The 57,671-nt window shown below is 53.6% G+C and carries 27 protein-coding genes (2 of these 27 running past the window's edge); 3 read left to right on the top strand and 24 right to left on the bottom strand.

Translation table 11 applies throughout. From position 1 onward, the window contains the following. From E9954_RS24800 to E9954_RS24790, 3 genes are all read left to right on the top strand, one after another. Window positions 1–503: the 3' portion of a type IV toxin-antitoxin system AbiEi family antitoxin domain-containing protein gene (locus tag E9954_RS24800; RefSeq protein ID WP_136081953.1), read on the top strand. Its footprint begins 91 nt before the window's first position; 503 of the gene's 594 nt are visible here — the last part of the coding sequence; its start codon lies off the left edge, out of view; it ends in the stop codon at window positions 501–503. Beyond that, the gene (locus E9954_RS24795; RefSeq protein WP_136081952.1) at window positions 500–1,420 is read left to right on the top strand and encodes a nucleotidyl transferase AbiEii/AbiGii toxin family protein; all 921 of its coding nucleotides are present in this window, start codon (window positions 500–502) and stop codon (window positions 1,418–1,420) included. Before E9954_RS24800 ends, E9954_RS24795 begins: the two co-directional genes overlap by 4 nt. Before the next feature lie 441 nt (window positions 1,421–1,861). Next, window positions 1,862–2,982 (top strand): IS3 family transposase gene (locus E9954_RS24790; protein ID WP_407947718.1). Its coding sequence is split into 2 segments (ribosomal slippage): window positions 1,862–2,125 and window positions 2,128–2,982, totalling 1,119 coding nucleotides; the frame shifts between segments, so codons are not numbered across the junction. A gap of 577 nt (window positions 2,983–3,559) precedes the next feature. Here the strand turns inward: E9954_RS24790 and E9954_RS24785 are convergent. The 24 genes from E9954_RS24785 to E9954_RS24670 all read right to left on the bottom strand — a co-directional run. Beyond that, a complete protein-coding gene (locus tag E9954_RS24785; RefSeq protein ID WP_136081951.1) occupies window positions 3,560–5,386 on the bottom strand; it encodes a sulfatase-like hydrolase/transferase in 1,827 nt (608 codons plus the stop codon). A gap of 3 nt (window positions 5,387–5,389) precedes the next feature. Next, window positions 5,390–6,820, bottom strand: a complete 1,431-nt coding sequence (locus tag E9954_RS24780; protein WP_136081950.1) for a sulfatase — start codon at window positions 6,818–6,820, stop codon at window positions 5,390–5,392. Between the two features lies 1 nt (window position 6,821). Continuing rightward, window positions 6,822–8,423: a sulfatase-like hydrolase/transferase gene (locus E9954_RS24775; protein WP_168442584.1), complete on the bottom strand. Its 1,602-nt coding sequence runs from the start codon at window positions 8,421–8,423 to the stop codon at window positions 6,822–6,824. Between the two features lie 8 nt (window positions 8,424–8,431). Further along, window positions 8,432–10,303, bottom strand: coding sequence for a sulfatase family protein (locus E9954_RS24770; protein ID WP_136081949.1), 1,872 nt, complete (start codon window positions 10,301–10,303; stop codon window positions 8,432–8,434). Next, the gene (locus E9954_RS24765; protein ID WP_136081948.1) at window positions 10,300–12,180 is read right to left on the bottom strand and encodes a LamG-like jellyroll fold domain-containing protein; all 1,881 of its coding nucleotides are present in this window, start codon (window positions 12,178–12,180) and stop codon (window positions 10,300–10,302) included. Before E9954_RS24765 ends, E9954_RS24770 begins: the two co-directional genes overlap by 4 nt. Next, window positions 12,177–14,606, bottom strand: coding sequence for a glycoside hydrolase family 2 TIM barrel-domain containing protein (locus tag E9954_RS24760; RefSeq protein ID WP_222847307.1), 2,430 nt, complete (start codon window positions 14,604–14,606; stop codon window positions 12,177–12,179). Before E9954_RS24760 ends, E9954_RS24765 begins: the two co-directional genes overlap by 4 nt. 229 nt (window positions 14,607–14,835) lie before the next feature. Beyond that, window positions 14,836–17,739, bottom strand: a complete 2,904-nt coding sequence (locus E9954_RS24755; RefSeq protein ID WP_136081947.1) for a hypothetical protein — start codon at window positions 17,737–17,739, stop codon at window positions 14,836–14,838. 305 nt (window positions 17,740–18,044) lie between these two features. Next, entirely contained in the window at window positions 18,045–20,840 is a 2,796-nt protein-coding gene (locus E9954_RS24750; RefSeq protein ID WP_136081946.1) for a hypothetical protein, read from the bottom strand. Between the two features lie 85 nt (window positions 20,841–20,925). Further along, complete coding sequence (locus tag E9954_RS24745) at window positions 20,926–22,386, bottom strand: hypothetical protein (protein WP_136081945.1); 1,461 nt, start codon at window positions 22,384–22,386, stop codon at window positions 20,926–20,928. Window positions 22,387–22,569: 183 nt separating this feature from the next. Further along, window positions 22,570–24,066: a sulfatase family protein gene (locus E9954_RS24740; RefSeq protein WP_136081944.1), complete on the bottom strand. Its 1,497-nt coding sequence runs from the start codon at window positions 24,064–24,066 to the stop codon at window positions 22,570–22,572. A 49-nt stretch (window positions 24,067–24,115) separates the two neighbouring features. Further along, on the bottom strand, window positions 24,116–25,495 hold the full coding sequence (locus E9954_RS24735) for a sulfatase-like hydrolase/transferase (protein ID WP_136081943.1): 1,380 nt from the start codon (window positions 25,493–25,495) through the stop codon (window positions 24,116–24,118). Beyond that, entirely contained in the window at window positions 25,483–27,087 is a 1,605-nt protein-coding gene (locus tag E9954_RS24730) for a sulfatase (protein WP_136081942.1), read from the bottom strand. Before E9954_RS24730 ends, E9954_RS24735 begins: the two co-directional genes overlap by 13 nt. Before the next feature lie 314 nt (window positions 27,088–27,401). Next, window positions 27,402–28,037 (bottom strand): hypothetical protein, encoded by a 636-nt coding sequence (locus E9954_RS24725; RefSeq protein WP_136081941.1) that lies wholly within the window; start codon window positions 28,035–28,037, stop codon window positions 27,402–27,404. A 19-nt stretch (window positions 28,038–28,056) separates the two neighbouring features. Continuing rightward, window positions 28,057–30,357 carry an alpha-L-fucosidase gene (locus E9954_RS32750; RefSeq protein WP_168442583.1) on the bottom strand — a complete coding sequence of 767 codons (2,301 nt, stop codon included), beginning with the start codon at window positions 30,355–30,357 and terminating at the stop codon, window positions 28,057–28,059. 43 nt (window positions 30,358–30,400) lie between these two features. Then, a complete protein-coding gene (locus E9954_RS24715; RefSeq protein ID WP_136081940.1) occupies window positions 30,401–32,272 on the bottom strand; it encodes a hypothetical protein in 1,872 nt (623 codons plus the stop codon). 193 nt (window positions 32,273–32,465) lie between these two features. Then, complete coding sequence (locus E9954_RS24710) at window positions 32,466–33,950, bottom strand: alpha-L-fucosidase (RefSeq protein ID WP_136081939.1); 1,485 nt, start codon at window positions 33,948–33,950, stop codon at window positions 32,466–32,468. 88 nt (window positions 33,951–34,038) lie between these two features. After that, on the bottom strand, window positions 34,039–38,610 hold the full coding sequence (locus E9954_RS24705) for a hypothetical protein (RefSeq protein WP_136081938.1): 4,572 nt from the start codon (window positions 38,608–38,610) through the stop codon (window positions 34,039–34,041). 185 nt (window positions 38,611–38,795) lie between these two features. After that, the gene (locus tag E9954_RS24700; RefSeq protein ID WP_222847306.1) at window positions 38,796–40,373 is read right to left on the bottom strand and encodes a sulfatase family protein; all 1,578 of its coding nucleotides are present in this window, start codon (window positions 40,371–40,373) and stop codon (window positions 38,796–38,798) included. 363 nt (window positions 40,374–40,736) lie between these two features. Then, window positions 40,737–43,259, bottom strand: coding sequence for a hypothetical protein (locus tag E9954_RS24695; protein ID WP_136081937.1), 2,523 nt, complete (start codon window positions 43,257–43,259; stop codon window positions 40,737–40,739). Window positions 43,260–43,328: 69 nt separating this feature from the next. Then, window positions 43,329–46,520, bottom strand: coding sequence for an alpha-L-fucosidase (locus E9954_RS24690; RefSeq protein WP_136081936.1), 3,192 nt, complete (start codon window positions 46,518–46,520; stop codon window positions 43,329–43,331). 56 nt (window positions 46,521–46,576) lie between these two features. Beyond that, window positions 46,577–49,036 (bottom strand): right-handed parallel beta-helix repeat-containing protein, encoded by a 2,460-nt coding sequence (locus E9954_RS24685; RefSeq protein WP_168442582.1) that lies wholly within the window; start codon window positions 49,034–49,036, stop codon window positions 46,577–46,579. A 184-nt stretch (window positions 49,037–49,220) separates the two neighbouring features. Next, window positions 49,221–50,786 (bottom strand): sulfatase-like hydrolase/transferase, encoded by a 1,566-nt coding sequence (locus E9954_RS24680; RefSeq protein ID WP_168442581.1) that lies wholly within the window; start codon window positions 50,784–50,786, stop codon window positions 49,221–49,223. Window positions 50,787–50,985: 199 nt separating this feature from the next. Further along, window positions 50,986–55,599 (bottom strand): hypothetical protein, encoded by a 4,614-nt coding sequence (locus tag E9954_RS24675; protein ID WP_136081933.1) that lies wholly within the window; start codon window positions 55,597–55,599, stop codon window positions 50,986–50,988. Between the two features lie 177 nt (window positions 55,600–55,776). Then, window positions 55,777–57,671, bottom strand: partial view of a hypothetical protein gene (locus tag E9954_RS24670; RefSeq protein ID WP_136081932.1) — the 3' portion only. Its footprint extends 1,501 nt past the window's final position; the window shows 1,895 of its 3,396 coding nt (coding positions 1,502–3,396); its start codon lies off the right edge, out of view; it ends in the stop codon at window positions 55,777–55,779.

Below are 57,671 nucleotides of genomic sequence, written 5' to 3'. Positions count from 1 at the left end.
ACCTTTCAATGCTGTGTAAATCCGGCCAGCTTGAAAGACGATCAAGGGGGCTGTATGCACGCACCGATGCGCCAATCACCCAGAACTACGAACTGCAAGAAGTCGCCAAGCGCATTCCCAGCGCCGTATTCTGTCTGCTGTCGGCCCTGTCCTTTCACAACATCGGAACCCAAAGCCCACATGTCATCTGGATCAGTGTTCCCAAAAGCACATGGAAGCCGACCGTCGAATACCCGCTTAATCTCACCTATGTCACAGGAACCGCCTACTCGTTCGGCATACAGGAACATATTGAAAACGGGGTACCTCTAAAGGTCTACAGTCCGGCAAAAACCGTCGCGGATTGTTTTAAATTCCGCAACAAAATCGGCATGGATGTAGCCCTCGAAGCTCTTAAAGAAGTCTGGAGGGATCGAAAAGCCACTGCCGATGAACTGGTCGAAGCCGCAAAAGCCTGCCGTATGTATAATGTAATGCGCCCTTACATGGAGGCCATTGTATGAGCAACCCCACTCCCAGCAACCTTGCTCACTCCGTTTTCCAACGCCTGCGCAATTATGCAAAAGAGCATGGAGAAAACTTCAACCGTCTGCTTTCCCGCTATGCCATGGAGCGCTTTCTTTACCGGCTTTCAAAATCGGAGCATTCGGAAAATTTCGTCCTGAAAGGCGCCCTTCTTTTCATGGTCTGGGAACCGGACTATGGCCGGCGCAGCACCAAAGACATCGATCTGCTCGGCTTCACGGAAAACTCGCTGGACAACCTGACAGCCATCGTCCAAGAGATTTGCAAGACCCATGTTGAAGGGGACGGTATCGAATTTGACAGCGACAACATTCGGGCGGAACGGATTAAAGAAGATGCCGACTATGAAGGCGTCCGGATTCGGGGGTTTGCATTTATCGGGCAAAGTCGCATTCCAATACAAATCGACATCGGATTCGGCGATGCGTTGGTTCCCGGTGCTATTGAGGCAACCGTACCCACCCTGCTGGACTTCCCTGCTCCGGAACTGCGGTGCTATCACCAACTGACCGTAATCGCCGAAAAATTTGAGGCGATGATCAAACTGGGCGAGCTCAACAGCCGCATGAAAGATTTTTACGATGTCTGGAATATCATCCAGCATGAGGAAATTGCCGGAGAAGAACTGCAAAAAGCCTGTGTTGCCACCTTTGAACAGCGCGAAACCCCGCTCGACCTGAACCCTCGTTTCTTTTTAGAAGAATTCCCGGAATCATTCGGGAAAGAAGAACAATGGGCCGCCTTTGTCCGCAAGCAGGAACTTGAGGACATCGCTCCAGCCAGCTTTCGAGAAGTAATCCGTATTCTTCACGGTTTCTTCCGTCCAATGGTAGAAGCCCAACTATCCGGCGAGCCGTTTTCTTCAACATGGGCGTCCTCGGGCCAATGGCAGTAGAGAGCATGTAATATTTTACGCAGCTTCCGCGAAAAAGAGAAGGCTCCGGAAATGTCACTGGTGCTCTGAAACACCGGTGTTTCGATCAACGCCTGGAGCCTTTTGACAACCTCTGTGGGAGCAATACCCATAAACCCGTATGAAAGATGCTATATATTGGAACCAATATATCTGACTCTATTGCTTTATCCGCTGAGCTGACAGGTTCAAATCGGAGAGTGGTCATTCCGGAATACCAGAGGCATGAGACCACTGTCCATTTTCTGGATATGGATCTCGCCGTATTCATCATCGGCGTTTCCCGCGAACGAATTCTCAGAAACTCTCAATTCATCAAAAATGGCTCTGTAAAACTTCGGGGGATGCGCTTAACCCCGATTTTCGGACCACCGGCTTAAGTGGAACCTGCGTCCTCAACATGGTACAAAAGGACGCATGGAAATGGGAAGAAAACGAAGAACATTCACGGACAAGTTCAAGGCCAAGGTGGCGATTGAGGCCATCAAGGGCGTGAAGACATTGGCGGAGCTGGCATCGGAATATCAGGTCCATCCGAACCAGATTTCGGATTGGAAGAAGCAGTTGCTTTCGAATGCGCCGGATCTTTTTGCATCGGGGAAAAAGAAGCAGGCTCAAACGGAAGAAGAGCTTACGGCTCCACTTTACGAAGAGATCGGGCGTCTGAAGATGGACGTGAAGTGGCTCGAAAAAAAGCTATGAGCCTGCCGCTTTCAACGCGCCGCAGCTGGGTGGAGCCCGGCACCGATTATTCGGTTCGGCGGCAGTGTAGGCTCGCAGGCGTCCCCAGATCGGGCTTCTACTACGACCCCGCCCCGGAAACGCCGGAGAACCTGCTTCTGATGCGTTTGATCGACGAGCAGTATCTCCGGCATCCGGAGTTCGGCTATCCACGCATGACGGACTGGTTGCGTGATCAAGACTATGATGTCAATCACAAGCGGGTCGCCCGCCTCATGCAGCTGATGGGGATTCAGGCCATCACGCCCGGTCCGCACACGAGCAAGCCCGCCCCGAGGCACAAGATCTACCCTTATTTGCTGCGCAATGTGGACATCGAACGGGTGAACCAGGTTTGGAGTACGGACATCACCTACATCCCGATGCGGCATGGATACATGTACCTGACCGCCGTAATCGACTGGTACAGCCGCTATGTGCTCGCCTGGGAGCTCTCAAGCACCATGGAGAGCACGTTCTGCGTTGATGCGCTGGAGCGTGCGCTGACGCAGGGGAATCCGGAGATATTCAACACCGACCAAGGAAGCCAGTTCACCTCGAACGCCTTCACCGGTGTCCTGTTAAACGAGAACATCACCATCAGCATGGACGGGCGAGGCCGGGCGTTGGACAACGTATTCATCGAACGACTGTGGTGGTCGGTGAAGTATGAGAAAATCTATCCCGCATGCTATGCCGACGGGCATGCGTTGCATCGGGGCCTTGACAGCTATTTTAAATATTACAACCACGAGAGGAAGCACAGCGCTCTGGACAAACGCACCCCCGCCGAGGTATTCATGGAAGGAGCAGTCAGAACATGATCGCAAGTGATGCCGTCGCTGCGCTCCGCCCTCGGCCCTCCGGGCCGCCCCTTCGGGGACGGGCTCCGCTCCGCGACGGCATCATGGAAGGGCGGCTCGTTGGCCGCCAGAACACGGAACAGGGAACCGCAGGTTCCACCTTAAGTTCACCGATCCGTGGTTTAAGATTGGGGGTAGGCGCAGGAAACTTCGGGTTTTGCCCAGCAAAACTCACCGTTTTTCAGAAAGTTGCACCGCTTATTGACACCCAGACACATTCATGTATCATATTGATTACAAGGTTGATAAAGAAACGACATGCAACGCGCTTCATGGTTTAAATGCAGCTTAAAGTGGATGGTAATGCGAACTTAGAATTCCAAAAGTTAACATTCGCTATAGCAATGGGTTGCAACAAAAAAGTGCGGAAGCGGGTCAATATGACCCGTTTTTCGCTTTTTGAACAACCGTCTTGATCGGCACTCCTTACAGGATGGTAATGCGAACTTAGGCCCTTCCGCAACCCCAGTTTCCCGAACAGGATTTCGAACCTCTCCATCCGGATTCTTTCCGTGGACTAGTTATCGCAGTTACTTTCCTATTTCAGGCTCTCTTCCAGCTCTTTACGGGTCAATTGACCATCGCCATTTGCATCGCGTGCAGCGAAGTATTCTTTCTGTTTGGCTTCGTTGAAGGAATCGCCTTTTTTAACGGCAGACTTTTTGTTCCAGGTCAGCCATTCGCCTTCGGTGACTATGCCATCTTTATTGGTATCCAATGTGCCGAACCAGTTCCATTTCTTTTTCGGTTTTGATGAAACGGTCTGCTGAGTCGGTGTTTTTCGGTCAAGCGGGCCGGTGATTTCCAGTATCTGCTGATGTAGTTTTTTCTTGATCGCAGCATGTTCCGGCGAACCGGCCAGGTTGGTCCATTCACGCGGATCGCTTTCATGATCATAGAGCTCTTCAACCCCATCAAAGTAGCGGATATAGCGCCAACGTTCGGTGCGGTAGCTCCAGTGCTGATTTTTGAGCATATTTTTATCTTCTGAGGAGAACCCTTTGTTCAGCTCGCCGACATAAATCATGGAAAGCGCCCCTTCCGGTCCCTCCCAGGTACGACTCTGGGGATTTTCCAGGAACGGACGAACACTATATCCATCCAATGGAGCCCCGTTTTTATTTTTGCGGGTTTCTTTCGGAAGGCCGCAGAGATCTACGAGGGTCGGGTAAAGATCGATCAGCGAAACCGGATGCTCTGCAACTCGTCCGGCTTTTGCCACACCCGGCGCACGTACAACCAACGGCACTCGACAGCTTTCCTCCCAGGGAGAGTTTTTAAATAGATAATCCTTCTGCCCCATCTGCCAACCATGATCAGAAGTAACGACAATAATGGTGTTGTCCTTGTATGGACTGTTATCAATGGCCTCAACAACGTCACCAATACACTCATCAACAGCGGCTACACAGGCTAGATATGCCTGGGTAAAGGTTTTAATGGCCCGTTCCTTATCCCCATCATAGGAGTCCATCAGGGTCTTGTAATAGCGTAGGCCCTTATGCCCGGGATCGAAAATTTCACGATAGTGCGTATCGTCCGCATCGCCATCCTTAATCAGCGGCATCTCAAGTTCATCCAGCGGGAACATTTCAAAATATTTTTTCGCCACATGCAGCGGAGTGTGCGGACGGATAAAACCTACGCCTAGAAAGAATGGCTGGTCTCCATCCTGTTTTGAAAATGATTCAATCTGATTCACCGCCCACTCTGCATTCATTTCATCGGGAGTCAGATCGGTTTCAGGATTAAACCTTTTCAGTTTACTCCAGTCCCCATAGATCCAGCCGGATCCCGGTTTGTCCTCGTCCGCATAAGGAATATCTTCAAGCGCCCCCCAGGATCCATCGACAGAACCGATATCCCAGAACGGCTTCGGCACGCCCGGATGGGCCACCCGTTTTTCACCGTCATACGCCATCGGGCCATAGTCGGCTTTATACTTGAACTCGCTCCACTCATCGGGCTTTCCATGATGCATCATTTTGCCGGAACCGACCACGTGATAGCCGTTCTGCTTAAAATGATCCATCAGACTGCGGGAGTTCTTCAGTACTGGATTCTGAAACCATTTATTCCAGAAAAGATTGCCGGATGTATGGCCATAAATACCGGTAAGAAAACTCGAACGGGATGGTGCACAGACTGGATGGTTTGAATAGGCTCTCCTGAACGCCACACCGGAAGAAGCCAGTTTTTCCATATGGGGTGTGAGGGTTTGCGGATGCCCCGCCTGCCCCTGAATCCCGGTGATATAATCATTAAGATCATCACAGACAATGAGAACCACATTCGGCCGTTCCGCTGCGGACACCACGCCAACCAGCCCCCCCAGGACCATGGCTTTTAATGACTTATTCATCATCAATTAGTTTCCTTTGTTTTTCGGTTCTAGTTTTTTGTCGGCGCTGTATGGAATGCTCCACCCCTCGAGGCCCTCCATAATAATCGGCACTTCCTGTTGTGGAAGTTTGGCGGAAAGTCTGGTCTTCACATCGGCATATTCCGGGTTATTGGCCAGATTGGTCCATTCATCGGGGTCTTTGGTATGATCATATAACTCTTCGCCGCCATCATAGTAACGGGTATAGCGCCAGTCGCGGGTTCGCACGGTATAGTTTCCCCTGCCCCAGGTGCAAATGGCCTGACCCTCGACGGGCGCGGATGGATCCTTCAGCTGAGGAACCAGACTGAACCCATCGGCTTTTTCAGGCACGTCCAGGTCGGAAATTTCCGCCAGTGTGCGGTAGACGTTAATCAGCGAAACACCATCCTGCACTTCCCTGCCCGCAACCGCTTTCTTTTCACGGGCATCCCAGAAGATGAACGGCACCCGGGTGGTCTCTTCCCACAGGGCAAATTTACGGAAGTGTTTTTTCTCGCCCATGCCATAGCCATGATCCGACCATAGAACCACCACGGTGTTATCCGCATAAGGACTTTCTTCCAGCGCATCGATCAGACGACCCACATTGAAATCGGCCCAGGAGACACACGCCAGATAGGCTCTGCGCACTTTATTCCAGGCCTTATCCTTTTTGAATTTATTATCATCCCCCACTTTCGCCATGGCCTTTCCAACCTTTGGAATATCCGAATGGTCGGTCGGGTTGATTCGCGGGGGCTCCACCTCCATGGGATACAGATCGAAAAACTGTTTCGGCGCCGTGAAAGGCAGGTGGGGACGAACAATGCCCACGGCCAGGAAGAACGGTTGTTCATGTTCACGACTCAGCACATCCACACCGAACGAAGTATTCTTATAATCCGTATGATCTTCAAGAGGGTTCAGCGTAGGGGAAAACCGCATCTTACCTTTCTTACCCTGAATATACCCTTCAACATCATCAAACTTCAGCGGATTGGTTTTCGGCGGCTCATGAAATTCTGTCCATTCTGCATCCGTAGGTTCACGACGATGGTGAATCTTTCCCGATCCATAGGTGTTGTACCCATTGTTTTTGAACAGCTCCGGCAACGACGTATAGCCCTCCAGCACTTCGTTGGAAAAACCTTCCTGATCATAAAAAGCATACAGCCCGGAATTAAACGGCTCCGCGCCATAGAGCAAGGCATTCCGGCTTGGAGAACATCCCGGAGCTGAACAGTGCGCATTCGTGAAATTCACCCCCTTCTTCGCCAGACGATCCATACTCGGGGTTTGCGCCTGCGGATGGCCGCCGAGAAACCCAGTCCAGTCATTCATATCATCGATGGCAATGAAGAGAATATTCGGTCGCTCCGAGGCCAGGACCACAGTGATGCTGCAGGAGAATAGTAAAATCAAAATCGCTTTCATATTATTTCCCCGCTTTGGCTATTAGTTCTTCACGCGAAATGATGCCATTCCCGTTTTCATCGCGCCCCAGGAAATATTCCTTTTGCCGCGATTCATTGTAGGACTCGCCCTTGCGTTTCGCATTTAACGCGCCCCAATCCATCCATTCCTCTAATGTGACTCCATTGTCTTTATTCAGATCGAGCGCGGCAAACCAGTCCCAGGAAGATGTCCCTTTCTTTTTTGATGACTGCTGATTTTTCTTAATCTTGGCCTGCCACTCCGGCGTATGAATCAGGCCGAGAAAGGCCGGCTCGATCAGCTCCGCATCCCACTGCGCACGGAGTTGCTGCAACTGCTGGACCTTTTCCGGATTCTGGTTGGCCACATCACGCTCCTCCCCGATATCATCTTTCAGGTTATAGAGCCGTGGCGCATCTCCATGCCATTGGGTATGCAGTTTATAATCTCCGCTCCGGACCGTATATTTCTGACCGTCAAATTTGCGCAGGTAAATCGCCTGATGCGGCGCACCGCTCTTCTTGCCGGTCAGATAAGGAATGAGATTCACCCCGTCCAACGGACGCGCCGGATCCTCTGATGCGCCGGACAGCTCCGTAATCGTTGCAAGAATATCGAGCGAACTCACCGGGTGATCATAATCAACGCCCTCTGGAAGCACGCCTTTCCACTGCACCGCATACGGCACCCGGAAACCGCCTTCCCATGAATCACCTTTGCTCCCGCGCAACGGCCCGTTATCCGAAGCATTTTTCGGTTCAGGGCCCCCGTTGTCGGACAGGAAAAAGATAATGGTATCTTCCATCAGATTCAGCTCTTCCAACTTCTGGAAAACCTGCCCGACTCCATCATCCACCGCACTCACCATGGCCGCATAAACTTTCCGTTTACCTTCAAGAGTCGGAAAACGATCTAAATACTCGTCCGACGCCTGCAATGGAAGATGCGGTGCGTTATAGGAGAGAAACAGGAAAAACGGTTGCTCTTTGCTCTGACCAATAAATTCAACTGCGGCATCAGAAAATTCATCGGTAAGATATTTACTCGTCTCCACCATTTCGTGATTGTGCAGAATCTTGGTCCGGTAACTCTCTTCTTCATTTTTCCCATGCCCTTCAATTGTCAGGTCTTCCGGGAAAAAGCGGTGGCCTCCACCGAGATGACCATAGAAGTAGTCAAAATCGCGCGCGAGCGGATGCAGCGTTTCGTGCGCTCCCAGATGCCACTTCCCCACAATACCGGAGGTGTATCCAACGGGTTTAAGCACTTCGGAAAACATCCGTTCCGAAAGCGGAACCCCCATATTCGGATCATCCACGCGATGCTGTGGATTTCGCTCAAATCCGAAACGCTGGCCATAACGGCCGGTAATAAACCCGGCCCGGCTCGGTCCGCAGACAGAATACGGCGCATAGCCGCTGGTACAGCGAACCCCGTTATCCGCAATACGGTCTATATTGGGCGTCGGAATATCCGTGCATCCATTAAACCCCACATCCGCATAGCCCAGATCATCACACATAATCACGATCAAATTGGGCTTGTCCGCAACAGCACCTGCCACAGCCACCATCATCAGCATTCCAAAAAGTATTGTTTTCATACCAGAGCTCACTTCTTCTTGATTTTAATTCGTTTCACCAACAGTTCTCCGCCATCGCGAACACCAACGTGTAATGTCCAACCCTTGGAACCCGAGGTCTTAAGTACGGCCTTCAATGTTCCGGTTTCTCCGACAACCGCCGTCCAGGTTTCCGTCTGCTTAGCTTTCTTGTTTTTCGGATCGAGAAAATTGGCAAAAAAAGCGGCTCCGGCATCGAGGCCTTTCGACTCCCACTCCACTGCCAGCTCATACGCGGTATTCGCTTCAAAGGTTCCGCCCGGAACGGTAATCGCCCGCGCCCACTGCCCCGGCTCGCCCTTCACCGCATGCGGACCGCTGTCGACCACATAACCTTCACTTGAAGAAAGGGCCTTATTTTCCTGCTGTGGAGCAGAACCGCCGGTTTCATAAATCAGGTTACCGTTGGCCAGTGCCGGTTCGGCATACCGTTCCATTTGCGCCATCAGCTCGGCCTGCATTTTTTCAGCGATTTCTTTGTATTCCGGATGCGTATAAAAATTGATGAGTTCGTCCGGATCCTTTTTCAAATCAAACAACCACGGATCATCGCTCGGCGAAAGAACGAGCTTATAGCGCCGATTCACCGCCGCCACCCATCGGCTGCCCGCATTGGTGATGTACACCACACGATCATCGCCAACGTCTTTTTCAGGGCTCAAATAATCGCCCGAGGTATCGCGACCATGAAAGTCCGGCCAGCCGGTTTTCACGCCCGTCATCGAAAGCGCCATCGGGGCAAAATCAATATTACTCTGCGCTGACCGCACCACTTTCCCGGACGGAATATGACCCGGCCAGCGAATCAGGAATGGAATCTTTGCCGACGCTTCAAAAGGAACGCCTTTGTTATGTTTTTTGTGTTCGCCCATCAGATCGCCGTGGTCGGACGTAAAGACGACAATCGTATTATCAGCCAGCCCCTGCGATTCCAGGTAGTTCAGAATACGGCCCACATTGTCGTCGATGCACTTCACCATCCCGAAATACCACTGCATCTGCTCCTGCTTGAGGCCTTTTTCCGCCGAGTTTTTTCCTTTAATTGAACTCCAGCCCGGAACCGTCTCTTCTGTCGAGGCATCCATCGTGTGCGGATTCTCAAAATGCATATCCGCAAACATCGTATCGTACGGTTTCCGCACATGGTTGGGCCCGTGCGGATCGGGAATCGAAACCATCACACAAAACGGTTTCGTTTTATCCCGTTCAATAATCTCCAGGGTGCGGTCACACAGAAAATCGGTTGTAAATGACAATTCATCCGCATCGTTGATATCAAATTTGTACTGATTATTTTTTTCATTAAACGAGCCGACAAATTTTGCGGTATTCCCGTCTTTTTCCAGCATCTTCCAATGCCCGCGATTAATCATATAACGGTTATCGTCCCATCCGAATTTCCGTGCCGGGGCAAAACCGGGCTTGGCATCGCCATCCAGATGCCACTTTCCGACGTATGACGTGGCATAGCCGTTCCGCTTCAGCACTTCCGCAAAGGTAACGAGGTCATCATTCAGCGGCATATCGTTTACCGGAGAGCCCGTATGCACCGGATACAGCCCGGAAATAATCGATGCCCGAGAAGGGGTACAGACCGGCGAGGCCGCATAATAACTCGTTGCAATGGCACCATCCCGCGCCAGCGAATCCAGGTGCGGCGTTTCTACTTTCACCCCTTTACCCCAGACATAGGACTGATCATCCGTCATCAGATCCCGGTAGCATCCCAGTGTTCGGAAATTATGCTCATCCGTATGAATAATCAGCAGGTTCGGCTGCTTCGCTTTTCCGGCCAGCGTATGCTGCCCCATGGCAGCAAGGCCCGCGGCACTGATCAGTCGGTTAAAATTCCGGCGCTTCATAGTTCCTGCCCTGCTTTCAGTTTCATCGCCCGCTTCACTTCATCTGCGGAAAGACTGCGTGCCCAGACCGAGACTTCATCCAGCTCGCCGACAAACGGTTTTACCGGCAATTTATCGAAGCCTTTATTGCTGTAGTTCAACCCGCCGATACCCAGGCGAACCGCCTGATTAAAGAACAGATGGGCATCTTTTCCGGTAAGCTCGGTCTTAACCGGTTTTCCATCCACAAAAAGCTGCACTTCAGACAGTTTGCAGCCATTGCCGGGCATGCTCATGGCCACATGATGCCACTTCCCATCGTTCAGCTTAACGCCTTTGGCCGACAGCCACTGCCGATCCGAAATCATTGCTTCCGGCACGCCGTCATTCAGGTTCAGGTTGATAAAGTTTTTCAACTCCTTGCTCCAGATGGAACCCGTGTTGATCAGCATCTGTTTTTCCGCTGCGGTGGTTTTCAGCCACAGGGCATACGAAACAGCATGCGTTCCATGAAGCGGACCCATCGCAAAAACGCCCATCCGGCTGTCGCCCGTAAACCGCCCGCCTTTTCCAATCATACCCGGCACCTGCTCCACGCCATCGGTCAGACCGCTGTAATGAGGCCCGAAACTTCCGAGGTTAGGAAAAATGTCGGAACAGGTAACGCCGCGCAGTTTAAACGGATCTTCCTTTTTCCGGCCCACGGTTCCCATGATCGGATTTTCCGCCAGCGGAAGTTTTTCTTCGAAATCAAAATGATACAGCCGATCACCAGGATTCAGCACCGCCAACTCACCATCGCTTTCAAAAACGGGGACACCGCCGGATTTATCAATCACCAGGCGGCCGGAAACTTCATAGTCGCCATCCTGTGGTTTCGCGCCCAGCTGGTTATAACAGATGACTTCGATCCGATCGTCCGAAATATCCAGCGTCTGGAAATTATTGAAAAAATTACCGCGGCTCACCAATTGAATCACATCCGACCCCGGATCCTTGGTCACGGTGTTGGCATGAACCTCTCCGGCAAAATAGATGTCCACCTTGTATTTGCGGAGCAGCTGCCAGAACGGGCTCCGGATATCGTCGTCCATCAGCATGCCGCTGCTGTTTACCTTGCGCACCGGATAGATCACCGGCAGATGTGACTGCACCAGAATGTGTTTAATGCCTGCATCCTTGCGCGCTTCGCTCAGCACCTCTTCCAACCATTGGAGGTGCGGGCCGGTAATCGTTCCGGTCACCGAACCTTCCGGCCCAATGCTTTTATCCGGATCTTCCTGGTGAAATGCATCGAGGGTGATAAAGAGAATATTTTTATGACGGTACGCATAGGACGTTTCTTCATACTTCGTGCCCAGCGGTCGGGAAGCCGCCTGGCCGATCGGTTTTTCATAGAGAAACCGTCCTCCATCGGGATTGCGGTTAAACTCTTTGGCAAACGATTCACGGAACTGCGGCTGGCAGCGCGAAACATCCGATCCGGGCGGCCAGGGATTATCCCCCACTTCATGATCGCCCACGGCCATGATCAGCTTGGAATATCCGCCTTTGCGGAATGAAACAATCATACCCGAATAACATAACCGTCCGGCTTCGAGCACCGACTCTTCCGGCATCGCACCGGGAAAATTATTTTTGATAAAATTCGGCGTATCCCAATGCCCGCCGTTGCTGTCCCCCGGCATCAGAATCAGCTCCCCGCCATAATTCTCCTTCAGCATGCGGACGACCGCGACATCTTCCGCAATGGCTTCCTCCAGCCAATCCGTCTCTTTTTCAAGTTGCGTATATTTTTCCGCAGAATGCCAATCCGCCAACAGCAGAAAACGCCACGGTTCTTCCGCCTGAACCGCAACTGCGGTCATTAAAATACAGGTTACTATCCACTTCATCATTTTACCTCGATTTCAATCTCTCCTGCAGCCAACCCGTCCGAGTCAGCCTTCACCACCACCGAACCGCTTTCGCCCTTCACGGAACGAACGACCACCAGTGCCAAACCATTAAAGACCCTGCGTTCCAGAGCATGGAACGACTCATGGCTCGTTGGATCGCCATTGCCCACGGCAATAATTTCGCCCGGGCCTTCAATTTTAAATTGTACTGAATTATGAGAACGCGGAACGACGAGCCCTTCAGCATCCACCACGCGGACCGTTATAAACGAAAGATCCTGCCCGTCCGCCGCGATTTCCGACCGATCGGCTACCAGTTCCAGTTTCGCTGAATTGCCGGTGGTTTTCTGAAGATCCTCAGCCCAGATTTTTCCATCCTTATACGCAACCACCTTCACTTCGCCGGGTTCATACACCACATCATCCCAGCGCAGGCGGTATTCAAATTCGCCCTTCCTCTTCCGTCCGAGCGATTTTCCATTCAAAAACAGTTCCGCTTCATCGCCCGATGTATAGACATGCACCGGCGTAACTTCGCCGATACGCTCCGGCCAGTTCCAATGCGGAAGAATATGCGCCATGGGTAGCTCCGGTCGCCAGCGGGCCTGATAGATATAGAAGCGGTCTTTCTTAAATCCACACAGATCCACAATGCCGAAATAGGAACTGCGCGGTGGAATATTACCGCCCAGACGCTCCAGCTCTTCCTCCATGCGTTTCCGTTCTGCCGGATCAGAAAAATTCAGCAGATTGGTTTTATCCTGATTATACGGTGTTGGTTCTCCAATATAGTCAAACCCGGTCCAGACAAACTCGCCGAATACCCACGGGTATTTATCCTGCGCCGCAAATTCAATATCAGGATTGTTAGCCCACGGCGGTGCAGTCAGGTCGTAGGAACTCACCTGAAAATCACCGCCCTGTCCCAGATGTTTTTCATCGGATACCGGGAAAAAGTATTCCCCACGGGAGCTGACCGTCGAAGCGGTTTCGCTGCCATAGAACGGTTGCATGGGATTCACGTTCCGGAACTTCTGATAAAGATGCGGTTTGTAGTTATACCCGAAAAGATCCGTCGTTTTCTGGAAGCCGTTCCATCCGGCATTGGGGGCATTACAGCCATACGTAATTGGACGGGTGCTGTCCTCCGACTTTGCAATATCCGTTAACATCTGCGACACCGGGGCATCTTCCTTTTTCTTCATTTCCCGGGTTTCATTTCCGGTACTCCACATCACCACGGAAGCATGGTTCCGATCGCGCTTAATCATCGCGCGCAGATCCTTCTCATGCCATTCCGGAAAGTGGCGGGCATAATCGTTGGGTGCTTTGCTCTTTTCCCAGCAGTCAAATGCTTCCACCTGAACCAGAATGCCCATGCGGTCGCACAAATCCAAAAGCTCGGGTGCCGGCGGGTTATGGGCGGTACGAATGGCGTTCACCCCCATCTCCTGAAGAATCTCAATCTGCCGTTCAATCGCACGTGTGTTGATCGCAGATCCCAGTGGCCCTAAGTCATGATGCTGACAAACCCCGTTCATACGCACCTTTTTTCCGTTCAGGAAAAAACCTTCCGACGTATATTCAATGGTACGAATTCCGAATGAGGTTTCAACCACATCCACCACGATCCCATTTTGTTTAACGGTGGTTTTTAACGTATACAGCGTTGGCGATTCCAGACTCCATAATTTGGGATTGGCCACCTTGATTTGAAGATGAGCCCCTTCTCCCTGCACGCCGGCTTCTACAATTTCTTGAAGAATAATGGTATGGTCATCTGCCCCCGCCACCTCGGTTTTAATCGAAATAGTTGCTTCTTTTTTCGAAACATCCGGCGTCGTTACAAAAATGCCCCAATGATCCACGTGCACCGGCTCGGTTTTCACAAGGCGGACATTGCGATAGATCCCGCCTCCCGGATACCAGCGCGAAGATTCCGGTTTATTGTCGAGCCGAACGGCAATCGTATTCTTTTCGCCGGGTTTCCAATGATTGGAAAGGTCGAGGCGGAAGGAAGAATAGCCATAGGGCCATTCCCCCACATATTCGCCATTCAGCCACACCTTCGAATCAGACATGGCTCCGTCAAAATCGATAAAGATTTTTTTCCCGGCATCAGAGACCGGTGCATCCACCGTTTTCCGATACCAGCCAATACCCGCCCACGGCAGTTTACCGGTACGGTTCGGCAGATCATCGCGGAACGGCCCTTCAATCCCCCAATCATGCGGCACATTCAGTGACCGCCATTGAGAATCATCGAGCGATGCGCTTTCCAACCCCTCAGGTTCTGCCCTTTCCGAACCATCCGGCATGGCCCCGAAACGGGCAAATCGCCAATCTTCATTAAAATTGATCGTACTGCGCTCAGCCAGAGCTGAAGCACCCAGCGATAGTATCGCCATCATCATCCATGTTTTCATTGTCTATTTCCCGTCACCTCTAACTCACGATTTTCACACGTATACACCATACATAAGATACACGCTGGCGCACACGACAACTACTGTAGAAACCACTAGGTAAAACGCAGTCAGATAATCCAACATCAAAACGTCTCCACCCTCTTCATTCATCCCCTGAAAACAAAAAACCGCCTTGCGGAGGAGACCGCAAGGCGGGCGCTGTTTTCACAGCTAGTAATGATGAAACTTAGTTTTGCTGAACCTCCAGACCGATGAATTTAGCGGTCGCGCCTGTATCGGTTCGGTTGGTGATGGTCTTCCAGAGACCGGGACCTGTTAAAGCACCGACCTGTTCAACATCGCCGCTATCCCAAGACGGATCGTATTGAAGATTTTCTTTGGTACCTACACCGTAGGTCAGGCTGGCATCATCCTGTCGCTGTCCATGCACATGGTAGAGCCAGTTGGTTCCGCCGTCTTCAGCCTGCCACATGGCCGCGGCCGCTCCGTCCGCCACCAGCGGATCGCCGCCGGTCGCGAATTCCATGAAGTTGTCCTTGCCGTCACCATCCGGATTATCATACGGACCGTCATTGACGCCTTTGGTCAGCCCTTCATCGTTCGCCCATCCGCCGAATACATCGAAGGTGCCCAGCAATGCGACATTGTCGATCCAGGTATTGTTGAACGGTGACTCTGGCTTGGGATCCAAGGTGACGGTGAAGGTCACGAACTCACCGGCCGCCAGAGTATGATCCGCCAGACCAGTCAGATCAACATCGTGATCATCGAAGTCATAGTTCTGGAAGCCCAGCACCGTCAGACTGGAGTACAGCAACGCCGGATCCGCAGTCACATCTCCGGAAACGGAGAGCGTGAAACCGTCTGCGGAAGCGGCATACCAGCGGCCGATGTCGAAGTGGAGCGACGAAAGTACAGTATCGGCCACGGTCGTGTTGGTGAACGTCAGCATGGCCGAGTTATTTATATTGTTGAGCTGCCACATGGATGTGGTGACCGGGGCAACCAACACATTGGACGAGATGGAACCATAGGTTCCGTCTTCCGAGCCCCGTTCATTGTATTGGAGACTTCCGGCTCCACTCATAACGGCCTTGACGCCGTTCACCGCTGCATCTGCAGTCAGGAATTCCGTATCAAGCAGAGCGATCACATTAGTCGTGGACGGCACATCGGCCGGACGCCAGGCATACACGTTGATCTCGAAGACACGGGACGGCAGCCCTTTTTCATTCCACGTGAGCTCCATCACCGCGGAGGCGGAGGTGCCGGCTGCGACATTAGCCACGGTGTTATCGAATACCAGCGTGACAATGGTGTTGGTCGTTTCCGCCGTTGCGAGCTCCACCGGAAGGGAGCCTGAAAAACTGAACGATCCCGGATGCGTTTCGTCTGCAAACGATACACCGGTTATCACGATGTTGGTTGCCGAATCGCCTTCGGTGTAGAACATTTCGATCAGTTGGCTGGAGCCCAGATCGAGTCCGGAAATGTCCATGCTGATCCATCCGCCGGGCACCCTCGTCAGGCCGGCACCGTTCGAACCGGACCCCAGCAGCGCAATATTGTCGATGCAACTAACCGCATTGGAGTTGGACGGGTCGCCGTCGAAGAAGGTGAATTCGATCAAAGCACTTTCGCCATGCGCGAGGGTGCGGTCGGCCAGACCGGTCAGGTCGATGTCGAAGTCGTCATAGTCACCGACCGTGCCGGCGAACTGGGTCAGATCCACGGTGTTTGTGAAAAGCGGACCGCTGGTCACATCGCCCGAAATCGATACCTCCACTTTTTTCAGTCCCTTGGCATACTGTTTCGCGGCATCGAAATGGAGCGAATCGAAGGTGCAGTCGAATCCCGTCTCGTTGGTGATGGCCACCGAGACAACCGGGTAGGTCAACGAAACCCGGTAGCAACCGCCATCGGTGCGTGCATCGCCCGGAAGCGTTCCATAGCTGCCGTCGGTCGATCCCTGGCCGGTTACCGTACCGTACCCATTGGAGATCCTTGTCACCAAACCCTGAAGAGCGGGATTTGCAGTTGAACCGGTATGGTCGAAAATCGCGATGGTGTTGCCTTGGTTAATCGCCAGACGGGTCGCACTGACCGGCACACTGGAAGTGGAACTGGAAGCTGAACCGACTTCGTTCCAAATAATCTGCACCACGCCGGTGGCGGTTTGGCCGTTTGAAAGCCCCGCTGTTGAGTTGTCGAATTCAATAGAGACGTCTTCCGTTGCCGGAGCCGGGGCGATGAGATTCAGCGGTAAAGCTGTTATATTGGCGAACGCGCCCGGATGAGTCTGATCCACAACGGAAACTGCGGAGATCGTTACGTTGGTGGCCGGAATTCCTTCAACGTAGGAAACCGCAACCGTTCCGGTCACTACACCGGATGCATCTTCCACATATAGCGGCAATAATTCCCCGAGTTCAAGCGAAGCATCCGCGGAAGGTTCATAGACCACCAAGGACCAGAGGTAATGGTTGATAGCACCGGCATTATTGTCATAAACATCCGCATAGTACCCGGCCTCATCAAACGTTCCGCCAGTGATGATCGATACATCAACCACGGAACCGATGGTTCCGAGCGGAACCGTACCATTAACGGTGGATGGAGTGAACGCATACCACGTGGCATCCGCAACTTCTACGGTATATTCAAATGTGCTGACCGTCGTTCTCGAGTGCAGCAGGGTGGCGTACCACCCATCCGCAGGACCTTGCGTACTGTCATGCAGGATCAGGTAGGTATCGTCACCCGCCACCCCGACACCAAATGTAGACCCTTGCGTCGTGATGGTTTTCACCGCGGATGCCGGAAAATCAAACGCGACCATATAGTGGAAATTGGTATTATCGTTCATTTGCAGCCGATCATTCGCCAAAAGTCTCGCTTGGTTAAGTTGGACTGAATCGGAGTTCACGCCGGCATACGAAAACGAAGGTCCCGTATAGTCGCTTGCCGGTGCGGATTCATAATTCTGCCATGAGGTTGGTGTGGCACTAAAATCCTTATTCGCGGTGACATAATCATTGTTCTCCGAGTCATACACGAACACCTGCCCATGGGCGGCTCCAACACCGGCCAGTAATACAGCGCATAACAATGCTATTATACCTCTCTTCATCTCTTCTCTCCTGTTTGGTTTCTTTTTTCACTACCTGGCCCATGAACGTTAATCAGGGCTACCCGCCCATACCTCACACATGCAGCCAAGACACTTCTTTCAGCAATTACTCGGATAAGATAACGCGTGGCTATAGATCCTGTCACCTAGAGGAACCTCTAGGTCGGGTCCAGGGACTGATAGTAGGAGGTGAAGCAGTACGATTTATGAGCGGCAACAGTCGCCAGTCATACGTACAAAGAAAGGCATCCCTGAAATCGGGATACCCTCATACATTGCATAAAAAAAAATGGGATTTAATTCGGTTACGGCTCGATTTCAAGCCGGTAAAATGAAGGGGTCTTCAGCTCCACAGGCACAGAAATATCCCCGGAATTTTCAATGAGTATTCCGGATGCGGAGTTCCAATCATTGGAAAGCAGGTTCGCGGACTCCATGACTTCATATTTGGTTCCGGTCTCCGCCCGCCACGAAATCAGCACGGTATCGGCAGAATTCGAAACCGTCCCGCCGGATAGGGCCAGGTTATCAAAAGCACCGTTGGCCCATTCCGCCCCGGAGTTGGAAACCACGAGGTTTAAATTCACGACTTCCCCATGTGCGAGTACCCGATCGGGCAGTCCGGAGAGCGTCCAGTCAAAGTCGGCGTAATTATTCTTTTTACCCGTGCTCGATAGTCCCGTGACGGTCTGAATATCCGTTTGATTGGTGACCCCTTCCAGGTCGCCGGATCCATAAAGCAAAGCTATGTCATGAGGAGAATCCTCCCACCATGCGGCATAATCAAAATGAACGGCATCCAAACGTAAAGGCAGCCCGGTTTCATTCTTAAGCGTGAAAGTTACCCTATCCGCCCCTTCTACCTCGCGCACGGCAAATGCCGATGCCTCGGTGGCAGCGGTGGAAAACGCGCTGCCGTAGCTTCCATCCGTTGAGCCTGCCGTATCATCGATCTCATAAAAAGTACTGCTTGCAAGCGATCCGTTGATCCCGGTCGCAACGAACGCCGGAGTCTCGGAACCCCCATCCCAGGCCAGCAATAGCCCCTCAGATATCGGCTCAGCAATTTCCGATGTAATAACCGGCTGTTCAGGAACAGGGTTTGTTGCATAGTTGCAACCGATCATGCTCAGCGAATTTGCAGGAAAGGTGCTTTGTTTTTTCCCGTTCACATCCCACACATCAAGTACCGCAAGCGAACCTCGTCCATCGCCCTCGTCAACCAAGGTCCAGGCTTCGGACACCTCGTTAACCGTAAAGCCGACCGTGTTCATCTCAAGGGTATACTCCACATCGGTTTTATTCAGCAGCCATGTAACCAGCGAGCCGTCATCGCCCTTCGCGGAAAGTATGTATACCCCCGATATAGGTGATGATGACTCAACCACGGTCCGGTCGGCGGCTTTAGAAAACATCCACATCCAGAGCGCGGAGGCATTTGGATCGCCGTTATGAATGGCATGCCGATCACTTGCAGGATCTACGGACGGAACATCCAATGCCCACAGCATGCCGATATCCAGTCCGGCCTGCAGGAACTGCATCTGTATTTCCGACTGCATTAAGGCCGTTTTAAATTTGGTATGATTCGGATCGGTCTCCCACGGCCCCGGCGCAATGTTCCATTCCAGAATAGCTAAACGCACATGGGGATATCCCTCAGAAACAAACAGGTTGTTGGCATATTCCACGGTTTCCTTAAAGGTCTGTCCACCCCCGCGCTGCATGGGCAACTGCGATTTCCAGATATCCCATGTGGCCGTATCCCACGACCAGTAATAGTGCACATCCACTAAATCAATGTTGGATTCGGCAATGCCCAACATGATCTGCATGTCGGATAAAAATCGGGATCCATTTACATTGTTATGCGCATTGGCGATTAACCTGGCGTCCGGGAAGGTGGCTTTCACCGCGGCCGCATAAAGATTAAACTTTTCGGCATAGAGCTCGGGTGTCCACGCTTCGCCATCGTTATCATCATCGCGGTTGTAGTTATTTCCATCCTGAAAATTTTCGTTATCAAAATAAATATAGTTTACGTCATAGCCCTGATGCTGCACATAAACCATCAGGTTGCTCGCCTCAGCAATGGCTTCCGCTTCACGATCCCATTCAATGCCGGAGCTCATATTGACGCCGAGCATAATTTCCGCGCCGGTTTCATCGATCAATTCCAAGTATTCATCCAGATCCTGGAACATGTGCGCCGGCAGGTCATCGGCGCGATCATAGTTCGGGTTCCAGTGATCCTGCCACCCCTGTCCATTCAGGTCGTCCCAATGGTAATAGGTCACAACAGCCCCGCCCGGCCAGCGCAGACCACCGATGCCGATATCCTTGATGATGTGCGCCATCTCACCATCGTCAAACAGTGCATCCGGATACCAGGAATAGACCAGCCCGCCGCCCATCGCCATGCCGGAAACCTCGTGGGTGTCCACAGAAGGATCAATGGATACCACGCCATCCGGCGCCGGGAATTCACGAAAAGAAACATCATCAATAAAGATCTGGTATTCCGAATTTTTCGCGGCCTGGAATTTTTTCAGTTGAAACTGAATGTATTCCCCCTGCTCCTCCGCCAGCAGCGGATCTGATCCGTCGATATGCAGGGTAATCGTTTCCCAAACCCCGGTCGTGGAAGGAGCCAGATTATAGATGGATTTTCCACTCCAGCTATAGGTTCCGCCCAACGCCGGACTCGTTGAAATGACAACACCGATAACCGTATCGTTCGTTTGCGCAGGATTCGCGGATTGATTATCCAACCGCATGGCAAAGCTGATTTCATAGGTCTTACTTGAATCGATGGTCAGCCCCAGATTCTGATACGCCGAAGCATCCCCCGCCCAATGGGTGAAACGCAGCGCCTGATCTCCGCTTTTCACAATGGATACTTCGCGCGAAACCCAGCCCCAGTTTGCGGTATTGCCCGTTTCGGAAGAAATCCAGCCGGTTGTATTGGTCGGATTCGGCTGGTCCCAACCGCTCAGGGCTTCAAATGAAGCATCATCGATCCAGTTGGTGGTTGCTCCGGATATACCGGCCGCTGAGATAAACAGGAGAGATAAAACCGCTGAATTATGTTTCTTCATCATTATCTTTCCCTCTCAGAAAAAGCGCCGCTACAGCTTAAATAACGGCGCTCTTGTATGCTTATAAAAATCGAATCAATCGGACCGCTTAATATTCCAATCCGTAAAAATTCTTCGCTTCTGCTCCATCCACATAAATGAAACGATTAGTACCGTCGGTCGTTGAATGAGTCAGATTGGTGATCACATAGGAGCTCGTTCCATCGTCAGAATGCCCCGTATAAGCCCAATTGCCATCAGAAAGACTATCACGGCCTACCAGATAGATCTGGCTGAGATCACCCGATGCATAAACGATCAGCCGGACCTGGTCCGCAGCGGATGGTTCGGTAGCAACAAACCATGCTTCCGTAGACGAGATGCCCATGATAGCGATATTGTCGAACGCACCTCTGTCCCAGGGTCCCGCTGCATTATCGATGGAGAGACGGAACGTAGCCTGCTGACCATCTCCAAGAACAACATCATTCAGATTGGTCAACGGAATGTCGAAGTCATGGTAGTCACCGTATTGGCCGGTCACTGCCAGGTTCGTTGCTGTGAAAATTTCGGTATTGTCCATCTCATTGAGATTTCCATAGGCATAGCTGAGTGTGATGTCCTGAGGACTGGCTTCATACATCCGTCCATAATCAAAACTGATTGACTCGAGCTGGAGCGGACTGCCTGTATTATTCTTGATCCGGACATCCACCCGACTGTTTGTATTTGTAGTCCCTTCCCGAACCTTGTACCCGGTCCGCAGCACGGAAGCTCCGGATAACGTACCATATGTTCCATCGGATGATCCCGCAGAAGCTTCAATTACGCTTCCGTCAAAACTTGCTCCGAAAAGAGATCCTTCTACGCCGGTGACCGCATAGTCATAATTGGTTCCAATGCCCGTATGGTACCCGAGCAGCAAACCGACCGGCGGGGCTTCCGGCGAATACACTCCGAATTCCGCATCATCGATGAACAATTCATACGAACTGACGTCTCCCGAATCACCACTGTCAGTTTTAATAAAACGCAGCTGAATATATTCACCGACAACGTCCTGAAGTGCCGAACTTGATGACTCAAGGATACCCGTAACTTTCTCCCATGTATCGTTGGTCGTATTGGCCTGATCGAAAAAGAAGCCCGCCTGATAAACATAAGGTCCAACCGGATTCCCGTTTGTTGTAGCATATAAAGAGATGGTGAGTTCTGGAGGATCGGTTTGAGATGCGTGTTCAAGACCGCCTGTGAGAATCCAGGCCGAGGCCTCATAGGCCGTATTCGACTCAAGCAGCACGCCCGTATTCTGGGTGATGGTACCTTTATTATAGTTCACCACCTTAACCGCCTGGGTTCCGCTATGGGCTTCATCTATCCGGCCTGCAACAATCCAAGGCTGAACCTCTATGGCATTCCAGGGCGTATCGCCGTCATTCGGCTCGTTGGCGGCTCCGTCCAATGCTTCAAAATCGGCATTTTGCAGCAGATTACTGACCACCGCAGCCTGAACCATTCCTGCCAGAGAAATAAAACCTAAAACTATCGCACATTTTTTCAGCATTTTCATAACCCATCCTTTTTTCATCATGGAACAACACACTTCAGACCCCAGCGTCTAACTTTGCTCAAACTTATCTATAGGTTGGTCTTATGATGCAGATTCGTCTACTAGAGGAATCTCTAGGTCGAAATCAAAAAACGCGCGCAGACGAATGTCACACGCGCGTTTTTCACGAAGATGCCAGTGCCGTTATAACTCAGCCGTAGGCCCTTTTATGCATTCCTGGAGGGTTTGCAGCATCCGCTCCGCCCGTTCGGCATATTCGGGATTATTCAGGAGATTTTTGCTCTCATCCTCTTGCGGGTTGCTTTCAAGATTATAGAGCAGTTTCGGCTTAAGATTTGTCAGATTTTTTCCGTACACATGTAGCTTCCATTCATCCTGCCGTAGGGCAGCACTTCCACCCTGGGAATAATGCACCAGTACCGCATGCCCTTTGGCCCCCTTCTCCTGTTTCAAGAGCGGAAGCAGGTTCACGGAGTCCATTACCTGATTTCGAGAAATTTCCTGACCGCACACCGCCGCCAGCGTCGCCACCACATCCAGCGCACTGATCGTCTCGCCCGATTGAGTGCCCGGCTCTATTACGCCGGGCCACGTGGCCATAAAAGGTACACGGTGGCCCCCTTCACGCACGGCGCCTTTTAGGCCGTTCCAGCCGTTCGTTGGATCATGCCCGAGTTTTTCCGCTTCGGGATCGGCCGCCAGCCCGCCGTTATCGGAAGTTACAATAAACAGCGTATTGTCGAAAATGCCCGCTTTTTCCAAGGTCTGGATCAGCACACCGACCTGGGCATCAAGCTCCTTGATCATATCGCCGTGCGGCCCGGGTGTGGTCCCCGCAATCTTTACCCCATTGAGTTCCTTCGGCGGCGTATGCGGAATGTGCACAGCCTGAGTGCAGTAATACATAAAAAACGGTTGAGTCGGCGACGTCTTCACCTGTCGCTCAATAAAGGCTTTGGCTTTTTCAGCCAACAACGGTCCCGCCAAGGTCGGATCCCAATTGGAATCCCCTACCTGCGTCAAATCATTGTGTTTCCGGGAAATATCATAGGCATTCTGCTTCGGTCCGATCATCTTCCATTCGGAGTCCGGTTTCAGCGGCATCCATTGCCCGTTTTCATAAAAAGCAAAGGGATGATTCTGAATTCCGCTCGGCAGCTCAAAGGAATAGTCAAATCCCCATTGGTTCGGCCCGTTGGTCCGACGCGCCAGATCATATTTTTTATATCGATCCTTCCACGCAAAGTCTGTTTCAGCATCAACCACCTTAAAATCACCGCCCATGCCCGACTTGCCGAAAAAGGCCGTCGCATATCCTGCCGCCTGCGCAATTTTTCCGGAGGTTGTAAAACGAGGAGCAAGGCCCGTCTTCTCCCACGAGCCCCAAACGCCAAACGGTTTATAGTTTCGATAGGAATAGCTGCCGGTCAGCATACCGAAGCGGCTCGGCGCACAGAGCGGTGCAGCGGAATGGGCATCATCAAACCGCATGCCCTCAGCAATCAGACGGTCCATATTCGGTGTAGGAATCAGCTCTTTTTCGCCGGTCCGTTGTCGATGATAAAACCCGATATCGCCCGGCCCCAAATCATCGGCCAGCACCACAACCACATTCGGACGTTGCTGCGCCAGTAGATTGCCCACCAAAGTAAAAATCAAAATTCCAATATAGCTGCGCATTATGCTCTCTCCTTAACAACCTTGTTAAAGCCTGGTAATCTAGTGGACCTCACTGCCCCGGACCGCCGGCATACGGATACAGTTCGGTCTTTTCGCTTTTCTGCGTAAGAATCCGGTTCATCCGCTCAACCACTTCCGGATGCAGGTCCGCCACATCTGTTGTTTCGTTGATATCGATTTTTAAATCATAGAGTTCCGTCCGCCCTTTGTTAGCATATCGCACCGCCTTCCAATCCCCTTTGCGAACCGCCTGACGGAAGCCGCTCTCCTTCCCGCTGGCATGCTGGAGTTCCCAGTATAAGAGATCATGTTCTTTTTGAGGAGTCCCCATCACCTCAGGCAGAAAAGAAATGCCATCAGTCTGTTCCGGAACATCAATGCCGGCAACATCCGCGAGCGTGGGCATGACATCATAAAAGATGGCAGGATGATCGCTTACGCCGACCTGCGATTTACCTTTCCAGTAGACGATGCCCGGCACCCGAATGCCCCCTTCATACATATCGCGCTTATATCCATTGAGACCCTGGGCACTGTTAAAAAAGGTGTGGTCATGTTTATGCTCGCGATGAGGCCCGTTGTCGCTGGTGAATAAAATAAAAGTATTTTCCATATCACCGATGGTTTCCAGCTTAGCGAGGAGTCGCTTAATCTGTTCATCCAGCATCGTTATTCGTGATGCATGACGACGCTCGATTTCCGGCCAGCCCCGATCCTTATAGTTTTCCGTTTCACGGAGATAAAACTCATGCGCATGCGGACTGCGATAGGACATAAAGAGGAACAGCGGTTTTTCCTGATCTCGCTGCTCATCCAGGAATTTGAGCATAATGTCCGTGCGGAACTCATCCAGACAGTCGTATTGGGTATAGTCGTGGAATATCACCTCTTCACGGCCATTCACCTGGTGATCCCGCTCATCGAACTCGCCCCCCTCCGCTTTAGGCCCCCACTGTTCCTGAACCGCAAAATCAAAGCCACGCCCCGATGCCCAGGTCGATACATCTTCCGGAATGCCCAAATGCCATTTCCCGACAAAGGCCGTCTGATACCCGGCATCCCGGAGCATTTCCGCAATGGTGATTTCGCTCTTTTTCAAGGCCACCCGGTCCCACGAACCATTGACCTGATAAAATCCCTTATTGCCACGGATGGTGGCGTGCCCCGCATGAATACCGGTCATTAAGACCCCTCGGGAAGGCGAGCAAACCGAGGTGCCGGCATAGAAATCTGTAAACTTAAGTCCCTTGGCCGCCAACGCATCAATTGTCGGGGTCTGAATCATTTCCTGCCCATAACATCCAAGCTCACCGTAGCCCAGATCATCTGCCAGCAGGATGATGATATTCGGGCGCGACCTCTCCGCGAGGCAGGCACCACAAACCGTCAGCAGAGCTGATCCCAATAATAAACTGCTCAATGATCGCATGTATCCAGACTCCTATCGGGTAGATGCGGCATCACCCGGTCAAATTCCTGCTGTAATTCGGTCATCACTCCCCGATGTTCAATGGAGGTCGCAAGGTTCCTTGTTTCATTCGGATCGTTCTTATAGTCATAAAGCTCACAACCAACAACATTCCCGGACCAGGTTACATTTCCATCATCGTTAACAATACGGCGCCACTCCACATAGCGGTATCGCGACGTGCGCATGGCCCAGCCCATCACGGAACCAAGCTCTTCATCCTGACGCATGTACTGACTGATCGCACTTTTACCCGCATCCAGCTCCTCACCCCGCATAATTCCCGCAAGGCTACGTCCATCGGTTTTTTCAGGTGCTTCCAATCCCGCCAATTCGCACAGCGTTGGAAAGAGATCCACCAGTTCGGTCATGGCGGCATCCTCGACCACACCTCCGGGAATCGCCGGCGAAGAAATAATTAGAGGCGCCTCGGTGGCCTGCTCATAGTTCGTATGCTTGCCCCACACCTGTTTGTCTCCCAAATGGAATCCATGATCCCCCCAAAGACAGATGATTGTATTATCGGCGACCCCGGATTCTTCCAAGGCCTGGAGCAGTTTTCCCACCTGGGCGTCGACATAGGAGACACAGGCCGCATAGCCATGCAGCATATGGCGTTGCAGCGCTTCCGGAATCGGCCCTTCTTCCGGCACCGGATGAAATCCGCGCGCTTCAATATAGTCCGTTTCAGCCACAGCAACGCCGTCTTTCGGATAAACCTGAACGGGTTCAATCTCAAACTCTTCCGGATCATATAGATCCCAGTATTTCTTCGGTGCAACAAACGGCAGATGCGGTTTGTAGTAGCCCACCGCCAGGAAAAAAGGTTTACCGTTTTTGCTATGCTGGCGGATCACCTCCAACGCCGGCGCGGTCATCACATTGCCCTCGGCATAGGCTTCGTCAGGAAGATCCAGTGCCTCACAAACCGGACGTGCACCTTCGATGGTTGAGAGATAGGCCGTGCGTTGCGGCTTTTCCATTTTGAGGCGCGTCACTTCCTTATACGCCTCATCTAGGATTTTCCGGGTCACCGGGTCCTGATAGCCGCCGCCAACCGGTTTAAGTGGATAAAGGTCCGTATTCCAATCCCACCGGACGCCGCCTTTATTACTCCAGCTGACCGCATCCTGATGCTTATCGGTATTCCGCGAATCAAACACCTTGCCGAACCCAAGCGATGTATATCCGTGTTCCTTAAAATACTGAGGAATCGTCTTCAGTCCCGGCACCCGCTCCCGGGCCGCTCCGATCTGCTGGGACGCCCAGCCCGATCCCATGCTGTAAATTCCGGTCGTATCCGGTCGCAGCCCGGTCAACACACTCATTCGGCTCGGTCCGCACAACGCGACCTGGCAATAGGTATTCCGAAAGACCGTGCCCGATGCCGCCAGACGGTCAATATTCGGCGTTTTCACCACAGGATGGTCATAACACCCCAGCCAGGGCTTCAAATCATCCACAGCAATAAACAGCACATTGGGTTTCGATTCTGCGGCAATCACTCCGACCGACACCGCCAACACCGCGAACATATACACAATCTTCTTCATAAATAGGCCTGCTAACCAAAAGCGGATAATATGCCGGAAACCGCATGACTCTACTACTGCAGAATCCTCTAGGTGGTTGATATCGGACTACTCCCGCAGCGCCGTTATGTCCTCCGCAGGTTCCGGTAATCTGACAGAACCGAATGCCGGATGCCAGACGGTTTGTCTCCTCAAGGACGCCCGATTTTTCTTCCGTCATATATTCCCGGGTTAAAGGGCCATCTACAGCGTCATGAAGTGCAACTTCAACTTCCATCCCAGACCGGGCCACCCTTCAATCCCGTCATCTTTCCTCAATGCAGCTTTTTCCCTGACTAATACGAAAGAAGTCCTGCACTGACCTCAACTTCTTCTCCATTCGACAACGAGTGTAGCTGAATATCATCCACCCAGATCGCATGGGATGAATTCAGCGACTTTTTCACAATACGCAACTGAATACACTCACCAATCCATTCTTCAAGATCAGCGGCGTCAATGGATCCCTCAATACGCTCCCACACCCCATGTTTTGAGGTGGTGATCTCCCAGAAAAACTGTTTCCTGAAATGAAACGGACCATCCGGCTGCTTCGCAGATGCTACCGTCACAAAAATACCCGGTTTTGCGGTATGGGCGGGATCGTCACTCGGCTCATCAGTCATTATCCATAGGGATATATGATAATCATGACCCGCCTGAATCACATGCCCCGTATTCTGCAAGACGTTAATATCGCCACGCCAACGATTAAACTTCAGCGATTGCCCATGGTTATCAAAAGATCGTTCGGAATCTATCAGCGTCGCCCATCCGCCCTTCTCTCCAGCGGTGAACCACGGCGATGTTGTTTCATCCGGATACGTTCCCTTTCCCCCCGAAAACTGTGCATCGGACAACAGGTTCGCCCCGGCACATGCTACCCCGAGCAAACCTGAACACAGCTGCACGGCAAAGATCCAATTCTTCATCCTCTTTCTCCCTTTCATATCAGAACTTAAGTTCTACCACTTCATGAAGACCGTCGGGACCGGCATCGGGGTTTGGAATAAACAAGGTTCTATTTTCATAGGTATAAGTCACCGGCTCCCCGGTGCGCAGCAGCCTGACCGACTTTACCTCCGGCACATTGCTCACACGGATGGGTTTACCCGGTTCACAGTGGGTATAAAACGCGCCTTGCTGCCACTGTGATTCGCCGGGCCGCGCATGCAGATACCAGATCTTGCCATCCCTGGAGGACGTGATGGGCACGTTGGACTGTTCCGGGAAATGGGTACCCTCCACATCAAACATCGAAACTTCGCCCCAGGCCATCCAGCGCGCCATTTTTTCAAAAGCATCATAATTGGCCTCCGGAAGGGTTCCATCTTCGCGCGGCTTAATGTTCAACAGCATATTACCTCCCCAGCAGCGCACGCGGGCCAGTGCAAAAATAATTCCATCCAATCCACCGGCTTTTTCGCTGTCTCCGGTGCGGCCTTCATAAAACCAGCCCTTGCCATGATTGAAATTCATGCAGACTTCCCATTTTCGGCCAAGCGCCTGCAATTTTTTCATGCTCTCCCATTCAACCATGTGGAAATTTTCGGGGGTCACATAGTGCGCACCGGGATAGGTCCCCTTCATCTCACCTCCATGATGAAAATTGCCACGGTTGTTAAAGAGCATGTCCGGATTATATTTCAGCGCCGTTTCTTCCAGCGAGACCGGCAGGCCGGAATCCCACCACCACAGATCGGGGCGATACCGCTCCATCACCTCAAACGCGATTTGTTTCTTCTGCTCAACGATTTCCATCGGCAGCGGTTCGAGGGTTGTTGCATCAAAAGACTTTCCTTCAAAATTCCAGCCGTTTTCCTTTTCCCAGCTGTAGTTCATGTAATCGCGGTCCAGCCACCAGTCCACACCGGAATAATAGAACCCGACCTTCATACCATTATTGCGCACGGCATCGGCATAGGGTTTCAGTAAATCACGACCGTTCAAATAGGTCTGCGTGCCGAGATCGGTATGGTCGCTCGGCCAGAGTGTGTAGCCGTCATGATGTTTTGAGGTCAGCACGGCATATTTAAATCCCGCTTTACTCGCCGCCTGCATCCAGAGTTCCGGATCATAGGCAGCTGCGGTGAATTTTGGCATCGAAGTCTCGTAATAGTCCTTCGCCACCGCCATCGGCCCATCAACCCCTTCACCGGCCGGACGGCGCATCACCCAGGGCGATCCATACCACGCGGAGGCCGGCCCCCAATGCATAAACAAGCCCAGACCTGCATCCTCAAACCAGCCGCCGCCCTTTGGCATCGGCAGCGGATCTGCCAGCTTAAGACGCCAATGCAGGCCGTCTTCACTCACACCGCCCTCCATCTTCGCCGCCAAATCCGCGATGACCTTGTTGTCATCGACGACATTTGATTCTTCACCCATCAGGTCGTGAAGAGCCGGTGCTTTACCGTGAAGATAGCCGAGCGAAACCAAAAACTGATCCGCATCCAACATAGTTTGAAAATGCATTTCCTCACTATGGCCCCGATTAAAAAATGCATGGGGTTGGCCTTCATAAATCCTCAGATCACAGCGACGGCCCAACGCTTCCATCTTTTCTTTGTAGGCTTTTGCGCTCGCAGGCTTGAACGCCGTATCCTTCGATCCGGTAAGAATAATCGTCGGCGGCGCATCTTTGTGGATATTATGCAGCGGAGAAAAATCCTCCCAGTAGGCCTTCACCCGATCATGCCCAAACCCACCGGGACCATTATCCGCCACGGGATTGAACAGTACGAGGGCGCTCGGAACACAAGAGATCGATGTATCTTCCCCCTCTTCATTATATCCATCCAGCATCGCAGTCGCAGCCGCCAGATGCCCGCCCGCCGAACCGCCGCCTGCAGCCAGCCGGTTGGGATCGATCCCGAGTTCGGCTGCATGAGCGCGAACCCATCGCAGTGCGGATTTGGCATCCTTCACACATTCCTGCGGTGAGGTTCCGTTTTTCTGAGCCGTGCGGTATTCCGCCGTTATGGCAACCATGCCCCGCGAGGAAAAATAATCGCACTGTCCGGAAAACTGCGTATACCCGCCACCGTTCCAGCCCCCGCCATGAAAGAAGATGATCGCCGGATGCATGTCCGATGGCCTGTGCCCTTCCGGATTAAAAATGTGCAGCTTCAACGACACATCGTCGACCGTTTTATACACCACACTCCGGTCTGGCATAGGCACTTGCTCTTTGGCATACATGCCAAGCACAGCTCCAAATAAAAACAATATACTGACGAACGTTTTCTTCATAAATACAACTCCATTCAAATAGACTATATATACACCCGACCGACTAATACCGGGTTTTCGGAGGTCGGGTCGGAAAGACACGGGTGCAGGCCTTATCCATATAGTTCCCCGGCTTCTGTTTCTTCAGATTATCGATATGATCAAGCAGCCACTGGTTAGATGTATCCACTGCAATCACTTCTCCCCGCTTGTCCGTAATCGTTACCAGATAACCGGCATATCGCTCACCACGCGGTTCCGCATCCACCTCATAGTTGTCCATCACCACGGTACGTTCACTGAGAAATTCATGGGATCGTCCATTTTCAACGGTGGGTATAAAGCGGGTGGTCTGGCGATCAAACAGTATATACCGATCGCCCAGGCGTTCCTGACCGATCGCAAACAGTTCAACCTTAAGTTCGTGATTATACGAACCGCTTCCGGTCTGTTTGATCCGCACACCGTATCGGCTCAGCGTCTGCGGAGGCCGCGGTTCGCCCACTTCCATCCGATTCTTAAACAACCGCTGCTGATTATTTCGCGTAAAATTAATGTCAAACTTTGGCGGCCTTGATAACTCAATGTATTCCATATCTGATTCATTAAATCGATTCGTTGGCACCTTGATGGTTTTACCTTTTGTGTTTTTGAGCACGACTTCTCTACCGAGCACGGTTACCAACTCGGCTTCCAACGGCTTTTCAAATGCCCAGGTGCGCATCGGAGAAATTTCAACAGGTGGTGCAGGTTCAACCATTGGAACCTTTTCTTCCGTCACGGTTTCTTCAGGAACGGCTTCGTAGGAGCCAAAATCATTGAAGACCGGTCCGGCCGTCAATGAAACCTCCTCCTCCACCAGATCCTTGTAGATGATATCCATCAGGTCCCGTGAAATTTTTTCCGTTTTAAACGCGGGAAGAATCGGGCCACCCTGACTGCTCTTTTCATACTCAACGCCCTCGACTTCAACGGCCAGCATGGCTGCGGCCTGCCCGCCCTGGTCCCCGATGGCAATATCGATGTCCTGCGCCTCTCCCGGCTCCAGCGTAATCCAGCTGCCGACCACGGCACGGGAATTCCCCATAACATATTTTCGCGAATCGGCGGAATCCGACTCCCATAGGTTTCCGGTTATGGCACCTTCCATATTGGATAAGCCCGTATCCACATGCGTCCACTCGGTCAGCAACACCATTTCGCCATTCACCCGTACAGCAATAAAGCCATCGCCTATGCCATGAAAACGAAAGGTGATTTTTTTGTTATGGGCAATCTGCCCTTTGTAGTGAACCATCCAATACACACCCGAGGCATCTTTATCGCCAAATGCCGAAGGTGCGATGGACGAAAGCACGGGCGGGATCACCAGGCAGGTCGTATAAATTTTCTTGGGTGCACGATAGTATTTCGAAAGGTTGGAGGTCCTCCATCCCCTGCGCAGGAAGTTATGAACGCCCCGCTGCCAGTTTTCTCCATCCATGGAGATATAACCGCCGCTCCGGTTCCGCTTAAAATCGTAGAACGTGCCCTCTAAGTCATTGCCAATGGTCTGATCGCTGCCCAGCAGGGACAGCTCACCGAGATCCGGCATAATATCAAACCCGCCGATTTCGAACCCTTCCCCGCCCATCCCGCTCATTTCGGGCAATTGAATGTCGGGCATGTTCGCCTGCTTCACTTTCGTGACAATCCGTGTGGTGGATTTGGGCTTGGCCGTTTTCTTTATTTTTACCTTCGGTTTTTTCAGCTTCATTTTCGGCCGATCAACCGGTTTGGGCGGAACAAATTTTTTCTCCTCCTTTTGGACCACGTTAAAGACCACAAGAAGCCCGGCCAACGTAAACGCGGCGGCATGGACCAGCAGACTGACCATAAATCCGCTGGGTGCACCCTTCATGACGCCATCTGATCTCTTTGATCTATTCTTCATCATGTTCCCTTAGGTAACGGGTTTTGGGCCGAATCATATCCTCGCTGGAAAGCACATCTATCATCGGTTGATACTAATCCGGACAGGGCTTCGCCGCTACTGGCCAAGTCAACAGGTGGGACGGTTTATCCCAACTATGAAAACGCCCCGCCAAAGCGTATGCTGGCAGGGCGATATAGAAGAAAAACAACGACGACTAGTGCGTAAGCTTAAGCCCCCATACATACCGGCCAAACGGCTTGGCCGGTAGCTCGACGATCAGATCATGGCCCTCTTTTACGAAGTTCAGTTCACCGTTAGCGCCCAAGGGCTTGATCGTTTGGGGATTAAAACTTCCCGCCTGCGGCAGCGTGACCTTGCCGTCTTCCGGCCAAGTCGCGAACCAGGCGTAAAGGGCTCCGTCCTTTTGGGTGTAGCGCACTGCGTCTTTGTCGTTTTTATTTGAATCCGGGGACCCTGCTGCGAGACTGTTCAGCTTTCCTGAACCATAGATTTTCCAAGGTCTGGAACCCGTAATGCCTTCACCATTGATTTGCAGCCACCGGCCGATTTCAAGCAGTACCTGTTCCTGCCCTTCATCCAGACTTCCATCCGGGCGCGGGCCGATATTCAGCAGCAGGTTTCCATTGCGGCTGATGATATCCACAAACCCACGCAGTATTTTATCCGCCGGCCATCCCGGTTTTTCTCCGGTATATCCCCAGCTTCCATTTACCGTGAAATGCGCCTGCCAGGGGCGCTCCGGAATGCCATCTTCAAGGGAACCTTCAGAATCATACACCGCCTCGCCCTTCTTCATGGCGTCGCGCTTCCAGGAAAGGACCACCTCTTTATCCCAATCCGCGCTCTTATTGTAATATCGAGCCACAACACGGTACATGGCGTCTCGGAAATACTCTTTCTTGTATTCACCGCGCGCATCGCATACCCCCCCATCGACGAAGATATAATCCGGCTGATAGGTATCGACGAGCTCGTTCATCACCTGTTCCCAATTCAGCGCATCTTCCGGACGCGGCGGATCCGTGTCGCCGCGGCGGGCCCCGTAAAGCCCTTCATTGGCAAGGTCCCAGGTATCGAACTCAGGGCGGAAGGTGTAGTATTTCCAATGGCGACCATAGTGCGTGGATACCCCGGTTTTGATGCCTTTTTTACGCATCGCTTTGGTCAGTTCCCCAACCACATCGCGCTTCGGGCCCATCTTTGCCGCGTTCCAGTCGATGACCTTTGAATCCCACATGGCAAAACCATCATGATGTATCGCCGGGGCCGCAAAATAGGCCGCTCCCGATTTCTTTATCAGCTCTGCGTAGTAGTCGGCATCGAACTTTTCCAGGGTCAGCATCGGGATAAAATCCTTATAGCCGAAGTCCTTCAGGGAGCCGTAGGTCTTTTCATGATGATCCCGGAACGACTTACGGTATTCCGGATGTCTCAGGTTCGGAATATCATCGGCATAATACATATTGGAGGCATACCATTCATTCTTGAACGCCGGCACCGAAAAGGCGCTCAGGTGCATAAACACCCCCAGCTTGCCCTCGCTGTACCAGGCCGGCACATCATAGGATGCAATCGACGCATGACTGGTGTTATACGTCTGAGCGGCCGAAGCCATGCAGGCTCCGGCAACCAGCCCGATTAAAACTTTTTTATCTGAAGTCATTTTAAATCTGATCATTGTGTTTTCCCTATAAAATTCATGAAACCTGAGTCTCCCGTAACAGTCTGAAAAATTCTACTGGTCAGCTGAACAGCCAGTAGCATCCTTATTCAACCCGAAGGCGAATAAACTGTTGCGGATGTTCTTCGATGGAAATGCTGTTGGTAATGGAATCCATTTCGGCATCGATGGAGCCTGAACCCACATATGAAACGCCATGGGTGTTCCAATCATTGGAAAGCAGATTTGTTGAAGCTTCGACTGTGTAGACCAGTCCGCGCGCCTGATAATCGCTGCGACGCCGGTGGACATATTCGAGCCAGTCCCCATTCATTCCAGACCTTGGAAAAATGGCGGATGCATCATCGGAGGTCGGGTCACCGCCGAAGATGTATTCGGTCCAGTTATCCATTCCATCCGGTTCGAGGTCGACGGAGTTCCAGGCATTGGATCCATAGAGCCCGAAGCTGGCCGCCCACTCATCAAAATTCCCGAGGCCGGAAATAACGATCGCCACATTGTCGATTCCTCCGGCCGCCGTTGTTCCCACCGTGGCCCTTAGCTCAAAGACGGCGTGCTCGCCGGGAGCAAGGCTGGAATCGGCGAGATTGGTCAAGACCACCGAAAAATCATCATAGTCCCCCTGCACCCATCCGGTGAGGGTGGATGCGGAGAAGGCACCGAGGGGTGTACCGTTCGTTGCGGCGAGATCGCCCGATTGATAAAAGGCGGCCACGTTGGTCGGCGACTCTACGTACCATTGACCATAATCAAAATGCAGGGTTTCCAGCTGAAGGGTTGATCCGGTGTTATTCGTGATCGTCACACCGATCCAGCCCGAAGCCGCATGATCATCGTAATCCTTCACCTTATAGGCCCCGTTCGCACCCGTTGATGCCCCCGCAAAATCGGGACCAAACGTTCCATCCAGCGACCCACCACTCGGATGAATCCCCTGGTTGCTTGGAACAAGGCGTCCATCAATTCCGTAAATGGCCAGCGACGGCTCGGTTCCGCCGTCCCAGGCGATCCCCATCACTGAAGTTGAAATTGGAACACGTTTTTTGAGAGCGAGTATGCGAACGGAACCGGCAGGAATCGCGAGTGTCACCGAATCGGAACCGGAAGACAATGTTCCGAGCGGAACAACCTGGGAACCCAACTGATCGTAAACATCCCAAATCCCGTCGGCAGCTCCCTTCATCAGTTCCACCGTACGCTCGGTCGGTGTCAGCACCGTGGAGTCCATCGCGAGGGCGAACAGGGTGTCGGGATCATTCCTGTTTTCGGTCACCTGCCAGAAGCATTCGCCATCCACATAAAACAGCATGTTGGTGCGCTGCGCCATAAGTTCGGCGGAGATCGTGTCTCGCGCGGTTTCCAATGATTGGAACTCCGCCCAGGTATCGACATCTGTTTCGTAGGCGCGGTTGCACCAGGGATGGGCCTCGGTCTCAGCACGCGAGGCGTGCGGAACAATCGGAACAAACCCGCAGGGCGAGGTCGGTAACAGGTTATCCCAGCGTCGTTTGGTATTGTGTAGAATCGCGGTAATATCGAAATCAGGAACCTCTGTATAGGCATCCCAGCCACTCAGGCCGTTGAGTACATAGGTCTGCGCCCGCGCATGCGTGGCGTATTTTGTAAAGTCCGACTTGATTGCATTCAGAGCCAGCGAGTCGGTGTTCGGCGCAGGCAGCGAGGCGGCGACGGGCGAGATGCCTTTGAGCTGACTCCGATCAGGCCCATTGGGATAGACCCCTGCTTCGACGATTTTCAGAAAATTCCAAACGCCCTGCCGATAAGGGTTGGCCAGATCCAGTTCAGGATCGGCCGTATCGCCGCGCTCATAGAGCGGGTTTTCCTGATTCACAATGGAGGTGATGCGGAAGATATCCGCGCCGAGGGAATACTGCGAAAGCATATGGCGCAACACGACGTGTCCGTTCCGCACCCCGCCCCACTCCGCGATGCGGTTAGGTGTCAGGTTGTCACCGATCAGGCTGGAACACCATCCATCCACAGACCCATTGAGCCATAGGCCGACCTGCTCCGCATAGGAAAATTCAGGCAGCGTATTGTTGGAGCATTCAATGCCGGGGGTAAAAACCTTTTTATAAGCCGGCCACCAGGCAGATGCCTGTTCGGGGTTCATGCCTGAAAAAATCGGCCCTTTTGAGGTCATCACCAGCCGCGGCGGGTCGATAGCAAGCGTATCCGCACGGGCAATCACCGCATCCATGTGCGGCATGTAGGTATCGGTTATTGAGGAGTCGCCCTGCTCGCCGGTCAGCCCCATGAGATAGCATTCGCCATCGACCACCGAGGCCTCAAAGCAGTCGGCCATGGTTTCCGGGCTCATATGCACCACATCATGGTGACCGATGGATACACAGAAATGAACCCCGCGCTGCGCCAACGCCGCACAAAATGCCTCAACCCCCGCTGCCGTAACATCGGGATCGGTCGAGTGCACCCCCTCGCCCCAGATTTTCGTGCCGAACATACTGGAAACAAAGCGGACGCGTTCGGGGTCATAGCCGGGTGTTCCGCCCAACCGGTCGCGCGCCTCCTGCACGGCAGCCAACGTATCGTCGGCATGAAATTCAATAGCTGCAGGCGTCATCTCCCAGCCGAGGTGGGAGCGAAAATAGTTAATGTAATAGATCGGCCTTCCGGCTTCCGCAACGGTTCCGTTAAAGGCATCAATATCGTCTTCCAGATCATCCAGCGTGTCGCGCACCGCGCCGAGCACGCCGTTGCCGTCGATATGTTTTGCATCCTCTTTCCAGAAATTATTGGACAAATCCACCACATAAAAATGGTCATCACCGTGCGCGGGACCGGCGAGCACCATTTTATCTGGACCGCCGTCTCGATCTTCCAGCCGGGCGCCATCGGTAAAGTGATAGAGCGTGTGGGCATAGCTGTAGTCGATGATGCGGAACCGGTCGGCATTAACGGAGCGAGTCACATCATAATCCACCAGATACAGGTCATCGCCATAGAGCGTGAACATTTCCGCATTGGTCAGGCCGTCGTGGAAGTTGCCGGGCACGCCTTGCTGTAGCAGATAATACGTTGTAGGCGTGGGTTCCGCGAAATCTTCGTATTCGGAAAGATACAGTTTTTCTCCCTCCGGCAGCGCGGCCGAAAGGATGGTGTTGGTACCGCCGTTTTCCGGATGCAGTACCCCCCAGTTGGCCACTACCTCATCGTCGCCGTCGCCATCCATATCGTAGACCCAGGCGGTCTGCTTATCGGTCCACCCCATGCCCGGGCTTGCATTGATTCGGGCCACATCATCTTCCATCGGTTCGGTGAGATCCCAATAGGCAGGCCGCGCGAGTGTGTCCAGATCATAGATCTCGATATAGCGATAAGCATCATAACCCTTCATGCTGTAAAAGATCATGACTTCATCACCGCCGACTCCATCAAAGTTTCCAACGGCCAGACGGCGAATAATACCCACATTGTCCGGGCGAATGGTTCCAATCTGCGTTCCGGTTTCATCATAGAAATAAAGGTCGCCGTCAACACCAGCCGTGATGACCCGAGCGTCGCCATTTGACTTCTGTCCAACTCCGGCGCAGTAGAGCGCGCCATCGCTGACCGGCCAGTCCTCCCGCAGCGTGCCGGCTTCGGAATACATTCGTAAATGACCATCGGTACCGGGCACCAACACTTCTTCCGGTCCATTATTCTGATCGATATCCGCCGTCTCAATCATGATCGCAAAATTCGGCAGGTCCACCTGCCAGCGACGGTTGTCGGCGGATGGATCGGCGATATCAACCGGGCGGTTAAAAGCAATGAGCTTTTCATCGACGGTCATGGCGACCACATAATCCTTGGTACCTACACCGTCAAAATCGGCGGTTCGGACATGAATCAGGTTGTTGCTTTGCGTGTTGTGCGGAATAAAGCCTTCCCGCGGCCAAACGGTATTCGAACTGGTTTGAATCGCGGCGACGCTAATGTTGTCATAAAACGCGCCTGTACTGCTGTTGACGCCGGCCAGACGGATACTACTGATATGCGAAATGCCGGAATTGCGATAGGCCATGCCGTTGGTCAGCACGGCCCCGTCGTAGGAAATATCCATCATTGTTTCGTGCAGCGTAAGTTCCAAGGTTTGGAACTTGGAAGGGTTCGGCGTATCCACCGAATAGACGTTCACATCCCCGGAACTGCCCAGATAGCGCTCGGCACCGAGTGAATCCACAAATCCTAAACGCTGTGCATTTGCATGCCAGATGCCGGCATTGATGCGGATATCGAAGAGCTCATACCCATGGGAATCAAGCCCGACAATTTTCTGCGGCTTGAGGTTCCCCTCGTTGGATGAAGCATCGCCGGTGCGGCGCATGTAAGTATCCAGCGAAATTGTTATCCCGTTGTTGGTCAGAACCGCGGTCTCCGAAAAGTTTGCCTCAAAGCTGTACGTGCCCGTATCGGCCAATAACGCCTTGTTGCCGCTGCCTGAGCGGATGTCCGATTCCTGGTCATCTATAACGGTCCATGACCCGACCGCCGTTCCCGCATCCAGGTTGGCGGATGTAACATGATCATTAATCAGTGCAGCATCTTCGAAATCAGCATCAAAAATGACCTGTGCCGATACTGAATATACCGACAGGCCGATAACCATAAGCAAACATACTGATTTTCGCATAATTTTCCCGTTTTATTCAGATTCCGGGGCCGGTCCACGATCCAAAGATTCAGGGTAAACCTACTACAGACCAAAACCCAAATATTTCTTCATCAACCAGCTCTTCCAGAAATCCAATGAACGCACGCTTCGCTGAAGCCTGCTTGACTCAAAGTATGAAATCATGGCGCACCCCGCCCGCCCCTCTACTTTTGCGCCTGCTGAATCCACTTCGGATAGAGATGGGTCGCGCCGTTGTTCTGCTGTTTGGTGCCCGGTGTTGAGCGGCCGTCGTCTATATATTTCTGTGCCAACCTCGTGAGTTGTTTCACCACTTCCGGATACTGACCGGAAAGATTCCTGGTTTCGGCGGGATCGGCCTCCAGATCGAAGAGCTGCACCCACTCATGATCCGCCAGTTCCGCGGGGATCACCATTTTGAGATTCTTTCTCGGTTCTGGCGTCGGCTCACTCCATCCGCCGGAACCGGGACAGAAGGCCAGCTTCCATTTACCCTGCCGGATCGCGAAGCTGCCGTTGCTCGAATGATGCAGCACCGCTTCGCGGATCGGCCCGTCGGCGGTACCCAGCAGCACCGGCAGGATGCTGACCGAATCTTCGGCCGACGTATCAGCCACATCCGCATTCACGATCTCCGCACACGTTGCGAACAGATCCACCAGACAGATCGGATCATCAGAAACAGAGCCGGCCTTGACCTTGCCGTCCCATCGGGCAATGAACGGCACACGGTGCCCGCCCTCATAGATGTCGGCTTTGTGACCGCGATACATATCGCTGGCATAATGCTTCGCAGGATCTTCCGCGATAGGTTCCCCCATTCTGAACTGGATGTCATGATAGGCTCTTTCCGGCATCAGCCCGTTGCGGGCCGCCGGAGCGCAGCCGTTATCGGCGGTCACAATAATCAGCGTATTGCCGGCAATACCCGCCTGTTCAACCGCCTTGACCACCTCGCCGACGGTCCAATCGGTCTCCATCACAAAGTCTCCATAGCGGCTCAGCCTGCTTTTGCCCTGGAACCTTGAGGACGGCACAATCGGGGTATGCGGACTGTTCAACGGCATATAAAGAAAGAAAGGCTGATCCGTTTTGGTCCGTTCCGTTATGAATGCCACCGACTTTTCCGCCAGGGTCGGCAGCACATCCACCGCCTCGAAATCAGCATGAGCCGGTCCTTTCCGCGGGAAGGCCTTGGTGGTGGTGCACTCCCCGACAAAGCGATCGTTCTCGATCCAGATATACGGCGGCATATCCAGCGAGGCGGAGATCCCCCAGAAATAATCGAAGCCGACGGCATTCGGGCCGTTTTGAATCACGCCTTTCCAATCGACATCCCACTTCCCCTTCTTCGGGAAATCCATACCCAGATGCCACTTGCCGATCATCCCAGTTGTATAGCCCTGCCCTTTGAGCATCGATGCCACCGTCTCGCGCCCCGGCTCGATCAGCGGCTTACTGAATCCTGATATGACGCCTTTTTTCAACATACTGCGCCAGTTGTAGCGACCGGTCAGCACACTGTAGCGCGACGGGGTACAGACCGCCGATGTGGTGTGCGCATCCATAAACTTCATACCGTCCGCGGCCAGCTGATCCATATGCGGCGTGTCAATCTGACACCGCTCACCGCCATAGGTCTTCACATCCCCCAGCCCCCAGTCATCGGCCAGGATATAGATGATATTGGGCCTCTCGGCACCAAACCCCGTTGAACAAAGAAGTACGGAAGCCACCGCCAAACCCGAAATTAACCGCATCATATCTTTCCCTTCTGAACTCTTGTTCAATTTGCCCCCGCTTCGCTAGAGGCACAGCGTTTTTGTATTCGCAGAGCCTCTGTCCCTTTGTGGTGAAAGCCTGCTTGACTCAAAGCGTGAAATCGTAGCGCACCCCGCCCACCCCATCTACTGGTCAATTCAACAGGTTTAACAAATGCCAGCGCTGGAACCACAACACCCCGGATGTCAGAGAAAAGTACTCGATATCAGAATGCGAGGATCGCCCCCTGCCCCTCCATCAATGTCTAATGTCCAGACCTGACCCCGACTCTTCTGACCCCGACTCTTCTCACTGAAAGCCCGACACGTGCGTGCCGGGCTCCTCTGTGAACGTATTGAACGGGCTCAGGGAAGTTCGTATTCGACGTCCACTTTGTAGAAGTTCTGATCGCCTGAGGTGTCGATGCTGAACGGCGGAACGGCATTGCTTTGCACCAGGTTCCAGGTATCCCCAAGGTTCAGGGCCTGGAAGATGTGATAGAGGCGCTCCGGCTTTTCATCCCAGTCGAGTTCCTGCGTGGCGGTCAGCACATTTGCGATGAAACGCGAGTTCGGATCATCAGCGAGTGTGTCCTCGATAAACTCATCGAGGTTGCTGCGACCGTCGCCATCCTTATCCAGATGGGCATCGTTCACGTCCGGATCCAGCCCGTTGGCGATTTCGTAGGCATCCGACATCAAGTCGCCGTCGGTATCGGTATAAGCTCCTGCGATGAACTCGTAGAACCCGATGGAGGGCGTTGCATTAGTCAGCGGCGTTCCGAAGAAATCTTCTCCTCCGTTCTCGGCAATCACCAGTCCGGCACCGATGACGTCGGAATTATCTGCCACCTTGAAGTCCTCCGGCTCGCTGCCGGCGGCATCGATGAATCTCGGATCCCCCGTAATTTCATTGGCTTCGGCGTCGCACACATTCGGCGCGTTCGGGCCGACATACATGTTGTGCGAAATCACATTCCCGTTAATCAACATCTTGTCCTGGTTGTTGTAGGTGGGTTTGACCCCGCCGTAGGAGTAGAAGATATTATTGGCGATCAACGAATTTACAGGCCAGATATCGGATCCGCCGTAGGCCGGATCCTTCCAGTTCATAAACGAAATGGCCTTGTAGCTCGGCTGACTGCCGGTGGTGATGATCGTATTGTTGTAGACCTTTGTGTTGCTCACATCGCCCGAGAGCATAATGGCGGCGGAGTTTCCGTGATTCCGGAACCCGCAGTCGATGCCCAGATTGTAGCGGGCAATAAGGTTATTCTGGATGTTTTCGCCGCCATCGGACTGGTTAATCGCCTGAATCAGGCCCCCTTCACAGTTCACGCCGACGTTGTACTGGAACAGGGTGTTCTCACACATAAAGTCGCCGTGCAGCGCATAGGCATCTGCGGTGGCTTTGTTGATATTTTTGACGACGTTATACTGCACCTTGGTGTTCAGGCAGGACCAGAACCAGATGGCACTGTCCGTAACCGTTCCGTCGAGCGTGTTGTTCTGAATCAGCGCGCCGTCCTGTCCGTTGAACTGAATATACGTTCCGTAGCTGTTGGCACCGGTGTTGTTTTGAATCACCAGCCCGGTCGATTGGAATTCCCCATTCAATGCCTCACCGCGCCGCACCTGCGAAACACTGTTGCAAAGGTCCCGCACCCGCACCCCCCAGCCGTCAATGCCTTCGAAATGGCAGTTTTCCACACGGAAGTCATGCCAGCGGGACAGCGGGGTTGTGTCCGGTGTGTTGGGAATCTGCGCGTAGATTCCATAGCTTTTATGATCGTTATCATCATTCGGATCGCCGTTGTTTCCTTCAACATCCATGATATCGCAGTTGGTGATGTAGATATGCTCCATCAGCCCGGATGCTTCCGGCGGCGCAATTTCGATTCCGTAACGAAGCCACAGGGCGCCGGATGGCTGATAATTGGTTATTTTCAGGTCGCTGATTTCAATAAACGAATTGCCATAATTGAGCTGAATCACGTGTTTCGACGTTCCCTGAATCCAGGGTTTGGCGGCCTGCTCATCGCCATAGGCACCAATCACAATCGGCTTGCCTTCTTCTCCGAACGCCTGGATGCGGAACGACCCGCTGAAGGTATCGCCACGCCGGAACAGAATCTTATCGCCCGCAACAAAGCCGTTGAGATTATCAAATTTATACACGGCCTGCGGGGTCTGCCACGGGGTCACGTGACTCATACCATCATTGCTGTCGTCCCCATTCACGGCATCCACATAAAACGTCACCGGATGCCGGTTGTCTTCAGTTGTCGGAAGCTTCGGCCCGAACTTCACGTCGTCGATATACGTGGTATATTCCGAATTCTTGTTCCATTTTTTAAGCGCCACCCGTAGATACTCGCCGTGGTTATCGGCCAGCTTCGGGTCTGCCCCATCAATAAGCAGCGTCACCGTTTCCCAGACGCCGGTTGTGAAAGGCTTCTGGTTATAAATCGATTTTCCACTCCATGTATACGATCCGTCAAGCGTCTCACTGGTTGAAAAAAGCACAGCAACGCTCGTATCATTCGTATGAGCCGCGTCTGAGGAGAGATCATCCATCCGCAGGGCAAAGCTCATTTCATAGACCGTGTTGCTGTCGAGCGTCAGTCCCAGATCCTGAACGACCTGCGCATTGCCTGCTTCTGAGATTTTAATGGATTGGCTTCCGCTATTGACAATCGTCTGCTCGCGCTGAACCCAGCCGGAGTCACTCTCGCCGGAAGTAAACCACGGCGCGGTCCCCGCATCGGGATGGGTCGCGCCCGACAACCCCTCAAAGCCCGCTTCATCAACCCAGTTGGTAACAACGGCTCCCCAGCCATTGACGGCCAAACCGGCCAACATCACAATTGCTACGATCTCTCTCTTCATCTCATGGCTCCTATTCGTTTTTATCTCTGCTTAGTTGAGCCTCATTACAAATAAACAAACCCGACCGGCTTAAAACTTTACTTCGATCACCTCATGCAGGCCATCGGGGCCGGCGTCGGGATTCGGGAGGGTCAGCGTTCCGTTTTCATAGGTAAACTTAAGCGCTTTGCCGGTGCGCAGCAGCTTGACCGATTTGACCTTCGGCACATCGCTCACGCGGATCGGTTTTCCGGGTTCGGTGTCTTTGTAGTAGATGGCTTTCCACTTGCCCCACGACTCAAAATCGGTCTGTGCGCCGGGTCGGGTGTGCAGGTACCACGTTTTTCCGTCCTTGGACGTCGTGATCGGCACATTGGATTGTTCCGGGAAATGGGTGCCTTTGGTGTCGAACATGGAGACCGAGCCCCACGCCATCCAGCGGCCCATTTTTTCAAAGTTTTCATACACCACTTCCGGCAACGTGCCGTCCGCACGCGGGGAAATATTCAACAGCAGATTGCCCTGCCAGGAACGCACCCGAGCGAGGGCATACATGATATCCTCAAGCGCCACGCTCTGTTCGCCCCTCGGGGCGTCGTAGAACCATCCGCACTGCTGGGAGGTCATGCAGATTTCCCACGGCGTTCCAGCTTCAACCAATTGCTTAACATGCTTCCACTCCAGCGAAGGGAAGCCTTCCGGCGTTGCATAATGGGTCACCGGATAGGTCCCCTTCTGTTGATTGCCGTGGTACCAGTTGCCGCGGTTATTGAAGACCATGTCCGGATTATATTTCCCGGCGGTTTCCTCGACAGTCAACGGCAACCCCGAGTCCCACCACCACAGATCCGGGCGGTAGCGTTCCATCACTTCGAAGACCATCTGTTTCTTCTGCTCAATAATTTCCATTGGCAGCGGCTCAACCGCATCCTGAGGCATGGGATTTCCATAAAAGTCCCACCCTTCTTTTCCGCGGCTGAAATAATAGTTCATGTAGTTACGGTCGAGGTTCCAATCGACGCCGGAAAAGTAGAATCCGACATGCATATCACGCGCCCGCAATGCATCCACATAGGGTTTCAGCAGGTCGCGGCCGTTCATATAGGTTTGTACCCCGAGATCCGTATATTCACTGGGCCACAGCGAATAACCGTCATGGTGTTTTGACGTCAGTACCGCATAGCGGAAACCCGCCTTTTTCGCCGCAGCCATCCATTTTTCCGGATCATAGGTTGACGCCGTGAACCCCTTGGGGGCATTGTCGTAATAAAATTCCGGGGTGACTTTGGGGCGCAGCGGATCGCTGTCTTTCACCGGCTGGCGAATGCGCCAGACACTTGTGATATCGGGCACCGATGCCGGGCCCCAGTGAATAAACAGGCCGAGTCCGGCTTCTTTGAACCATTCACCGCCCTCCGGGAACGGCGCGGGTTTTGCGAGGCGATAGCGCGTCGGCAACGGACCGTGGTCGTCCCCGCCGCTCATTTCCACGGCGGCCTGTGCGACGGCCTCTAAATCCGTGTATGCCTTGTCGTCGTTACCCGCTGAGCGAGACGGGGCCATCGATCCCACTTCTTTCCTTCCTCTAGGGACGTTGCTGGAGCCGGCCGTGCCGAATTCAGTGTTGCCACGAATGCTGTTGAGCAGCTCGTAGAGCTCCTGTTCTTTGGCCCGGGCTTCGGGGCTGGGATCAAGCAGGAGGTTGACGCGTTCGCCGGGATCTTTCTTGAGGTTGAAGAGCTGGCGCGGGGTTCCGCGCAGTTCACCGGCTTTCAGCGTCTCTTTATTGTCGGCATCGCAGGTGGTCGTATTCCCGCCCCCGCCAGTACCATCAATCAGCTTCCATTCACCGGTATAATCCACGAAGGCAAACTGACCTTGTGACGAATGCTGGATAAAGCCGGATCGGCGGTTCTTCGGCATGGGTTTACCCTGCAGCACAGGCAGGAAACTTTCGGCATCGGGAGCCTCATCGGCGGCCAGTTTATGCCCGATCACATCCGCCATCGTGGCCACAAAGTCACCCTGCCAGCAGGGATGATCGGTAACGCCAGGGGCCACATTTCCGGGCCAGCGGACAACAAACGGGACACGAGTTCCGCCTTCGTAGTTATCGCGCTTGCGACCGGCCCATGGACCGTTGGCATCGTGATTGACGAAGCGGCTGTTTTTGTAAGAGCCAGTTTCCGGGCCATTGTCGGAGGTGATAAAGACCACGGTATTGGCGGCGAGGCTTTTCGGGTCGTTCGGATCGCCGAGCGCGTCGAGAATCTGCCCGGTGTAAAAGTCGGTCTGCACCACATAGTCTCCATAGCCCCAGCCGGCGCTGCGTTCAAACTGCTTCTGGCTGGCGGGCGGCGCATGCGGCGAAGGCATCGGCACATAGATAAAGAACGGCTTGTCATCCTTTTTGCGCGCGCTGATGATGTCGGAAAACTTCTGCGCCTGCACCTGCAGGTAGTCGGCCATAACAAAGGTCGGGTCGTACATGCCCGGACGACCGAAAGGGGAGCCTTCGGCCCGGCCGTACTTGCCCGGACGACTGAAAAGCTGGCCTTCGGCCAGGTCGGCATTGGTCGCAAACCGAGCCTGCGAAAAGTCGACCTTTCCGTCTTTAACAATGGCGCCTTTGTAGAGCACGCGAACTTCATCATTACGCGATTCGAGCCAGGCGTAAGGAGGCATATCGAGCGAGGCCGAGGTGCCGAAATAATAGTTGAACCCTCCGCGATGATACGGCGTGTCGGTAACCGGTCGGGAAAAGTCGATTTTATTTTCCTTCAGCACATTGGCATTATTTTTCAGATCCACCGGCTTCCCTTCCGGGCTGAAGAACTGCATGCCCATATGCCACTTGCCGACCATCGCCGTTTCATAGCCGTACTGCTGAAACATTTTGCCGATGGTAAAACGATCGGCCGCCAGGAATGTTTTGCTGTAGCCGCCGGTAACGCCCCTTTTCAGGCTGGTGCGCCATGAATAGTGACCGCACATCAGCGAGTAGCGCGAAGGCGAGCAGACGCCGTCCGACGAATGCCCGTTCGTGAAGCGCATGCCCTGCTCTGCAAAGCGATCAAGGTGCGGCGTAATCGTCGGCACGGCCGGATCCAGATATTTCGAGTCGGCAGGAATCTTCACCCCTGTCGGCCCATTGGCACCCATATCGCCGAAGCCCATATCATCAAAATAGATCAGCACCACATTCGGTTTTGCAGGATCCAGATTGGCCCCAAACGCGAGCGAAGTGCCCAGTATCAGACAAGCTGTTAGTAATTTTTTCATAGTGTCTCTCCTTCTTGATTTCCGCACGACTCCCCAAAGATATGGGAATGAACATTTCAAAGACGATCTCCGACATCTTCTAATACATAACTCGATTTGGGGCGGCTGTTGATGAAGCTGCGGCTTTGCGGCAGCACCCCTTCGCGGGCAATGCGCTCGAAGGCGGGGTCAGAGAGCAGGCCGATTTGCGATCGTTCGATGGGCTTGAAGCCCAGCTTCAGGGCCGGCGATTCCGGCTTCAGATTAAAATCCCATTTTTCCAAACATTGGAAAAGCGGATCGCCCGCCCGGCTGTGGACATCCACTCCATGCCCTTCCGGCAACAGATCCAGTGTGCGCTTCGCCAGAACTTTTCCGCCATCCTTCATTTCCGGATGCCAGTAGAGGTTGTTGTCAATTTCCCAGCGCTCCGGCTGGTACCACTTGCCCGCCTTGACATGTAGAAAACGATCGTGGTTCCTGGCATTCAGGTTCACCAGAATGTTTCGTGAAGCACTCAGCGGCTCGCTGATCTCCGAGAAATCGGGAGGCCAGGCGCCGACGGAGACTCCGGGGCCCCGCTCGGTGTCCCAAACAACGATGTTGTTGTTGAAGACGTTCCCGCGCTTCATCACCACCGTGCCGTGCTCGGAGTCGGGCTTCAGGTTGACGATAATGTTTTCGGTGACCATCGTCCCGATCTGATCGTCGTCGTACCGAAACGGCTGAATGGTGGGCACGTTATAGACGAGGTTGCGGCGTAACCGATTTTCCAACCCGGTGCAGGAGAGATAAATGGCATTTCCATCGCCCATCTTCTCCACCAGGTTGTGCACCTCGTTATCCTCAAAGAGATTGTGCCGTGCATGGAGGAATTTCACAAATTCGTCGGCGGTTTTCGGCTCGCCGATCTCGTCCCAGCGGATGGTTGGAATCAGCTCGCGCTGGCGGTTATAGACATAATCGCACGCTTTGGCATGGAGGTCTTTCGGAAAGAACGAACTTTTCAGCGACGCAAGATGGATAGGCGTGCCCTTCTCCATCGAGCGGATCCAGCGCCCCCGCACACCGCACATCACCAAGCCGTTGTATGGGCCGCGCCAGATGCGGTTATGGGTGATCCGGTTGTGTCCGCTCTGCCAGACATGAATGCCGCATCCGTGCCAGTAGAGCTGGCCGAAGTCGTGAATGTCGTTGTTGGAAATCAGATTGCCTTTGTTGACATCTTTGGTGCCCGGGCCGTAGCCGGCGAGTAGGATGCCCGTGTGGCCGATGTCGTGCATTTTGCACCCCGACACTTCGATGCCCTGACCATACAGGTCGATCCGCACGCCGGTGCCACCGGAATCGCGAAAGACGCTGTCTTTTACCGAACAATTTTCGGCGCCTCGGAAACGGACTAAGGCAGAGTCGGTATCAAACATTTCCCAATCGTGCTGCAGGCCGATGCTATCCTTTATCCAGACATCACGGTTACCGTGGGCAAAGGTAATGCCTTCAAAATGCAGGTTCTTCACCGGACGGTCCGCATCACCTTTCGTATCATTGACGCCTTCTACACGGATGATCTCGCGCAGCATCGGTACCCGAACCGTTGCTTCCGCGCCCGGGGCGCGCGGCCAGAGATAGATCCGGCGGGCTGCGGAATCGTAGGCCCATTCGCCGGGCTCATCGATATCCTCAATGGCGTTTTCAATCCAGAGTGAGTCCGGCAGGTAGCGGCGCACCCACTTCCCGTTTTCCATTCCGCTGCCGGCGGAAGGAAAAACCCGCTTCACCGGATAGGTCGCATCCAGGGAAAGGTTGATTCGGTTGTTTTCGTAATCCAGCGACTCCACCGGCAGATAGTTCACCAGCCACTGGTGGGTCGGCATGCCGAACACCTCGACATCTGCCGCATTTTTCCAGGGCTTCAGCACGCCCTCCGGGCAGCGGATAAAGTCGCGGTCCATGTTGTATTTCAGCATGAAAAAGTGGCCGATGTTCGACTCACCCGGCACCTTGTCCTCGGCGGTATCGAGCGGCGCAAAGCCAACGCTGCGGGAGCGGGTCAGCGGCCCATCGGCATCAAACAGCGCATACGGGTACCACGCCTTCGCGTTCTGAACCCGATCCGTCCATGCTTCCGGCAGCTCGGCATAGACGATCTCGCCGTGAGACGTCTTCCAATTCGTTACCGGCGCACCGGCACTGAAGACCACTTCTTTTCCGGGCAACGCGCGATAGCTGATCTTTTGCTTTTCCGAACCGGAATCCTCCAGACCGAACACCTCGGTTTCGGTGAACGCATAGGTCCCTTCATCAAACCAGACGGTGATATCCTTCGACGGATCCTGTTTCTTCAACTCCCGAACCGCTTCACGCGCCTCTTTCAACGTGGCGAAGGGAGCCTGACGGGTTCCAGCAGCCGCATCATCCCCTGCCGGGCTAACATACAGCTCGCCTGCCCGAGACAGCCCCGCAAGCCTCTCGGCACCAAACCCCGCTGAACAAAGAAGTACGGAAGCCACCGCCAAACCTGAAATTAACCGCATCATATCTTTCCTTTCTGAACTCTTGTTCAATTTGCCCCCGCTTCGCCAGAGGCACAGCGTTTTTGTATTCGCAGAGCCTCTGTCCCTTTGTGGTGAAAGCCTGCTTGACTCAAAGCATGAAATCATAGCGCAACCCGCCCGCCCCATCTACTGGTCAATTCAACAGGATTAACGGTGAATGGCCGAATTATTCCGCCAACTCAGGGAACTGCTTCGCCAGTGACTTGTGGCGGAACGGCCAGCCTTCGTTGCTTTGTTTCGGGCCAGGCGTGGTGCGACCGTTACGGAATGCCTGACCGAGCTCCTTGACCAGTTCCTGAACTTTCTCTGGATTCGATTCCTCAAGATTCTTCGTTTCGCCTGGATCGTCGGCGAGGTTGTAGAGTTGCACGAGCTTGGCGCTTGTTTTCGACTTACTCCAACCGCCGCCTGCGCCTTTGTCGAGGATCAGCTTCCAGTCGCCTTTGCGAATGGCGAACGTCCCACTGATCGAGTGGTGAATGGTAGACGGGCGGATGGCATCCTTGCTTCCGTTGAGTGACTTCAGAAAGGAGAAAGAGTCTTCGGCAGCATTGTCTGGAATCGCGTCAGCCGTTCCCAGCACCTCGGCAAACGTCGCGAAGAAGTCAGTCGTACACACGGTGACATCACTAACCGTACCAGGCTTGACTTTGCCCGGCCAGCGGACCAGGAATGGCACGCGATGGCCGCCTTCGTAGATGGTTGCTTTGGAGCCGCGCCAGTCACCGTTTGGCTTGTAGCCGGCTTCCAGCATCTTGGGAATCTTCACATACGGAGCGAAGCCATTGTCGGAGGTATAGATGACCATGGTGTTGTCATCGATCCCCGAAGCCACGACTTCTGCAAGGATCTCCTCGACGACCCAGTCGGTCTCGGCAACAAGATCCGCGTAGAGGCTGTACTGAGGAAACTTACCTTTGAACTTCTTTCCCGGCGTGCACGGGGTGTGCGGTGAGGTAAGGGGAACGTACAGAAAGAACGGTTTTTCTTTGTCGGCAGCCTGGCGTTTGATGTAGTCGCGTGACTCGCGAGCGAAGTCTGCGAGCACGGTGTGTGCGTCGAAATCAGCGGCACCGGCACCGAGGCGTTTATAGTCATTGTATTCGTTGTGTTTCCAACCCTTGGTTTCTGTAGGGATCGACAGCGACTTGTTGTTGCGCAGGTACAAATAGGGTGGCATGTCGAGTGACGACAGAATGAAGAAGGCTTCGTTGAAGCCAACGTCGACGGGGCCGTTCTTGAATGGCTTACTGTAGTCGACACGCCACGAGTCTTTATCATAGCTTTTGCCGGTGGTTCCCTTGCCCTCCGGCGGCTTGTCGAGCAGCTGCCAATCGGCACCGAGGTGCCATTTGCCGACCATGCCGGTGTGATAGCCCTGCTGCTGCAAGAAGGTCCCCAAATTAACCCGCTTTGGATCCATCAGAGCCTGGGAAGACGGGTTCACAAGCACGCCGCCTTTCAGGCGGCTACGCCAATTGTATCGGCCAGTAAGAATCCCGTATCGCGTCGGTGTGCAGACGGAGGAAGTCGTGTGGGCATCACTGAAGCGCATACCTTCCTTAGCCATGCGGTCGAGGGCGGGTGTTGGGACGAGACCACCCATGTGGCTGGGTTCGCCCGGACCCATGTCGTCGGCCAGGATGAGAATGATATTGGGCCTCTCGGCACCAAACCCCGTTGAACAAAGAAGTACGGAAGCCACCGCCAAACCTGAAATTAACCGCATCATATCTTTCCCCTCTGAACTCTTGTTCAATTTGCCCCCGCTTCGCCAGAGGCACAGCGTTTTTGTATTCGCAGAGCCTCTGTCCCTTTGTGGTGAAAGCCTGCTTGACTCAAAGCATGAAATCATAGCGCACCCCGCCCAGCCCATCTACTGGTCAATTCAACAGGCCGTTCCAAACATTGGAAAAATGTAACGCCCAGCATTACTCGACCCGCAGGCGGAGGAACTGCTGCGGGAGCTCTTCAGTGGAGACGCGGTTGGTGACGGAGTCGGTTGCGGGATCGAGGAACCCGACCCCGGCGTCAATCACGCCGTTGGTGCTCCAGGCTCCGGAGACCAGGTTGGTCGTGGCCTCCACGGTGTAGCTCAGGCCGCGGGCGAGATAATCGCTACGGCGACGGTAGATGTATTCATAATTTCCACCCGCCTCCGCTTCGCTACGGCGCGGCAGGAACACTGGAAGAATGCTGCCCGTATCGTCGATACCGGGATCGCCGCCGAAGATATACTCGGTCCAGTTATCCAGGCCGTCCGGCTCAAGGTCGACGGTTTTCCAGGCATTGGAAAAATAGAGTCCGTGCCCCGCGGCCCACTCGTCGTAGTTTCCGAGGCCGGAAACCTCGATTGCGATATTATCGATTCCACTGGACGCGGTCGTCCCCACGGTGGCCCGCAGTTCAAAAACTGCGTGCTCGCCGGGCGAAAGCGTCGAATCGGAAAGATTGGTCAGTGCGACCGCAAAATCTTCATAATCCCCGCGAATCCAGCCGGTGAGCGTCAATGCACTAAAGTTCGCAAGCGTCGTTTCATTTGATACGGAGGAGAGATCACCGGAACGGTAAAGGACGGTCACATTGGAGGGCGACGCATCGTACCACTGGCCAAAATCAAAGTGCAGTGTTTCCAGCTTCAGGGCTGAACCGGCGTTGTTAGTGACCGAAACGGTGATCGCTCCCGATGCCGGATTATCATCATAATCCTTCACCTGATAAGCACCGTAGACCGCAGTTGATGCGCCGCTGAGATCGGCTCCAAAGAACCCATCCGTGGAATTCGCATCAGCCCGGACCCCCTGAGAACTCGGAACAATTTCACCATCGATGCCATTGATGGCCAGCGCCGGAGTTGTTTCGCCGTCCCAGGCAATACCCATCACCGTTGCATCAATCGGCAGCTTCTTTTTCAGCACGAGGATTCGAACCGAACCGGCGGGAATCGCGATGGATACCGAGTCGCTTCCGGAAGCAAGTGTACCGAGCGGCACGGATGCAGAACCCAACTGGTCATAGACATCCCAAACCCCGTCGGCAGCTCCTTTTGTGAGAGCCACGGTACGGGCGGTTGGCGTCAGCACCTTATTATCGAGCGCGAGTACAAACAGTGTGTTCGGGTCGTTTTTGTTTTCGGTTACCTGCCAGAAGCATTCGCCGTCGACGTAAAACAGCATATTGGTGCGCTGCGCGAGCAGCTCGGCCGAGATGGTGTCGCGGGCGGTTTCCAATGATTGGAACTCGGCCCAGGTGTCGACGTCGGTTTCGTAGGCGCGGCGGCACCAGGCATGGGCCTCGACCTCGGCGCGAGTGGCATGCGGAACAATCGGAGCAAAGCCGCAGGGCGAGGTCGGCAACAGGTTGTCCCAACGACGCTTTGAATTGTGCAGAATGGCGGTGATATCAAAGTCAGGTACATCCGTGTATCCATCCCAGCAGCTCAGGCCGTTGAGTACATAGGTCTGCGGCCGCGCGTGTGTCGCATATTTTGTGTAATCGTGTTTGATCGCATTCAGCTCCAACGAGGCGGTATTCGGCGCAGGCATCGCGGCGGCAACGGGCGAAATGCCTTTGATCTGACTGCGGTCGGGGCCATTCGGATACACACCCGCCTCAACCATTTTCAGGAAATTCCAGACCCCCTGCCGGTAAGGATTGGCCAGGTCCAGTTCCGGATCGGTGGTGTCCCCGCGCTCGTAGAGCGGGTTTTCGGAATTAACGATCGACGTGATGCGAAAGATGTCCGCTCCGAGCGAAAGATGCGAAAGCATGTGCCTCAGCACAATGTGGCCGTTACGCACCCCGCCCCATTCCGCAATGCGGTTGCCCGAGAGGTTGTCGCCGACCAGGCTGGAGCACCAGCCATCCACATCGCCGTTCAGCCAGAGCCCCACCCGTTCCGCATAGAAAAATTCCGGCAGCGTGTTATTGGAAGACCCAGTGCCCGGCGTGAACACCTTTTTATACGCCGGGAACCAGGTGGAGGCCTGCGCCGGCGACATGGCCGAAAAGATTGGCCCTTTCGACGTTATCAGCCGCGGCGGTTCGACCCCAAGCAACTGCGCGCGTTCAATGACCGCATCCATGTGCGGCTTATAGGTATCGATATGGACGGCACTTTCCTGCTCACCGATCTGCCCCATGAGATAGCAGACGCCATCAACCACTGAAGCCTCGAAACAGTCGGCCAGCGTCTCCGGGCTCATATGCACCACACTATGGTGACCGAGGGATACACAGAAATGAACCCCGCGCTCCGCCAGCGCCGCACAAAATGCTTCCACGCCTTCCGCCGTTTTATCGGGATCGGTCGAATCCGGCCCCTCGCCCCAGATTTTTGTGCCGAACATGCTGGATACAAACCGAACGCGTTCGGGCATGTAGCCCTCTGTTCCACCGAGCCGGTCGCGCGCCTCCTGCATGGCCTTCAGCGCGCCGTCGGCATAGGATTCAATAGCTTCCTGCGTCATCTCCCAGCCTAGAGTGGTGCCGAAAAAGTCGATGTAAGAGATCATCCGCCCCGCCTCCGCAACGGTGCCGTCGAAGGCATCGATGTCGTCTTCTAAATCATCCAGCGTGTCGCGCACCGCACCGAGCACACCGTTGCCGTCGATGTGCTTTGCATCCTCTTTCCACATTCCGCTGGAGAGATCCACCACATAAAAATGGTCATCCCCGTGCGCCGGGCCGGCCAGCACCATTTTATCCGGACCACCGCTGCGGTCCTCGAGTCGCGCGCCGTCGGTAAAGTGATAGAGCGTGTGGGCATAACTATAGTCGACAACGCGAAAGCGATCCACATCAACCGACCGGCTGACATCGTAGTCCACCAGATAAAGGTCATCGCCATAGAGCGTGAACATTTCCGCGTTGGTGAAACCCTCATGAAAATTCCCCGGCACACCCTGCTGGAGCAAATATTTCCCCGTGGGAGTGGTTTCAGCGAAATTTTCATACTCGGAGAGATAGAGATCTTCACCATCCGGAAGCGCTGCGGAAAGGATCGTGTTGGTTCCGCCGTTTTCCGGATGCAGTACCCCCCAATTGGCGACGACCTCGTCGTCGCCGTCGCCATCCATGTCGTATACCCAGGCGGTCTGCTTATCGGTCCACCCCATGCCGGGGCTTGCATTGATTCGGGCCACATCATCTTCCATCGGTTCGGTAAGATCCCAATAGGCGGGACGCACGAGCGTGTCCAGATCATAGATCTCGATATAGCGATAAGCATCATAACCCTTCATGCTGTAAAAGATCATGACTTCATCGCCGCCCACGCCATCAAAATTGCCGACCGCCAGGCGGCGGATGATGCCCACGTTTTGCGGACGAACGGTGCCAATCTGCGAGCCGGTTTCGTCATAAAAATAGAGGTCGCCGTCTACCCCGCCAGTGATGATCCGCGCATCACCATTCGACTGCTGCCCGACGCCGACGCAATAGAGCGCGCCGTCGCTGATCGGCCAATCGCCGCGCAATGCGCCTGTTTCGGTGTAGATACGCAGATGTCCGTCCGTACCGGGAACCAGCACCTCTTCCGGACCGCTGTTCTGATCAATATCCGCCGTTTCAATCATGATGGCGAAATTCGGCAGATCCACCTGCCAGCGCCGGTTGTCGGCGGCGGGATCGGTGATGTCCTCCGGGCGGTTAAACGCAATGAGCTTTTCATCGACGCTCATGGCGACCACATAATCCTTCGCGCCGACACCGTCAAAGTCGGCCGTGCGAACATGAATCAGATTGTCACCCTGCGTGTTGTGCGGCACAAAACCAGTGCGCGGCCAGTTTTCATTCGTGCTCACCACGGAAGCGCTCACGGCGATGTTGTCATAAAACGCGCCGGTATTGCCATTGACGCCGGCCAGACGGATGCTGCGGAGATGTGACATACCGAGGTTTCGATAGGCGATGCCGTTGGTCAGCACGGCCCCGTCGTACGAAATATCCATCGTTGTTTCGTGCAACGTGAGTTCCAAAGTCTGGAACATGGAGCTGTTCGGCGTGTCCACCGAATAGGTGTTTACATCCCCGGAACTGCCGAGATAGCGCTCGACGCCCAGCGAATCGATAAATCCTACCCGCTGCCCGTTTTCATGCGAGATCCCGGCGGTGATGCGGATATCGAACAGTTCATAGCCATGGGATGCGAGCCCGACAATTTTCTGCGGCTTCAAGTTGTTTTCGCTGGAGGATGCATCGCCGGTGCGGCGCATGTAGGTATCCAGCGAAATGGATACCCCGTTATTGGTCAGAACTGCGGTCTCCGAAAAGTTTGCCTCAAAGCTGTACGTGCCCGTATCGGCCAATAACGCCTTGTTGCCGCTGCCTGAGCGGATGTCCGATTCCTGGTCATCTATAACGGTCCATGACCCGACCGCCGTTCCCGCATCCAGATTGGACGCCGTAACCGTATCATTAATCAGAGTCGAAGTTTCGAAGCCGGCCTGAAAGACTGTAGAGGGCACGGACGCCTGCGCCACCGATGCGATCAGCCCCGTGACTGACACCAAAATCAATCCTGCAATCCATTTCCGCTTTTTCATGCTTACGATCCTTGATTCACTTCTACGGCAATAACGCATGCCAAACCGAACCATTCCTTTGTGCGGACGGCTCGGAGAGCCATCCCTACCCTACGCATTCTGCATCAAATGCGAAACACCTGCCTTGTGGAGATGAAACACAAGGCAGGTGCATGATCTTACCGCACTATGTGCGGATTAGTTGCTCTGTTCAACCTGCAGGCGGATGAACTCGACGTTGCCGATATCCGTGACATTGGTCACAGATTTAAACAAACCAGGCCCCATCGTTGTACCAACCTCTATCAGCCCCGCGTTCGTCCAGGAAGGACTGTATTGGAGGTTCTCTTTCAATCCGACTTCATACGACAGGGATGTATCGTCCTGCCGCTCGTCATGCACATGATAGAACCATGTAGTAAGACCGTCTTCTACCAACCAAGTATTAGCAACAGATGCGTCAGCTGTCATTGGATCGCCGCCGGTCGCGTATTCCATCAGGTTGTCTTTGGAGTCGCCATCCGGGTTGTCGCTCGGACCATCGTTCACACCGGGGGTCAATCCCCAATAAGGAGCCCAGCCGCCATAAACATCGGCCGTACCCATGAGTGCGATATTATCGATCCATACGCCGATGTACTCGGCTCCCGGATCAACCGCTTCCAGTTCGAAGGTGAACGTTACCGATCCGCCACCATCCAGCGTATGGTCCGGCAGCACACTCAGGTCGAGATCATAGTCGTCGTAGTTGTTATTATTCCCGCCCAGTTCGGTAAGACCGCTGGTCAGCAGGTTGCTTGCGGTCACGTCGCCGGAAACGGAGACCGTGAAATCATTCACGCCAGCATACCAGACTCCGATATCGAAGTGCAGCATCGACAGGTCAATGGCCGCCACCGATTTATTGGTGATCGTCAGTGTGGTGACAGGGCTGTTTCCAGTAAACTTCCATGTGTCATTGTTTACCGGGGCGGCAGGCGTCGCGAGCGAACCATAGGTGCCGTCATCCGAACCTTTATTCAGGGATCCCTCCAGTCCATTGCCCTCTGCCCACCAACCGAGCACGCCGATATAGGCCGAATCCGGAACAAGGAACTCGGTGTCGAACAGAGCGATCACACCACTCGGCGCATCCGCAGGACGAACGGCAACGGCATCGAACGAATAGGTTCTGGAACCGCCGCCGGGCTCATCAAATTCGACGATGACTTCCGCAGCAGCACTTCCACCTGCCGGAAGGTTGGCCACGGAGTTATCGAATACCAGAGAGAAGACCGCGCTGTTGGTGACTTCTGCTGTCGGCAACAGGACGGGGAAAGAACCGACTGCACTGAATGCACCGGGAACATCCTCATTGGCAAAACTGACGCCGGTCACCACAACATTGGTTTCCAGATCACCCTCATAATAAATCAGGTCGACATCCTGGCTGGCCGAGAGGTCCAGTCCGGAAACACCCAGTGTTGCCGTAGAACCTCCAATACGACCCATTACCGCCGGGGCAATGCCGGTGCCGAGCAATGCAACGTTGTCGAGCATACCGATGGCCGTTCCTGCATAGGTGAACGTCAGGACAATGCCTTCCCCATCTGCCAGCGTGTTGTCAGCCAGACCGGTCAGATCAACATCATAGTCGTCGTAATCGGCCAGACCACTTGTGCTGTTCATCAGGTTGGAGACGGTGGCGAGAACAATGCCGTTTCCAAGATCGCCGTCGAGCGTCACGGTGATCGATTCATCGGGATTATCGCCATATTTGTTGGCAACGTCGAAATGGAGCGAATCCAGCTCGACCGGACTCTGCGTATTATTGGTCACCGCGATATAGATGTGGCCGCCGTTGTAGTCCACTTTCATCTGGCCCGCACCGCCAATAACCGGCGCATCGCCTAACAGCGTGCCGTAGGAGGTATCCGTACTGCCGGCACCACCATTTCCGTATTGGATCCCGCTAACTACGGTATCAACTCCGTTAATAGCAATATCCGCATCGCCGCCGCCACTCGAATCAGCACTCCACGCGCCCGTGGAATAAAAGGCCGCAATAACATTTTCCTCAAGGAATCCCAAACGGGTTGCACTGACCGGAACGG

It is taken from the genome of Pontiella desulfatans (genome assembly GCF_900890425.1).
Classification (GTDB): Bacteria; Verrucomicrobiota; Kiritimatiellia; order Kiritimatiellales; family Pontiellaceae; genus Pontiella; species Pontiella desulfatans.
The sequence above is the reverse complement of the archived record's forward strand: the minus strand, read 5'-3'. Positions and strand labels throughout refer to the sequence as shown.

Bases quoted from the DNA above. Each gene is read 5' to 3' on its own strand.
- E9954_RS24675 (WP_136081933.1), bottom strand. From the start codon at position 55,599: ATGAAAAAGCGGAAATGGATTGCAGGATTGATTTTGGTGTCAGTCACG.
- E9954_RS24765 (WP_136081948.1), bottom strand. From the start codon at position 12,180: ATGATGAAGTGGATAGTAACCTGTATTTTAATGACCGCAGTTGCGGTT.
- E9954_RS24700 (WP_222847306.1), bottom strand. From the start codon at position 40,373: ATGATGCGGTTAATTTCGGGTTTGGCGGTGGCTTCCGTACTTCTTTGT.
- E9954_RS24755 (WP_136081947.1), bottom strand. From the start codon at position 17,739: ATGAAGAGAGGTATAATAGCATTGTTATGCGCTGTATTACTGGCCGGT.
- E9954_RS24785 (WP_136081951.1), bottom strand. From the start codon at position 5,386: ATGATGAATAAGTCATTAAAAGCCATGGTCCTGGGGGGGCTGGTTGGC.
- E9954_RS24740 (WP_136081944.1), bottom strand. From the start codon at position 24,066: ATGCGCAGCTATATTGGAATTTTGATTTTTACTTTGGTGGGCAATCTA.
- E9954_RS24750 (WP_136081946.1), bottom strand. From the start codon at position 20,840: ATGATGAAGAAACATAATTCAGCGGTTTTATCTCTCCTGTTTATCTCA.
- E9954_RS24690 (WP_136081936.1), bottom strand. From the start codon at position 46,520: ATGAAAAAATTACTAACAGCTTGTCTGATACTGGGCACTTCGCTCGCG.
- E9954_RS24745 (WP_136081945.1), bottom strand. From the start codon at position 22,386: ATGAAAATGCTGAAAAAATGTGCGATAGTTTTAGGTTTTATTTCTCTG.
- E9954_RS24775 (WP_168442584.1), bottom strand. From the start codon at position 8,423: ATGAAAACAATACTTTTTGGAATGCTGATGATGGTGGCTGTGGCAGGT.
- E9954_RS24705 (WP_136081938.1), bottom strand. From the start codon at position 38,610: ATGCGAAAATCAGTATGTTTGCTTATGGTTATCGGCCTGTCGGTATAT.
- E9954_RS24760 (WP_222847307.1), bottom strand. From the start codon at position 14,606: ATGAAAACATGGATGATGATGGCGATACTATCGCTGGGTGCTTCAGCT.
- E9954_RS24735 (WP_136081943.1), bottom strand. From the start codon at position 25,495: ATGCGATCATTGAGCAGTTTATTATTGGGATCAGCTCTGCTGACGGTT.
- E9954_RS24710 (WP_136081939.1), bottom strand. From the start codon at position 33,950: ATGATCAGATTTAAAATGACTTCAGATAAAAAAGTTTTAATCGGGCTG.
- E9954_RS24685 (WP_168442582.1), bottom strand. From the start codon at position 49,036: ATGATGCGGTTAATTTCAGGTTTGGCGGTGGCTTCCGTACTTCTTTGT.
- E9954_RS24730 (WP_136081942.1), bottom strand. From the start codon at position 27,087: ATGAAGAAGATTGTGTATATGTTCGCGGTGTTGGCGGTGTCGGTCGGA.
- E9954_RS24780 (WP_136081950.1), bottom strand. From the start codon at position 6,820: ATGAAAGCGATTTTGATTTTACTATTCTCCTGCAGCATCACTGTGGTC.
- E9954_RS24725 (WP_136081941.1), bottom strand. From the start codon at position 28,037: ATGAAGAATTGGATCTTTGCCGTGCAGCTGTGTTCAGGTTTGCTCGGG.
- E9954_RS32750 (WP_168442583.1), bottom strand. From the start codon at position 30,357: ATGAAGAAAACGTTCGTCAGTATATTGTTTTTATTTGGAGCTGTGCTT.
- E9954_RS24715 (WP_136081940.1), bottom strand. From the start codon at position 32,272: ATGATGAAGAATAGATCAAAGAGATCAGATGGCGTCATGAAGGGTGCA.
- E9954_RS24680 (WP_168442581.1), bottom strand. From the start codon at position 50,786: ATGATGCGGTTAATTTCAGGTTTGGCGGTGGCTTCCGTACTTCTTTGT.
- E9954_RS24770 (WP_136081949.1), bottom strand. From the start codon at position 10,303: ATGAAGCGCCGGAATTTTAACCGACTGATCAGTGCCGCGGGCCTTGCT.
- E9954_RS24695 (WP_136081937.1), bottom strand. From the start codon at position 43,259: ATGAAGAGAGAGATCGTAGCAATTGTGATGTTGGCCGGTTTGGCCGTC.
- E9954_RS24795 (WP_136081952.1), top strand. From the start codon at position 500: ATGAGCAACCCCACTCCCAGCAACCTTGCTCACTCCGTTTTCCAACGC.